The sequence below is a fragment of the Klebsiella sp. 141161 genome, assembly GCF_050600815.1.
Lineage (GTDB): Bacteria > Pseudomonadota > Gammaproteobacteria > Enterobacterales > Enterobacteriaceae > Klebsiella > Klebsiella aerogenes.
On the sequence record NZ_JAQIRN010000001.1, the window covers coordinates 628,574 to 685,594 of the forward strand.

At 54.2% G+C, this 57,021-nt stretch carries 56 protein-coding genes and 1 pseudogene (2 of these 57 only partly in view); 20 read left to right on the forward strand and 37 right to left on the reverse strand.

The genetic code is table 11. The features are described 5' to 3' along the window. Positions 1–328 carry the 3' end of a glycoside hydrolase family 18 protein gene (locus tag PGR79_RS03010; RefSeq protein WP_113373628.1) on the forward strand. 929 nt of this gene lie to the left of the window's left edge, so only the last 328 of its 1,257 coding nucleotides appear in the window; its start codon lies off the left edge, out of view; the stop codon is at positions 326–328. 79 nt (positions 329–407) lie between these two features. Here PGR79_RS03010 and PGR79_RS03015 read toward each other — a convergent pair whose 3' ends face one another. Then, positions 408–686 carry a YeaC family protein gene (locus tag PGR79_RS03015; protein WP_015366149.1) on the reverse strand — a complete coding sequence of 93 codons (279 nt, stop codon included), beginning with the start codon at positions 684–686 and terminating at the stop codon, positions 408–410. Between the two features lie 41 nt (positions 687–727). Next, positions 728–1,141: a peptide-methionine (R)-S-oxide reductase MsrB gene (gene msrB / locus PGR79_RS03020; RefSeq protein ID WP_045393286.1), complete on the reverse strand. Its 414-nt coding sequence runs from the start codon at positions 1,139–1,141 to the stop codon at positions 728–730. 338 nt (positions 1,142–1,479) lie between these two features. Between msrB and gapA the strand changes: the two genes are divergently transcribed. Both gapA and PGR79_RS03030 read left to right on the forward strand, forming a co-directional pair. After that, positions 1,480–2,475: a glyceraldehyde-3-phosphate dehydrogenase gene (gene gapA / locus PGR79_RS03025; RefSeq protein WP_004203784.1), complete on the forward strand. Its 996-nt coding sequence runs from the start codon at positions 1,480–1,482 to the stop codon at positions 2,473–2,475. A gap of 71 nt (positions 2,476–2,546) precedes the next feature. After that, complete coding sequence (locus PGR79_RS03030) at positions 2,547–3,431, forward strand: D-hexose-6-phosphate mutarotase (RefSeq protein WP_087859325.1); 885 nt, start codon at positions 2,547–2,549, stop codon at positions 3,429–3,431. Between the two features lie 227 nt (positions 3,432–3,658). Here the strand turns inward: PGR79_RS03030 and PGR79_RS03035 are convergent, their stop codons facing one another. Continuing rightward, the gene (locus PGR79_RS03035) at positions 3,659–4,405 is read right to left on the reverse strand and encodes a MipA/OmpV family protein (RefSeq protein ID WP_087859324.1); all 747 of its coding nucleotides are present in this window, start codon (positions 4,403–4,405) and stop codon (positions 3,659–3,661) included. Between the two features lie 427 nt (positions 4,406–4,832). On the opposite strand from PGR79_RS03035, the gene yeaG reads away from it, so the two are divergent. The 6 genes from yeaG to PGR79_RS03065 all read left to right on the forward strand — a co-directional run bounded on the left by yeaG (position 4,833) and on the right by PGR79_RS03065 (position 11,872). Further along, on the forward strand, positions 4,833–6,767 hold the full coding sequence (yeaG, locus tag PGR79_RS03040; RefSeq protein ID WP_015366145.1) for a protein kinase YeaG: 1,935 nt from the start codon (positions 4,833–4,835) through the stop codon (positions 6,765–6,767). Positions 6,768–6,884: 117 nt separating this feature from the next. After that, entirely contained in the window at positions 6,885–8,168 is a 1,284-nt protein-coding gene (locus PGR79_RS03045; protein ID WP_087859323.1) for a YeaH/YhbH family protein, read from the forward strand. Between the two features lie 642 nt (positions 8,169–8,810). Then, on the forward strand, positions 8,811–9,029 hold the full coding sequence (locus PGR79_RS03050) for a cold-shock protein (RefSeq protein WP_087859322.1): 219 nt from the start codon (positions 8,811–8,813) through the stop codon (positions 9,027–9,029). A 205-nt stretch (positions 9,030–9,234) separates the two neighbouring features. Then, entirely contained in the window at positions 9,235–10,722 is a 1,488-nt protein-coding gene (dgcJ, locus tag PGR79_RS03055; protein ID WP_271032359.1) for a diguanylate cyclase DgcJ, read from the forward strand. Between the two features lie 64 nt (positions 10,723–10,786). After that, complete coding sequence (locus PGR79_RS03060) at positions 10,787–11,287, forward strand: YbaK/prolyl-tRNA synthetase associated domain-containing protein (RefSeq protein WP_430921033.1); 501 nt, start codon at positions 10,787–10,789, stop codon at positions 11,285–11,287. Positions 11,288–11,425: 138 nt separating this feature from the next. After that, on the forward strand, positions 11,426–11,872 hold the full coding sequence (locus PGR79_RS03065) for a DUF441 domain-containing protein (protein WP_045374849.1): 447 nt from the start codon (positions 11,426–11,428) through the stop codon (positions 11,870–11,872). On the opposite strand, the gene PGR79_RS03070 is transcribed toward PGR79_RS03065, so the two are convergent. Then, positions 11,856–12,650, reverse strand: coding sequence for an AraC family transcriptional regulator (locus PGR79_RS03070; RefSeq protein ID WP_162750167.1), 795 nt, complete (start codon positions 12,648–12,650; stop codon positions 11,856–11,858). The two genes, PGR79_RS03065 and PGR79_RS03070, sit on opposite strands and share 17 nt — an antisense overlap. A gap of 97 nt (positions 12,651–12,747) precedes the next feature. Between PGR79_RS03070 and PGR79_RS03075 the strand changes: the two genes are divergently transcribed. Continuing rightward, on the forward strand, positions 12,748–13,929 hold the full coding sequence (locus PGR79_RS03075; RefSeq protein WP_087859318.1) for a CynX/NimT family MFS transporter: 1,182 nt from the start codon (positions 12,748–12,750) through the stop codon (positions 13,927–13,929). Between the two features lie 33 nt (positions 13,930–13,962). Here the strand turns inward: PGR79_RS03075 and PGR79_RS03080 are convergent, their stop codons facing one another. Then, positions 13,963–14,655, reverse strand: a complete 693-nt coding sequence (locus PGR79_RS03080; RefSeq protein ID WP_430921036.1) for a CTP synthase C-terminal region-related (seleno)protein — start codon at positions 14,653–14,655, stop codon at positions 13,963–13,965. Positions 14,656–14,795: 140 nt separating this feature from the next. Here PGR79_RS03080 and PGR79_RS03085 point away from each other — a divergent pair, with 140 nt between their 5' ends. Further along, on the forward strand, positions 14,796–15,143 hold the full coding sequence (locus PGR79_RS03085) for a DUF488 domain-containing protein (RefSeq protein ID WP_430921144.1): 348 nt from the start codon (positions 14,796–14,798) through the stop codon (positions 15,141–15,143). 10 nt (positions 15,144–15,153) lie between these two features. On the opposite strand, the gene PGR79_RS03090 is transcribed toward PGR79_RS03085, so the two are convergent. Continuing rightward, positions 15,154–15,402, reverse strand: a complete 249-nt coding sequence (locus PGR79_RS03090) for a putative hemolysin (RefSeq protein ID WP_015366135.1) — start codon at positions 15,400–15,402, stop codon at positions 15,154–15,156. A gap of 292 nt (positions 15,403–15,694) precedes the next feature. Between PGR79_RS03090 and PGR79_RS03095 the strand changes: the two genes are divergently transcribed. From PGR79_RS03095 to PGR79_RS03110, 4 genes are all read left to right on the forward strand, one after another. Beyond that, a complete protein-coding gene (locus tag PGR79_RS03095; RefSeq protein ID WP_087859316.1) occupies positions 15,695–16,717 on the forward strand; it encodes a sensor domain-containing diguanylate cyclase in 1,023 nt (340 codons plus the stop codon). A gap of 47 nt (positions 16,718–16,764) precedes the next feature. Beyond that, positions 16,765–16,869, forward strand: coding sequence for a YoaK family small membrane protein (locus tag PGR79_RS03100; protein WP_045374857.1), 105 nt, complete (start codon positions 16,765–16,767; stop codon positions 16,867–16,869). Then, a complete protein-coding gene (gene yoaJ / locus PGR79_RS03105; protein WP_100279139.1) occupies positions 16,866–16,940 on the forward strand; it encodes a protein YoaJ in 75 nt (24 codons plus the stop codon). The genes PGR79_RS03100 and yoaJ overlap by 4 nt, the downstream gene beginning before the upstream one ends. Positions 16,941–17,073: 133 nt before the next feature. Beyond that, positions 17,074–17,196 (forward strand): hypothetical protein, encoded by a 123-nt coding sequence (locus PGR79_RS03110; RefSeq protein ID WP_015366133.1) that lies wholly within the window; start codon positions 17,074–17,076, stop codon positions 17,194–17,196. Positions 17,197–17,242: 46 nt separating this feature from the next. Here PGR79_RS03110 and PGR79_RS03115 read toward each other — a convergent pair whose 3' ends face one another. From PGR79_RS03115 to lpxP, 3 genes are all read right to left on the reverse strand, one after another. Then, a complete protein-coding gene (locus PGR79_RS03115; protein ID WP_015366132.1) occupies positions 17,243–17,506 on the reverse strand; it encodes a DUF2534 family protein in 264 nt (87 codons plus the stop codon). 114 nt (positions 17,507–17,620) lie between these two features. After that, positions 17,621–18,259, reverse strand: a complete 639-nt coding sequence (gene leuE, locus PGR79_RS03120; RefSeq protein WP_087859315.1) for a leucine efflux protein LeuE — start codon at positions 18,257–18,259, stop codon at positions 17,621–17,623. Positions 18,260–18,350: 91 nt separating this feature from the next. Further along, positions 18,351–19,265 carry a kdo(2)-lipid IV(A) palmitoleoyltransferase gene (gene lpxP, locus PGR79_RS03125; protein WP_087859314.1) on the reverse strand — a complete coding sequence of 305 codons (915 nt, stop codon included), beginning with the start codon at positions 19,263–19,265 and terminating at the stop codon, positions 18,351–18,353. A 925-nt stretch (positions 19,266–20,190) separates the two neighbouring features. Between lpxP and PGR79_RS03130 the strand changes: the two genes are divergently transcribed. Together PGR79_RS03130 and PGR79_RS03135 are read left to right on the forward strand one after the other, a co-directional pair. Further along, a complete protein-coding gene (locus PGR79_RS03130) occupies positions 20,191–21,378 on the forward strand; it encodes an HD domain-containing phosphohydrolase (RefSeq protein ID WP_430921038.1) in 1,188 nt (395 codons plus the stop codon). Positions 21,379–21,452: 74 nt separating this feature from the next. After that, entirely contained in the window at positions 21,453–23,237 is a 1,785-nt protein-coding gene (locus PGR79_RS03135; protein WP_113373625.1) for a diguanylate cyclase, read from the forward strand. A 43-nt stretch (positions 23,238–23,280) separates the two neighbouring features. Here PGR79_RS03135 and PGR79_RS03140 read toward each other — a convergent pair whose 3' ends face one another. Together PGR79_RS03140 and PGR79_RS03145 are read right to left on the reverse strand one after the other, a co-directional pair. Continuing rightward, a complete protein-coding gene (locus tag PGR79_RS03140) occupies positions 23,281–23,709 on the reverse strand; it encodes a glycine zipper 2TM domain-containing protein (protein ID WP_015705797.1) in 429 nt (142 codons plus the stop codon). Between the two features lie 76 nt (positions 23,710–23,785). After that, positions 23,786–24,196 (reverse strand): Spy/CpxP family protein refolding chaperone, encoded by a 411-nt coding sequence (locus PGR79_RS03145; RefSeq protein WP_015366126.1) that lies wholly within the window; start codon positions 24,194–24,196, stop codon positions 23,786–23,788. 215 nt (positions 24,197–24,411) lie between these two features. Between PGR79_RS03145 and PGR79_RS03150 the strand changes: the two genes are divergently transcribed. Beyond that, positions 24,412–25,440, forward strand: a complete 1,029-nt coding sequence (locus PGR79_RS03150; RefSeq protein WP_113373624.1) for a diguanylate cyclase domain-containing protein — start codon at positions 24,412–24,414, stop codon at positions 25,438–25,440. A 186-nt stretch (positions 25,441–25,626) separates the two neighbouring features. Here PGR79_RS03150 and PGR79_RS03155 read toward each other — a convergent pair whose 3' ends face one another. The 7 genes and pseudogenes from PGR79_RS03155 to PGR79_RS03185 all read right to left on the reverse strand — a co-directional run bounded on the left by PGR79_RS03155 (position 25,627) and on the right by PGR79_RS03185 (position 35,044). Then, positions 25,627–25,980, reverse strand: coding sequence for a DUF7716 domain-containing protein (locus PGR79_RS03155; RefSeq protein WP_113373707.1), 354 nt, complete (start codon positions 25,978–25,980; stop codon positions 25,627–25,629). A 77-nt stretch (positions 25,981–26,057) separates the two neighbouring features. Continuing rightward, positions 26,058–26,396: pseudogene (locus PGR79_RS03160) on the reverse strand (RHS repeat protein); the annotation flags it as partial. Between the two features lie 15 nt (positions 26,397–26,411). Continuing rightward, on the reverse strand, positions 26,412–27,023 hold the full coding sequence (locus PGR79_RS03165; protein WP_113373623.1) for a hypothetical protein: 612 nt from the start codon (positions 27,021–27,023) through the stop codon (positions 26,412–26,414). 17 nt (positions 27,024–27,040) lie between these two features. Next, positions 27,041–31,126, reverse strand: a complete 4,086-nt coding sequence (locus PGR79_RS03170; protein WP_113373622.1) for an RHS repeat-associated core domain-containing protein — start codon at positions 31,124–31,126, stop codon at positions 27,041–27,043. Between the two features lie 10 nt (positions 31,127–31,136). Continuing rightward, on the reverse strand, positions 31,137–31,265 hold the full coding sequence (locus tag PGR79_RS03175) for a hypothetical protein (protein ID WP_080961905.1): 129 nt from the start codon (positions 31,263–31,265) through the stop codon (positions 31,137–31,139). After that, on the reverse strand, positions 31,262–32,815 hold the full coding sequence (locus PGR79_RS03180; RefSeq protein WP_430921042.1) for a hypothetical protein: 1,554 nt from the start codon (positions 32,813–32,815) through the stop codon (positions 31,262–31,264). Before PGR79_RS03180 ends, PGR79_RS03175 begins: the two co-directional genes overlap by 4 nt. A gap of 12 nt (positions 32,816–32,827) precedes the next feature. Then, entirely contained in the window at positions 32,828–35,044 is a 2,217-nt protein-coding gene (locus tag PGR79_RS03185) for a type VI secretion system Vgr family protein (RefSeq protein ID WP_308958759.1), read from the reverse strand. Positions 35,045–35,698: 654 nt separating this feature from the next. Between PGR79_RS03185 and PGR79_RS03190 the strand changes: the two genes are divergently transcribed. Together PGR79_RS03190 and PGR79_RS03195 are read left to right on the forward strand one after the other, a co-directional pair. Then, on the forward strand, positions 35,699–36,118 hold the full coding sequence (locus tag PGR79_RS03190) for a translesion error-prone DNA polymerase V autoproteolytic subunit (protein ID WP_015705808.1): 420 nt from the start codon (positions 35,699–35,701) through the stop codon (positions 36,116–36,118). Between the two features lie 2 nt (positions 36,119–36,120). After that, a complete protein-coding gene (locus PGR79_RS03195) occupies positions 36,121–37,386 on the forward strand; it encodes a Y-family DNA polymerase (protein WP_113373619.1) in 1,266 nt (421 codons plus the stop codon). 62 nt (positions 37,387–37,448) lie between these two features. On the opposite strand, the gene PGR79_RS03200 is transcribed toward PGR79_RS03195, so the two are convergent. The 19 genes from PGR79_RS03200 to PGR79_RS03290 all read right to left on the reverse strand — a co-directional run. Beyond that, on the reverse strand, positions 37,449–38,183 hold the full coding sequence (locus PGR79_RS03200; protein ID WP_113373618.1) for a hypothetical protein: 735 nt from the start codon (positions 38,181–38,183) through the stop codon (positions 37,449–37,451). A gap of 52 nt (positions 38,184–38,235) precedes the next feature. Further along, complete coding sequence (gene tssJ, locus PGR79_RS03205; protein WP_113373617.1) at positions 38,236–38,775, reverse strand: type VI secretion system lipoprotein TssJ; 540 nt, start codon at positions 38,773–38,775, stop codon at positions 38,236–38,238. Further along, the gene (gene tssG, locus PGR79_RS03210; protein ID WP_113373616.1) at positions 38,753–39,838 is read right to left on the reverse strand and encodes a type VI secretion system baseplate subunit TssG; all 1,086 of its coding nucleotides are present in this window, start codon (positions 39,836–39,838) and stop codon (positions 38,753–38,755) included. Before tssG ends, tssJ begins: the two co-directional genes overlap by 23 nt. After that, positions 39,802–41,562 carry a type VI secretion system baseplate subunit TssF gene (tssF, locus tag PGR79_RS03215; protein ID WP_430921045.1) on the reverse strand — a complete coding sequence of 587 codons (1,761 nt, stop codon included), beginning with the start codon at positions 41,560–41,562 and terminating at the stop codon, positions 39,802–39,804. Before tssF ends, tssG begins: the two co-directional genes overlap by 37 nt. A gap of 72 nt (positions 41,563–41,634) precedes the next feature. Next, the gene (locus tag PGR79_RS03220) at positions 41,635–45,018 is read right to left on the reverse strand and encodes an ImcF-related family protein (RefSeq protein ID WP_430921047.1); all 3,384 of its coding nucleotides are present in this window, start codon (positions 45,016–45,018) and stop codon (positions 41,635–41,637) included. Positions 45,019–45,115: 97 nt separating this feature from the next. Beyond that, positions 45,116–47,554 (reverse strand): T6SS phospholipase effector Tle1-like catalytic domain-containing protein, encoded by a 2,439-nt coding sequence (locus PGR79_RS03225; RefSeq protein WP_430921049.1) that lies wholly within the window; start codon positions 47,552–47,554, stop codon positions 45,116–45,118. Further along, positions 47,527–48,099 (reverse strand): DUF3304 domain-containing protein, encoded by a 573-nt coding sequence (locus PGR79_RS03230; protein WP_430921051.1) that lies wholly within the window; start codon positions 48,097–48,099, stop codon positions 47,527–47,529. Before PGR79_RS03230 ends, PGR79_RS03225 begins: the two co-directional genes overlap by 28 nt. A 177-nt stretch (positions 48,100–48,276) precedes the next feature. Then, a complete protein-coding gene (locus PGR79_RS03235) occupies positions 48,277–48,543 on the reverse strand; it encodes a hypothetical protein (RefSeq protein ID WP_430921053.1) in 267 nt (88 codons plus the stop codon). After that, entirely contained in the window at positions 48,516–49,085 is a 570-nt protein-coding gene (locus tag PGR79_RS03240) for a DUF3304 domain-containing protein (protein WP_430921055.1), read from the reverse strand. The genes PGR79_RS03235 and PGR79_RS03240 overlap by 28 nt, the downstream gene beginning before the upstream one ends. A 553-nt stretch (positions 49,086–49,638) precedes the next feature. Further along, positions 49,639–50,229, reverse strand: coding sequence for a DUF3304 domain-containing protein (locus PGR79_RS03245; protein WP_430921057.1), 591 nt, complete (start codon positions 50,227–50,229; stop codon positions 49,639–49,641). Positions 50,230–50,371: 142 nt separating this feature from the next. After that, entirely contained in the window at positions 50,372–50,821 is a 450-nt protein-coding gene (locus tag PGR79_RS03250; protein ID WP_430921059.1) for a hypothetical protein, read from the reverse strand. After that, on the reverse strand, positions 50,794–51,363 hold the full coding sequence (locus PGR79_RS03255) for a DUF3304 domain-containing protein (protein ID WP_430921061.1): 570 nt from the start codon (positions 51,361–51,363) through the stop codon (positions 50,794–50,796). Before PGR79_RS03255 ends, PGR79_RS03250 begins: the two co-directional genes overlap by 28 nt. Before the next feature lie 141 nt (positions 51,364–51,504). Then, entirely contained in the window at positions 51,505–51,882 is a 378-nt protein-coding gene (locus PGR79_RS03260) for a hypothetical protein (RefSeq protein ID WP_430921063.1), read from the reverse strand. Beyond that, positions 51,855–52,427, reverse strand: a complete 573-nt coding sequence (locus tag PGR79_RS03265; RefSeq protein ID WP_113373611.1) for a DUF3304 domain-containing protein — start codon at positions 52,425–52,427, stop codon at positions 51,855–51,857. Before PGR79_RS03265 ends, PGR79_RS03260 begins: the two co-directional genes overlap by 28 nt. 212 nt (positions 52,428–52,639) lie before the next feature. Beyond that, entirely contained in the window at positions 52,640–53,209 is a 570-nt protein-coding gene (locus PGR79_RS03270; protein WP_113373610.1) for a DUF3304 domain-containing protein, read from the reverse strand. Positions 53,210–53,265: 56 nt separating this feature from the next. Continuing rightward, on the reverse strand, positions 53,266–54,024 hold the full coding sequence (locus PGR79_RS03275; RefSeq protein ID WP_113373609.1) for a DUF4123 domain-containing protein: 759 nt from the start codon (positions 54,022–54,024) through the stop codon (positions 53,266–53,268). A 2-nt stretch (positions 54,025–54,026) separates the two neighbouring features. Next, positions 54,027–55,187 carry a hypothetical protein gene (locus tag PGR79_RS03280; protein WP_162750166.1) on the reverse strand — a complete coding sequence of 387 codons (1,161 nt, stop codon included), beginning with the start codon at positions 55,185–55,187 and terminating at the stop codon, positions 54,027–54,029. Next, a complete protein-coding gene (locus tag PGR79_RS03285) occupies positions 55,184–55,441 on the reverse strand; it encodes a PAAR domain-containing protein (RefSeq protein ID WP_087860650.1) in 258 nt (85 codons plus the stop codon). Before PGR79_RS03285 ends, PGR79_RS03280 begins: the two co-directional genes overlap by 4 nt. Positions 55,442–55,480: 39 nt before the next feature. Next, positions 55,481–57,021: the 3' portion of a type VI secretion system Vgr family protein gene (locus tag PGR79_RS03290; protein ID WP_113373608.1), read on the reverse strand. The gene runs 838 nt beyond the window's last position; only the last 1,541 of its 2,379 coding nucleotides appear in the window; its start codon lies off the right edge, out of view — the gene reads right to left on this strand; the stop codon is at positions 55,481–55,483.

The window sequence follows — 57,021 nt, forward strand, 5'->3', positions numbered from 1 at the left end:
CGAGTTGTTTAAATCGCTGGGTTATGACCTGAGCAAAGATACCTATGTGAAATACAACGATATTGTTGCCAAACTGCTCAACGATCCGCAGAAACGCTTTACTGAGCACTGGGATGACGAAGCGAAGGTGCCGTGGTTATCGGTAAATTCTGCCGATGGCAAAGCGCTGTTCGCCCTGTCCTACGAGAACCCTCGTTCGGTGGCGATCAAAGCCGATTACATCAAGAGCAAAGGGTTAGCAGGCGGTATGTTCTGGGAGTATGGCGCTGATGATAAAAACCAGCTTGCCCGCCAGTTGGCCGAGTCGTTAGGCATTAAGACGCAATAAAGCATGAGCCCCGGAAGCCCTGCGCAACCGGGGTGACATGAAAAGCCGCCCGGCTAGACCGGGCGCTCAGTACGGCAGGTTACTGCGGTTTGAACGTTGCAATCGGCTTCGGCACGATACCGAAATCCTCTTTCAATTGCTGTTTACTCTTCATCACCATCTGACCGTTGGTGTCGATGGTCATGTGCTGCGCATCCGTGTTGTTGCGCGCCTGCCACAACATCACCAGCTGCATGCTGTTTTCTTTTTGTTCCGGGGTCAGCGCAACGCCGTCCGGCCATTTTCCTAACTCCACCGCGGTGGCTAAACGTTGGTACAGTTCCGGCGTCATACTGGCAATAATTTGCTCGATATCCATCATCTGCTCATCCGTCTTGGAATAATTTGCTGAATCGTTTCTTAGCCTTTAGTTCGTTCGCCGTTTTGGTCATCGGTGAAGCTTAAAGAGGCCGAATTGACGCAAAAACGCTCGCCGGTCGGCTGCGGGCCATCCGGGAAGACATGCCCCAGGTGCGCATCGCAATTGCCGCAGCGAATTTCCGTACGCTGCATCCCGTGCGAGTAATCATTGAGATAACGAATCGCGTCGTCGCTCACCGGCTCATAGAAGCTCGGCCAGCCACAGCCGGAGTCATACTTGGATTGTGAGTGAAACAGCGGCGCATCGCAGACCAGGCAGTGGTAGATGCCGTCTTTTTTATTATGTAGCAGCCGTCCGGTAAACGGCGGTTCGGTACCGTGATTCTGCGTCACATAAAACTGCATCTCGCTCAATTCTTGTTTGAGCTCGTCAGGAGATGGTTTATTAGCCATGTGATTACTTCTCGCTTTGAAAGGGCAACTTTACCCGTCGATTCTAACAAAACATTAACAATGAAACCTGTACTTTTGTTCTAAACTTATCCGATGCCATCAGGCAGCCAGATAATTGTGATGCTAATCACATTTTTATCTTATATGACCTTTAAAATTCCGGACGCAGTCCCCATATGGAATTGGGCTCAAAGGGAGAGTGAGGCAAATCAATCGCGCAAAGGTCTGCTCAGGATTGATTTGTCGCAATGATTGACACGATTCCGCTTGACGCTGCGTAAGGTTTTTGTAATTTTACAGGCAACCTTTTATTCACTAACAAATAGCTGGTGGAATATATGACTATCAAAGTAGGTATCAACGGTTTTGGCCGTATCGGTCGCATTGTTTTCCGTGCTGCTCAGAAACGTTCTGACATCGAGATCGTTGCAATCAACGACCTGTTAGACGCAGAGTACATGGCTTACATGCTGAAGTATGACTCCACTCACGGTCGTTTCGACGGCACCGTTGAAGTGAAAGACGGTCATCTGGTCGTTAACGGTAAAAAAATCCGTGTTACCGCTGAACGTGACCCGGCTAACCTGAAATGGGACGAAGTTGGTGTTGACGTTGTTGCTGAAGCAACCGGTATCTTCCTGACCGACGAAACCGCTCGTAAACACATCACCGCTGGCGCGAAAAAAGTCGTTCTGACTGGCCCGTCCAAAGACAACACTCCGATGTTCGTTCGCGGCGCTAACTTCGACACTTACGCAGGCCAGGACATCGTTTCTAACGCATCCTGCACCACCAACTGCCTGGCTCCGCTGGCTAAAGTCATCAACGACAACTTCGGTATCGTTGAAGGCCTGATGACCACCGTTCACGCTACCACCGCAACTCAGAAAACCGTTGATGGCCCGTCTCACAAAGACTGGCGCGGCGGCCGCGGCGCAGCTCAGAACATCATCCCGTCCTCTACCGGCGCTGCTAAAGCGGTAGGTAAAGTACTGCCAGAACTGAACGGCAAACTGACCGGTATGGCGTTCCGCGTTCCGACTCCGAACGTATCCGTTGTTGACCTGACCGTTCGTCTGGAAAAAGCAGCGTCCTACGAAGAAATCAAGAAAGCAATCAAAGCGGCTTCTGAAGGCGCAATGAAAGGCGTTCTGGGTTACACCGAAGACGACGTTGTATCTACCGATTTCAACGGCGAAGTTTGCACTTCCGTGTTCGATGCTAAAGCTGGTATCGCACTGAACGACAACTTCGTGAAACTGGTTTCCTGGTACGACAACGAAACTGGTTACTCCAACAAAGTTCTGGACCTGATTGCTCACATCTCCAAATAAGTTGAGATGAATAAGTAATCAATAAGAGCGGCTTCGGTCGCTCTTTTTTTTGCCTGAAAGAGGATGGCGTAATGATTAATAAAATTTTTGCTCTCCCGGTGATTGAACAACTTTCTCCTGCATTCTCCCGCCGTAAGCTGGACGATCTTGAACTTATCGTCGTTGACCACCCGCAGGTAAAAGCTTCCGTCGCCCTGCAGGGCGCTCACCTGCTCTCCTGGCAGCCGGCCGGTGAAGAAGAAGTTTTGTGGTTAAGCAACAATACCCCATTTAAAAACGGCGTCGCCCTGCGCGGCGGCGTACCCATCTGCTGGCCATGGTTCGGCCCGTCAGCGCAGCAGGGGCTACCGTCGCACGGTTTCGCACGCAACCTGCCGTGGGCGCTAAAATGCCAGGACGAAGATGAAAACGGCGTGATGCTGACCTTCGAACTGCAGAGCAGTGACGAAACCCGCAAATACTGGCCGCACGACTTTACGCTGTATGCGCGCTTCAAGCTGGGTAAGACCTGCGAGATCGAACTGGAAGCCCACGGCGAGTTTGAAACCACATCCGCCCTGCACACCTACTTCAACGTTGGCGATATCGCGGCGGTGAAAGTTAGCGGCCTTGGCGACCGCTATGTTGATAAAGTGCTGAATGCCGAAGAAGGCGTGCTGAAAGACGGCATCCAGACCTTCCCGGACCGCACCGACCGCGTTTATCTGAATGCCGAAGCGTGCAGCGTGATTCATGATGATGTGCTGAAGCGCAACATCGACGTGATCCATCGCCATCACGGTAACGTCGTTGCCTGGAACCCGGGCCCGGCGCTTTCCGTCAGCATGGGTGATATGCCGGATGACGGCTACAAAACTTTCGTGTGCGTGGAAACCTGCTGCGTTACCGCGCCGCAGAAAGCCAGCGAAGAGAAACCCACTCGCCTGGCGCAGACCATTCGCGTTGTGAAGCGTTAAGACCGACAAGCGTCTGGCGTGAGCGGATGGCGCTTCGCTTATCCGGCCTACTTAACACCGTGTTTTCCAGGCGACAGTGGGCTCGACCCGTATGCCGGGTAAGGCGTAGCCGCCACCCGGCATAAACGCGAATTGTCGTGGGAGGTCGCCACTTCCGCACCACCGTATAGCAAAACAGGGCATAACGCCCTGTTTTGATGCATAAAAAAGTCTGTGGAAGTGCACTATCAGAAGGAGTAGGTGATCCCCGTCGAAATCAGGCCGCTCCAGGATTTGTCCACCATCGGGCTATCGGTGATTTCGTCAGACAGACGAGTGTAACGGGCAATACCGTAAACGCTCCAGTCACCGAGGAAACGATAGTTCGCCGCCAGCTCCAGATACGGGTTCCAGCTGCTGTCAGGATCGTAGCTGCGCATGCCGCTACGATTCGACTCATGCTTCGAGACGCCGTAGTAGTATTCGTTTTGATTGTCGCTGTTCCACTCCACGCCAATACCCGGCGTCAGGGTCAGGTTGCCGTTGGTATAACGATACAGCCATGCCAAATCCCAGGTGATGCCGTTGCTGTTGTCCAGCGTATCGCCGGCCAGCGTCGTACGCAGGAATCCGTACTGAGTGTTATGAACGTAGCTTAAACCCGCCATCATGGTGGATTTGCGGCGATCCAGCTTGCGCATCTGCGAATTGTCGCTGTCGCCCGGCTTGAAATACATTGGCGACCAGTAAGCGGTCACGGACAGTTTGTCGTTGGTATCATTCCACAGGTAGTAGCCACCACCCAAACCGTGGAACCAGAAGTTTTCACTTTCATAACTAATGACAGGTACTGGGTAAACATCTGCATCATATTGTTTATAAGGATGCTCGACGACGCCCACGCCGGCCCCCAGCGTTAACTTCCCGTCAGCGTGCACTGCGCTAGCTGACGTCGCGATGAACACACCCAGTGCCAGAAGTTTGATTTTAGTCACGATCCATATTCCTGTTGTCAAATAATTAGCGCGTGCAGTTTAACGTCGTAGAGGTCATGCCTCAAATGCTTTACTTGCTCTTACACTAAACCGAACAATTTCCCACTGCTTAATGACTGCCCTTTTGCGACTTCATGACAGATTAATGAAAGGCTTTGGCAAGATATGCGAAAAATTGCCTGGTTTCCGGATGAGTTATTGATATGTCATTGAAATTGAGTTTTAGCGGCATGCAAGTTTTCTAAATGCATCTACGCTTAAATTTAGAAGGTGTAGTCGCAGAGCACGTTATCCAAATCGCTTCTGTAACCTGGCACGAGGGTTGCTGATAAGTAAAGGATGTCGTTCAGCCTGCTCCTTCCGGGGGCCCCTACTATTCATATGAACGGCTCTCAACCTGTGCTAAAAAACGAAAGGACGGCATGCCATGAATATATTCGATCACTATCGCCAGCGCTATGAAGCTGCCAAGGACGAAGAGTTCACACTGCAGGAGTTTCTTACCATCTGCCGGCAAGATCGCAGTGCTTATGCCAACGCGGCAGAGCGGCTATTGACGGCCATTGGTGAACCAGTCATGGTCGATACGGCCCTGGAGCCGCGGCTGTCCCGCCTCTTTTCAAACCGGGTTGTCGCACGCTATCCGGCGTTTGAAGAGTTCTATGGTATGGAAGATGCCATCGAGCAGATTGTTTCCTACCTGAAACATGCTGCGCAGGGTCTGGAAGAGAAAAAACAGATTCTGTATTTGCTGGGGCCGGTCGGCGGCGGTAAATCCTCGCTGGCGGAACGTCTGAAATCGCTGATGCAGCGAGTGCCAATCTACGTGCTGAGCGCCAACGGCGAACGCAGCCCGGTCAACGATCATCCGCTGTGCCTGTTTAACCCGCAGGAGGACGCGCAGATCCTCAATAAAGAATACGGCATTCCTAACCGTTATCTCGGCACAATTATGTCGCCGTGGGCGGCTAAACGCCTGCACGAGTTCGGCGGTGATATCACTAAATTCCGCGTCGTGAAAGTGTGGCCGTCAATCCTCGAACAAATTGCCATCGCCAAAACGGAACCCGGTGATGAAAATAACCAGGACATTTCGGCGCTGGTGGGGAAAGTGGATATCCGTAAACTGGAACACTATGCGCAAAACGATCCGGATGCCTATGGTTACTCCGGCGCGCTGTGCCGCGCCAACCAGGGGATCATGGAATTCGTCGAGATGTTTAAAGCGCCGATTAAAGTATTGCACCCCCTGCTGACGGCGACCCAGGAAGGCAACTATAACGGAACCGAGGGTATCTCCGCCCTGCCGTTCAACGGTATTATCCTCGCGCACTCCAACGAATCCGAGTGGGTGACCTTCCGTAATAACAAAAACAACGAGGCGTTCCTTGACCGTGTCTATATCGTCAAAGTGCCTTATTGCTTGCGCATCTCGGAAGAGATCCGTATTTATGAAAAATTGTTGAATAACAGTGAGCTGACCCATGCGCCATGCGCCCCTGGAACGCTCGAAACGCTGTCGCGCTTCTCAATCCTGTCGCGCCTGAAAGAGCCGGAAAACTCGAGCATCTACTCGAAGATGCGCGTCTATGACGGCGAAAGCTTAAAAGATACCGATCCGAAAGCGAAATCCTACCAGGAGTATCGTGATTACGCCGGCGTTGACGAAGGGATGAACGGTCTCTCTACCCGTTTTGCCTTTAAAATTCTCTCAAGGGTGTTTAACTTCGATCATGCCGAAGTGGCGGCTAACCCGGTCCATCTGTTCTACGTACTGGAACAGCAAATCGAACGCGAACAGTTCCCGCAGGAGCAGGCCGAACGTTATCTGGAATTCCTCAAAGGCTATCTGATCCCGAAATACGCCGAGTTTATCGGTAAAGAGATCCAGACTGCTTATCTTGAGTCTTATTCCGAATATGGACAGAACATTTTTGACAGATATGTCACTTATGCGGATTTCTGGATTCAGGATCAGGAGTACCGCGATCCGGATACCGGGCAACTGTTCGACCGTGAGTCGCTGAATTCGGAACTGGAGAAAATCGAGAAACCCGCCGGGATCAGCAACCCGAAAGATTTCCGTAACGAAATCGTCAACTTCGTGCTGCGCGCCAGAGCGAATAACAGCGGACGTAATCCGAACTGGACCAGCTATGAGAAACTGCGCACGGTTATTGAGAAGAAAATGTTCTCCAATACCGAGGAGCTGTTGCCGGTCATTTCGTTCAATGCCAAAACGTCTACCGACGAGCAGAAAAAACACGATGACTTTGTCGATCGCATGATGGAAAAAGGCTATACCCGTAAACAGGTGCGCCTGCTGTGCGAATGGTACCTGCGGGTACGTAAATCGTCCTGATAGCGACAAACCCGGTAGCCGCGGCTGCCGGGTTTCAGCACCACTGCTCGTATAACGAAAGACATATACCCTAAGCAACATCAGGGTACAGTTGGCAAATGCAGTACAGGAGGGCATATGACCTGGTTCATAGACCGACGCCTGAACGGGAAGAACAAAAGCGCTGTCAATCGTCAGCGCTTTCTGCGCCGTTACAAGGCGCAGATAAAGCAGTCGATCTCCGAAGCCATCAATAAACGTTCGGTGACCGATATCGACAGCGGTGAATCCGTCTCCATTCCGACGGACGATATTAACGAGCCAATGTTTCATCAGGGGCGCGGCGGGCTACGTAATCGCGTCCATCCCGGCAACGATCACTTTGTGCAGAACGACCGCATTGAACGCCCACAGGGCGGCGGCGGTGGAGGCGGCGGTGGTCAGGGGCAAGCCAGCGCCGATGGCGAGGGCCAGGATGAATTCGTCTTTCAGATTTCCAAAGATGAATATCTTGACCTGCTGTTTGAAGATCTGGCCCTTCCCAACCTGAAGAAAAACCAGCAACGCCAGTTGAACGAGTTCAAAACCCATCGTGCGGGTTTTACCGCCAACGGCGTGCCGGCCAATATCAGCGTGGTGCGTTCATTACAGAATTCGCTGGCGCGGCGAACCGCGATGACCGCCGGTAAACGGCGCGAACTGCGGGCATTGGAAGACTGTCTCGATACCATTGCCAAAAGCGAACCAGCGCAGCTGCTGGAAGAGGAGCGGCTACGTAAAGAGATTGCGGAACTGCGGGCTAAAATTGAGCGCGTGCCGTTTATCGACACGTTTGATTTACGCTATAAAAACTATGAGAAACGACCGGAGCCTTCAAGCCAGGCGGTGATGTTCTGCCTGATGGATGTTTCTGGTTCAATGGACCAGTCCACAAAAGACATGGCGAAACGTTTTTACATTCTGCTGTATTTGTTCCTCAGCCGGACCTATAAAAACGTTGAAGTGGTCTATATCCGCCACCACACCCAGGCGAAAGAGGTGGATGAACATGAGTTTTTCTATTCCCAGGAGACCGGCGGCACGATTGTTTCAAGCGCCCTGAAGTTGATGGATGAGGTTGTTAAAGCCCGCTATGACCCGGCGCAGTGGAATATTTACGCCGCGCAGGCGTCGGATGGCGATAACTGGGCAGACGACTCGCCGCTGTGTCATGAACTGCTGGCGAAGAAAATACTGCCGGTGGTTCGTTACTACAGCTATATCGAAATCACCCGCCGCGCCCACCAGACTCTGTGGCGCGAGTATGAACATCTGCAGGCAACATTTGAGAATTTTGCTATGCAGCATATTCGCGATCAGGAAGATATTTACCCGGTGTTCCGTGAACTGTTCCATAAACAAGGCACCACCAGCAATACTTAGCCTCATTAATCAGCCAGATAAATACCCATTCTGGCTGATTTTTCTGTTCCACAAACACATAAATAGCCAGGTTCAGGCTCCGCTCATTTACATTTAGATAATTACCGAATTAATCCTTTACGCATTGGGCCTCTGGATGGCTAAAATAAATGTTGCACTATTTTTTCTACTATGCGTTAATGGCTACGTCGATTTGAAAGACAGAAAGATATTACCCAAGCAGTTACTCACACCTCCAGGCGCTATCGCTGATACCACCTTTCCTGAGTCTCTCCAATAGTATTAAGATTCTTCTGCAAATCAAATCCTGTATGCTTTGATACATTAAAAAACTGGATAGAAGATGACTAATAAGAGTAATGGCTTAGTAAGACGGTTAAACGCCGGCTAAATTTGATGCGAACTTCTGATTTACGATAACGATGACGGCTTTGACCTGAGTAGATAAATAAGAAGCATCTCATTCAAATCACCACAAAATGGCATAAATTGATAACATAATTTGTCAGGCATGCTATTTTTAGTAGTAACATTAAAGATATTTCCGTTTTGAAGCTCAGCCCACCAGAAACTTTACGTATTTATAATCTGTGGATGTGTGACAAAATGTAAAAAAACATAATAATATAAAAGGATAAAATTATGATTAACAATATTCATTTCCGATGCCCGTGCTGCCATGGGTCACAGTACAGAACCTCACATTTTGATGTGAGCGAAAAAAATCCCTTCGGCGCGAAATGCATTTTTTGTAAATCCGACATGGTGACTTTTGACAATATCGAATCTATCGATGTTTATCAGCCTGTCATGTCACAGCTCGCCGGAAGCGGCAAAATGTTTGCCTCCGCCGCCTCATGAGTGGCCTTAGGCCAGTCCTGCGCACTCTTCAGACACGCGTCATGAAGAGTGCCGCTTTTTAGTCCAGCCTGCCTTGCCCTATTCTCCACTCCTGAACTATCTGTCAGCATAGTTTTCTGACCAGCCGTTCGTTCACCCACGCTCTGGTAGCCAGTTTATCCACTATGATAAAATCAGCTAAACGAGTAGGACGAATGCAAACATCATGAAATTACAGAATAAATTACTGCGACATGTTATTTCCGCAGGCGTCGTGGTGTTGACGTCTTCATTTCTCGTATACGAATTAATCGCTACCCATCGCGATATGTCAGGCTATATGCGATACATCATAGAAAAAGGAGAATCGACCTTTCTCTATGATAAGTATCAGAATCAACTCATCATCTCTCAGTTTCTGCGCAAGCTGGATACTCCCCCAAACCAAACAGAGTTAGAACAGGTCTGTAATAGCGTACAACACAACGGGGATGTCAGTGGTTTGAATATCGCCGGCTATACCTATCCCCAATTGCATGGCACCCTAAGCGCCGCACATGCCGACTGCGGCAAATGGCGTGGAGATATTCCTGCGCTCCAGGCATTCGATCGCGCGGTTGCCAGAAATGATAGCTGGCAGCCAGAGGTTCCTGCGACGCTCAAATCAGAAAAACGCTTTCGCTATTACATAGATCTGGTAAATAAATACATCTACTTTTATGCGCCCGTCAGAATTAAAAGCAATCCGATACAGAACTGGAATTTTCTTCAGGACAGTAAACTGGGTATTAGCCAGGCCAGCCTTGATGGTTTAGAACAGGGTCGTTCGCTCATCTCGACCGTGTATGTTGATGCGATGACGGGAAAGAATATTTTATCGTTTTTAACGCCAGTGTATTTCAAGGATAAGCTGAAAGGCGTAGTGATGGTCGATGTGACCGCGCAAGAGATTGAGGCCTTGTTATACACCAGCGACCGACCTTTGGTCTGGCGCTATCTGGATATTACCTTGAAGGATTCCGATACCGGCGCGCTCATTGAGGTACATAATAGTAAAACACATCTGTTGAATTACGCCCATTACACCCATCAGGTAGCAGAAAACTTACGGATAACCTTATCTCTTGATATTATGTATTTTCTGCTCAGCTCGTGGAAACTCTTCCTGTTTTATTTACTCTCAACCGCCGCGTTACTGCACCTGGTGCGGGTTCATTTCCGCCACTACAACTCGGTGTCGAAAGAGAATATCAGCGATACCATGACCGGCCTTTATAATCGTAAGATCCTTACCCCGATGCTGGAATCACGCCTGCAACGACTTACCGCGCAAGGGGTTAACGTCGTTACAATGGCCCTTGACTGCGATGGACTGAAAAAGATCAACGATACCTGGGGGCATAACGCCGGCGACGAAGCGATTATTCTTCTGGCGCAGGCTATTTCCGCTTCTATTCGCAGCAGCGATTATGGCGTGCGCTTAGGAGGCGATGAGTTCTTTCTAATTCTGATCGATTATCCGGAAGATGAAGCGGAAAATATCCCGGCGAGGATCCGGCAATATCTGGCGATTCATGACCATCAACAGCGCGTCGATTTCTCCTGGGGAGCGGAACATCTCGCGCCAGAACACTCACTCGGTGAAGCAATGAAAGCAGCCGATGCGCGCCTGTATATAAACAAAAAGCAGAAAAAAATCCCCGGCATTCGCTGATAAGTTTTTCATTGCCGCCGCGCGGAGTTAAGCTTGCCCTTTTCAGCAGAGGAACCATCGCAATATGCAATCGCCAGAGACAGCCGACATACACCAGCGGTTATGCCGCCTCCTTGATGAGCAGCAGGCTCGCTATCGGGTCATGGAACATGAAGCCGTTGGCAAATGTGAAGCCGTATCTGCAATCCGCGGTACCGCGTTGGGACAGGGCGCCAAAGCGCTGGTCTGTAAAGTGAAAGGTAATGGGATAAACCAGCACGTACTGGCTATCCTTGCCGCCGATCAGCAGGCCGATTTATCCCGTCTGGCGCAGCATATTGGCGGCAGTAAAGCGTCGCTCGCCAGCCCGGCGGAGGTCGATGCTCTTACCGCCTACGTATTTGGCGCCATTCCGCCGTTTAGCTTTCACCCTAAGCTAAAACTGGTCGCCGACCCGCTGCTGTTCGAACGTTTTACCGAGATAGCCTTTAATGCCGGCCTGCTGGAAAAATCGATCATTATGAATACCGACGACTATCTGCGTATCGCCCGCCCTGAGCTGGCAGCGTTCCGTCGCGTCATTTAGCACATCGCCAGTGTGCGACAAGATTCGCGGGCGGCACTGGTAGACTGATTTGCAGTAAATAAATTAAAAGCCTGTTTATTCACGCGATTATGCGTAGAGTAAGCAGGTTTCTTTTTTATTTTGGCAAGGACCTCTGGAATGTTCGATACAACCCTGTTTATCTTGCTGGGGCTGGCGGCGCTCGGCTTTATCAGTCATAACACCACGGTCGCTATCTCAATACTGGTGCTCATCATCGTGCGGGTGACGCCGCTTAATGTTTTCTTTCCCTGGATTGAAAAGCAGGGGCTGACCATCGGTATCATCATTTTGACCATCGGCGTGATGGCTCCCATCGCCAGCGGAACGCTACCGCCCTCAACGCTGCTCCACTCTTTTGTGAACTGGAAGTCACTGCTGGCGATTGCCGTGGGCGTGTTCGTCTCGTGGCTTGGCGGACGTGGCGTCGCGCTAATGGGTTCGCAGCCTCAGCTGGTCGCCGGGCTGCTGGTGGGTACCGTACTGGGCGTTGCGCTGTTTCGCGGTGTCCCGGTCGGGCCGCTTATCGCCGCCGGCATTATTTCGCTTTTTATCGGAAAGGCTTAGATAAACTGGCGTGGTAGCGGCCAGGCGTTTGCCCTAATCCTTTTTTAAACATGGTGATAAAGGCGGTTGTTGAATCATAACCGAGCGTCTGGGCGGTTTGCTGTACCGTCTGTCCGCGCACCAGCATCTGCAGCGCCAGGATCAGCTGCAGCTGGTGCCGCCAGCGGCGAAAGCTAAGCCCGGTCTCCCGCACCACCAGCCGTGCCAGATTGCGTTCGCTCATGGCGAACGCCGCCGCCCACTGCGAGAGCGTCTGCCAGTGCGCCGGATCGCGGGCCATCGTGTCGGCCATCCGGCGGATCTTCGGATGTCCTGAAACCGGCAGCTGCAGATGTTCCTGCGGTTGTTGCGGTAGCTCATCAAATAATACCTGCACCAGGCGCTGCGTAGGCGACGTGTCAAGCGCCTCCCTGCCGCGTTCGGCAAGGGTCATAATCAACTCTCGCACCAGCGGTGAGATTTTTAACGTGCAGCAATGCTCAGGCATCGGCGCCGCCCCCGGTTCAATGAACAAAAAGCACACCTGCGCTCCTGGCGTTGCGCGATTGCTGTGCGGGAGTTGACCCGGTACCCACACCGCATACAGCGGCGGCACCATCCACATGGCGTTATCCACTTCGCAGGTTAAAGCGCCGTGCAACGCGAGGATCAGCTGACCTTTGCGGTGCTGATGACGCGGAATAAACTGCTCGTCGTCCACCACCTGAATGCGAAACGCCAGCGCCGCTTCATGGCCGCTATCTGGTTCATAGCCGTCTAAACCCAGTCCAATCATCAAATTGTCCGATATTAGCGATAATCTGTCATTTTAGCTTGATTCAAACAGCCGTTAAACAGGCTATTGTTACGACCCTGTTTATTAGTCTGAGAATGTTATGAGTCCTGTTTCTTCCTCTGCCAACGGCAACAAACTGCTGCTGATTGTCGGAATTTTATTTATCGCCGCCACGCTACGGGTAACTTTCACCGGTATCGCCCCACTGCTGGATGCGATACGCGCTGAATACCAACTGACGACGGCGCAAACCGGGCTGCTCACGACCCTGCCGCTGCTGGCCTTCGGGCTGGTCTCTCCGCTGGCGGCCGGCGTCGCCCGCCGTTTCGGCATTGAGCGTAGCCTGCTGCTGGCGATGGTGATTATTTGCCTCGGGATCGGATTACGTTCCCTCCCCTCAGCAGCCTGGCTATATATCGGTACAGCGCTCATTGGCTGCGGCATCGCGCTGGGTAACGTGCTGTTGCCAGGGTTAATTAAGCGTGATTTTTCCGGCCATGTCGCCCGGATGACCGGCGCCTACTCCATTACCATGGGCGCGGCGGCGGCGGCAGGTTCCGCGATGGTGGTGCCGCTGGCGCTGGCGGGGTTTGGCTGGCGCGGCGCGCTGCTGCTACTGATGGTTTTCCCACTGCTGGCGCTATTACTCTGGCTGCCGCAGGCCCGTCGTCAGGCTTCCACGCCGATGACCGGATCGGGCGCTGCGCACAATCGGGGGATCTGGCGTTCGGCGCTGGCCTGGCAGGTCACGCTGTTCCTTGGGATTAATTCACTGGTCTATTACGTTATCGTCGGTTGGCTGCCCGCAATCCTGCAGAGTATGGGCTATAGCGAAGCGCAGGCTGGCTCGCTACATGGCCTGCTGCAGCTGGCAACCGCCGCGCCAGGCCTGGCCATCCCGCTGGTACTCCACAGGCTAAAAGATCAGCGCGGCATCGCCGTTCTGGTAGCCTTAATGTGCGTGGTAAGCACGCTGGGATTGTGGTTACTGCCCGGTCAGGCGGTGATCTGGACATTGATTTTTGGCTTCGGATCCGGCGCCACCATGATCCTTGGCCTGACGTTTATTGGTCTACGCGCCAGCTCAGCGCATCAGGCCGCGGCGCTTTCCGGCATGGCGCAGACTATTGGTTATCTGCTGGCCGCCTGCGGACCGCCGCTCATCGGTAAAATCCATGATGCTTACGGCGACTGGCATATACCGTTAATCATCGTCGCACTCATCGCAGTGGTCATGGCGCTGTTCGGCGCCCTTGCCGGCAGGGCGCGGGAAATTCATTAATCACAAGAGTCGGCAGCCAGGGCTGCCGATTTTTTATTGCCGGGCTGCGTGCAGGAAAGCCTGTACCAGCGGCGCCGGACGCCCTTCCAGCGCGTTGCGCTCGTGCTGGAACAGCGTGGCGACGAAGAACGGATGGGTGGTTAACTCCACGGCGCGGATCTCGCCGTTCTCATCCCATCCGGTTACCCGCAGCGCGCCCTGCTCCAGTTCATGGGCAAAGCTTTCGGCAATACCGTAGTTACAATGATATCCCTCTTCAATGCTGTCCCGGCCATAAGCGCGGGCGATCAGCGTGTTCGCGCGCAGTTCGATAGCATCTGATTTTTCCACCAGCGAACAGCTTAATGGCGCAATGACCATTCGCCCTTCGCTATCGGTTTCGGCGTGCGCCGCATCCTGCAATCCCATAGCATTACGGGCATATTCGATAATCGCGTGCTGGAAACCGCCGCAGGTGCCGAGGAACGGAATGCTATTTTCGCGGGCGTAGCGAATGGCGATGAATGCGCCATCGGCGTTTTTATACGGGCTGGCGGGAACCACCCAGATGGCGTCATAATCGGTGAGCTGGTCTGCGCTGACAATCTCGCTGGTGGCTAACCAGTCATAGCTCACCGGTTGTTCCAGGACCGCGGCAGCATCATCAATAGCCAGCGGAATAGCCTTATGGGCAATCACGTCAGGGTTGTAATCGCCAACAAGGGCAATGCGCAAAGGGGTGTTCATAGCAGGATCCTTATGTCTGAGGATTATCGGGCAACACAAGGAACCTCAGATTAGCGATATCATTCGCGGAACACAATGGTTATTTAGCGGCGCGCTGCACGGGCTTGCCGCCAGAATGACATAACGACGGGAGAATAATGATGATTCAATGTAAACGCGTTTATGACCCTACAGAGGCCAGCGACGGTTACCGCGTGCTGGTCGATCGCCTGTGGCCACGGGGGATAAAAAAAGAGGATTTGCATTATGACGAATGGTGTAAAAGCCTGACGCCTTCCAGCGATTTACGCAAGGCTCTGCACGGAGAAGCGATTGACTTCTCTCACTTCCGCCAGCAGTACCGCGAAGAGCTGGAAACCCATCGCGATGAAGGTCTACGGCTCGCCATATTGGCCAACCAGCAGCCATTAACCCTGCTCTATGCGGCAAAAGATACGCAACAAAATCATGCGCTGGTGCTGGCGGAGTGGCTGAAGAGCTTAATTTAGCGGCGGCGAATTATTTCTTCGCCGGATGATCGCGCCGCCACAGTTCCCATTCATCAAGCGTTTCGCCACTGGGAAGTTTACAGTCGGTGCGTACGCCCTGAGGCGTCTGGACCGGAACCTGCTTACCGCCCTTCTGGTCGCAATAGACGGCGGCCGGATTGGCCATACCGATCGAATTTGGCGGCGGCGGCGCATCAGGCTGTTGTGACTGAGCGCAGCCCGCTAGCATCAGCGGCAACATCATTACTATCCACTTCATAATTACTCCTGTTTTATTCAAAGCGACCTTTCGCCCTGAATCTCCACGGTTTCTCCATTTTAACTACACTTTTGCCCTTTAGAGTAGCGCTCGTTCTCGAATTGACCAGAGAACAGATCATTCCATAATCAATGAGTTTTGCCCCATCGCCCCCGATGGGGCTTTTTTTTACCGTCGCGATAGCAGATATCCCCCTGCTAAATGTGATACATTCGTTATAAATTTGTTTGTTATTAGCTGTTCGCTGCGCCAGCTCGCAGTACTGCGCTAACCTCCGGGGGCCGTTTCATTCATGTCAGACTTCATTCTTGCCCGCGTCTCACAGACGCTTGCTACCGAACGAACGCTCGAAACGTTGGTGCGACAACTGCTGGAAATGCTGGAGCTGGTGACTCGTATGGAGTCTACCTATCTGACACGGATTGATTTAGAAGCGCAGCGCCAGTTAGTCATGTATGCCCACAACAGCAGCGAAATGCAGATCCCGGAAGGCTTTTCCGTTCCCTGGGACGAGTCGCTCTGCAAACGCGCAATCGATGATAACTGTATATTTTGCAACGAGGTTGGCCAACGCTGGCGCTCCTGCACCGCCGCGCAGGAACTCGGGATCGCCACGTTCTTTAGTATTCCTGTCCATCTTGCCGATGGTTCGTTATATGGTACGTTGTGCGCCACCAGCCGCGTCAAACAGCCCTATAATCTTGAAGGTGAGCAGGTAATGATCCTGTTCGCCAGCCTGATCTCCCATTACGTGGAGAAAGAGACGCTGGTTCAGCAGCTGCGCAGCGCGAATGCGGCGCTGGAGATGCACTCCTATACCGATGAGCTGACCGGTCTGGCTAACCGCCGCGCGTTGTTTAAACATCTTAAAACGCTGTTTACTCAAGCTCGCGCCCAGCAGCGCAGGCTCCTGCTTATTTTTATCGACCTCGACGATTTTAAAGCGATTAACGATAAACTGGGCCACCCCTGCGGCGACAGTTTTCTCATCCAGATAGGTGAACGATTAAGTGCCAACGTACGTAACGAAGATACCGTTGGCCGCCTCGGCGGCGATGAATTTTTAATCATCGGCCCGGCGCTTGAATCATCTGAGCAGGAGGAATTTATTGCCCACCTACGCCAGCAGCTTACCGGGCGTTACCGTCTGGCCGGACACGGTATAGAATACCCTGGCGCCAGCTTTGGAGTGATCGAAGTCGATCCGCAAAATATGGACGTTGAGCAGGCGCTGCGCGCAGCGGATGAAGCCATGTATCACGACAAAAACTCACGCCGCAAGCTGACCATTTTCGATATTGACCAGAAAGCATAACTTTCCAGTATGATAGATAACATAACGTTAAGAGACAGGAACTAAGCATGAAATTGGGTATTCTTTTTCCGGTGGTGATTTTCATCGTCGCCGTGGTCTTTCTGGGCTGGTTTTTTGTTGGCGGCTATGCGGCGCCAGGGGGGGCATCATGAAAAAGACGACCATCATTATGATTATCGTCGCCATCGTGGTGGTTGCCGGCACCGAATTGGGCTGGTGGTAATCTCAATTTTTCCCGCCGCCCCGCTATTGCAGAGTTGTCTTATCTACTCAATAAGTTAGGACGATACACTCATTTCATCAGCCGCTTCGCTGTATTTATGCAGCAAAGCGGGCATTAACTGGAGAAGTGAGTAATGAAAAAACCGATGGTGTTACCGTTGATTATTGCGCTGTGCACGCTGTTATCGGGATGTATCGTGGATGATGGTTACCATCATCGGCACCACCACCATCATCATCATGATCGAGGATGGTGACAGACGGGATCACGCAAAAGGCGAACTAGTGTTCGCCTTGTTGCTTTTAGTCCTGACGGTCAGAACCTAAAAACAGAAAGCCCAGCGGGATAGCAAATAATACGGTGAACACGGTACTGTAAACCATCACCATCGCGCCTTGCAGGAAGAACATCGAGGTTGTCCACTCCGAGTACGGCATGTTGTACTCGCTCACCACGCCACCGAACGTTGCGCGGCCCACGACGGCAAGCGCAATAGCAAATACCGTCGCCATCGACAACAGAAACTTCTTGCCGTTTTTATTACTGAGGATTTTTTGCAGAATCATCCGGGTTCCCTTCTCTGTGAGCGATAATCGGCTGTATATGTAACACCAATGCAATAAAAATTGAAGGGTTTTTGTTACAACACAGCGATTATCGCTGGCAAACCGATTCCGGGATCAGGACTGCAGCGTCGCAAGGCGTGCGGCAAAGCCAACAAAGACCAGGCCGATCAGGCTGTTGCCCAATTTCGCCAGTTTCTTTTTGGTTTTCACATAGCGCGTAACAAACGAGCCAGACAGGATAAGGAAGCTCATGTAGACAAAGCTAATGATCTCCAGCGTCAGCGCCAGGATAAAGAACGCGACGCCCGGCGATGTCGCATTAACGTCAATGAACTGGACGAAAAAAGAGACATAGAAAAGGATCGCTTTCGGGTTGGTCAGGCTCAGGGTTAACGAGCGTTTGAGGATCGCGCTCCCCGGCTCAGCATCGGCGGCATCATGCCCCTCGCGCTGTTTAAATACCGAGTAGAGCATTTTAGCGCCCAGCCAAAGCAGATAAATCGCGCCGAGATAGCGCACAATATTAAACAGCACCGGCGTCGTTTTGATAAGCGTCGCAACGCCAGCAAATGCCAGGAACATCAGAACCGCGTCGCCGATAAACACGCCGGCGGCGGCAAGGTATCCTTTCTTAACGCCGTGCGCGATACCGGTTTTCAGTACAAAAAAGGTATTGGGACCAGGTACGAGAATGATAAAAATAGCCCCGACCAGGTAGGTCAGATAATTCAAAACACCAAACTCAGCGAACACGCTGCACTCCTTCGCTTTCAACAAAAAGTATGATCCGGCTCACGTTAACGCAACTGCGGTCATTTTGAAAGCGTGGAGCGCAACTGTGGTACTAATATACCGAAGTTTCGCCAAGCGGGCGGGTTTTGAACCGGCGATGCACCCACAGGTACTGCTCCGGCGCACGCAGAATTTCGCGTTCAATGACCTTGTTGATATAGCTGGCGGCAATCTGTTTATCTTCGCCGGGATAATCATTCATAACTTCACTGATATGCAGGCTGTAGCCTTTACGATCCAGCTTGCGCACCATACTGATACTCAGCATTTTCGAACCGGAGAGGCGCGACAACACCCAAGTACCATTAGTCGTCGCCGCCTGTGGCACCGAGAAGAACGGCGCAAAAACGCTGCCCTTCGGGCCGTAATCCTGATCCGGCGCAAACCACACCGCCTCACCGGATTTCAACGCATGTACCAGCCCGGAGAGATTACGACGGTCGATCATCGCTTTATTCGAGCGCAGACGAGCGCGAGTCTGCACCCACTCCATAAGCGGGCTATTGTGCGGGCGATACGTCGCCATCATCGGACGACACAAGCCCATTGCGCGGCCACCCAGCTCCAGTGACATAAAGTGAATGCCAACAACCATCACGCCTTTATCGGCGCTAAGCGCAGCGTTCAGATTAGCGATGCCTTCGACGTCAAACCATTTTTTAACGCGTTCATCGCTCCAGAACCACGCCATACCCGTTTCGATAAGCCCCATGCCGAGGGACATAAAGTTCTCTTCCAGCAGCTTTTCGCGGGCAGCGCTGGACATTTCCGGGAAGCATAGCTCAATGTTACGCCGGGCGATGTGTTCCCGACGTTTCAGAAAGCGACGCGATAGCCGCCCTGCGCTGGTGCCGAGCGTATGTAACACGGGATAAGGGAGTTGGACGATTAACCAAAGAATGGCCAGGCCAAACCAGGTCACCCAATAACGGGGAAGCAATAGATGTTTTTTAAAGGCGCAAGACATGGTTTTTCCTGTAAACATTAAAATATAGGGTAACGCTTAAGGAAAAAACGAGTCCCTTCATCCGTCATTAGGCGATACAGCAAGTCAGACAATAGTAATCCTGGTAAATTCACGGCAGCAAGAAAAAATTACACTTAACGCTAAAATACATAATAGATTCACAGATGTTACAAATTGTAAAGCAGAATTGAGGTCCGTTCATTCATATTCACACTGATAATCATTTTCGCGCTAATGATTTTTTCTGATATAGGAATGGACTTAAACTGCCATCTGGCGATTTTACAAGCGTGGATTCACGCAGGCCGCTACTGACGCTGCCTCCCAGCGCATCAAGCCCCGAACAGTAACGACCAAAAAACATACATACCTCAAATGCGTTCAATATAAACAATCACTGTAGATAATAATATTCACATACCGCGCTGGCCGATTAAAATGTTAGTAATTAATAAATATAAATAAGAACAGGATTATTTATGCTTACTGATAAATACTGACAAAAGTATAGCGTTGCAGCTAGTAGTCACGTTCGCAGGAATATCGACCTCATCCCCTCTTGATTACTCTTCGATGCACTCCAGGCAATAAAGCGGCATTGCCGATGCCATCTCACAAAATTGAGACTGACAAAACATTATCGCGGATTTGGACATTGTCCAGTCCGCGCTTACCGTCTCCTGAAAGGTGATGTAAAAGCCATCACTTCTCACCGCAACTAGATATGAATCAAACTGTGAAGTGATTCATCATGTGATTACCAGAATGAAAGCGACTATGTGAGCTAAAATGAATTGTTTACGGAGCGTGGATGAAGCCTCAGTTATGCGTCGCTTCACTCGCGCCGCGTCCGGGAGGCATTTGAGCGCACTTTCGGATGCCGCAGGATTAACGGCAACAGCGGATTGCATGGACGGAGAAAAAAATGCGTATTGCCTTAAAGTCGGCTTTAATGCTGATCACGCGCGTCATTAATGCCATCAACCCGAGGCTGGATCTGCATTTACAGCGCACGGCGCTGATAAGCTACAAATTATCACTGGCGTTGGATCTTCCAGCGCCCCAGCAAAAAACCGTTTTTCTGGCCGCGCTGCTGCATGATATCGGCGTACTTGGCGATAAGCGGCGCATTGACTCACTGAATGCGATAGATAATCTTTATGACCCACACCAAATCCGCGGCGTACAGATGCTTGCCGGCCTGGATACTTTTACTCTTATCAGCCCCATTATTGGCGATCACCACTTTAGCCCTATTCGCAAAGGTAATCTGGAGCAACATATCGTCTATTTTGCGGACTGCTTTGAACGGCTCCTTCCTACGCAAGGCGTCGTTGCCCCGGACCAACAAAAAGCGCTCATCGCCCGCTTTGTCGATGACTATCGCGATATCGATCCGCCACTGTGCGATACCCTGTGTGAACTGGCGCAACACCCTACCTTCTGGCGCCATATGCAAGCAGAACATATTCAGCGGCTGCTGGAAATTGTGGGACCGATTAATGACGTATTTATTGACATCGATGGTCTGAAAGATATTTGTTTGCTGATCGCGAAAATTGTCGATACTTACAGTAGTTTCACCGCCAGCCACAGCATTATGGTTGGCGAAATTTCTTATGCCCTCGCCGTCTATATGAATTTACCGCCGCTGGTATGCCGCAAAATTGAAATTGCCGGCTATTTGCATGATATCGGCAAAATATATATTCCACTGGCGATCCTCGAAAAACAGGCTGAACTTAGCGATGACGAAGCGCTATTGATCCGCGAACATAGCTATATGACCGGTGAAATATTACGGGATTTCACCGATCTGGCGGAAATCATCGATTGGGCCGCTAATCACCATGAAAAACTCGATGGCAGCGGCTATCCACTTCATTTAAATCATCGTTATTTACACCTTCCAGACAGAATTATCGCCGTTGCGGATATCTTTACCGCGCTCGTTGAGGATCGCCCTTATCGGCTCGGAATGCCGTATCAAGAGGCGTTACATCTTATCGAAGCTGATGTTATAAATGGCGCTCTGGATAACGATGTGTATCTTGTTTTGCGCCAGCATGCCCAGGCGCTACATCACCTCGTCACCCGCATACCGCGCCTTTGAATCTTCTGATTGGCGGCGTGGTTCTATAATAAAAATACGAATCGCTCATTCATCTGCCTGCAAGGAAATACTCGGTGAGAATCGCCACCATGACTAACTGGGCCTACGGGATCACCGTAGGCCTGACCATTGCATCCGGTATTGCGATGCTAATGGCTTCCGGCGCCGATCGCGCTGAACGCCAGGCAGTACAACAACGGGATACGTTCGTTCGTCTTGCCGATGAGATAGAAAGCGACGCGTGGGAGCTTTCAGACCTCGCGCGACTGTACGTCATCGAAAAACAACCAGAGACGCTGCAACAGTATCGTCAGCAGATCCAAACTCTCAAATCAATTGAAAATCGGTTGCTTAAACTAAAAGACATTGGCGCCAGCCAGCAGGAGCTGGCGCTGTTGCGCGACGGTCTGCGTATTGCCGATGAATTACAAGATGAACAGCAGACCGCCATCGATCGCGTCGCTCGCGGCGAAGAGAAAGAGGCTATTTTGCAGGTTTACGGTAAGCCTTATGAGCAGGAGTTGGAGCGTGTGCAAACGCAAATCGATCATTTCCGCCTGCTGCTGGAAGGCCGAACGAACAACGCCATGCAGCAAGCGACTGAAAAATCACGCCTCTGGCGGACGCTTTCGGAAGCGATGGTTGGCCTGACCGCCTTGATGTTTTTATTTGTTCTCGGCTTTATTCTCAAACGCCGGGTGCTCACCCCTGTGGTACGACTCAGCGATGTGGTACAACGTCTGGCATCGCAGGATTATGCCGTCGAACCACCGCACTTCAAACAGATCGATGAAATTGGCGATATGGCGCAGGCGATCCGCATCTTTCGCGAAAATGGCCTTGCCCGCCAGCGCCTTGAACAACAACGCGATGCCGACTGGGCCGTTCGTGAACTGCTGGCGCGCATGACTCAACGCTTGCAGGGATGTGAGTCATTTGAGGATGTGGTGAAGGTCGCTGAACTTTTCGCCCCCAATATCGCGCCTGACGTTCCTGGCCGGCTGTATATTCTGGATACCGATCCCTGGCAGATGCGCTGCGTCGCGCAGTGGCTTTCGCCACCTGACGAGGAGGCCGTGTTTTATCCCGATAACTGCTGGGCAGTACGCCGAGGCCTCAGCCATCCGCCGGTTAACGGCGAACCGGACATCGCCTGCTATCATCTGCCGCAAGAATGCAACGAGCAATCATTATGCGTTCCACTGATCGCGCAGGGTGAAGCCATTGGCCTGCTCTCTTTCCGTAATGTCACCAGTGAGACAGCCCCTTCCCGCGCCTATCTTGAACTCATGGCGGAAGCGCTGGGTCTGGCGTTGTCCAATCAGCGTCTGCGCAACGCTCTGCTGGAAAAAGCGTTGTTTGATTCTCTGACCGGGTTGCGAAACCGCCATCATCTTGAGGAAGCGCTGCATACGCAGATGAATCTGGCGGTACGCAACAACAGCCCGCTGAGCTGCCTGATGATTGATATCGATCACTTTAAGGCGGTTAACGATAATTACGGCCATGAGGCGGGCGATCTGGTGATTAAAAACGTCGCGGCGATCATCCAGCGCGCGGTTCGCGATATTGGCATGGCATTCCGCTATGGCGGCGAAGAGTTTTTGGTGCTGCTTTCCGGCAGCGATGAGGCCAGAGCGGAAACCTGCGCGACTGAAATCTACAACAACGTGAGAAATATGACCTTACGCTGCGGGCTGACGGATATAGGCCAAGTGAATGTCTCTATCGGTATCGCCAGCTATCCGCAACACGCACAAAGCGACAGCCTGCTACGTGCCGCAGATGCCGCATTGTATCGGGCGAAAGAGCTGGGACGCTCGCGAATTATCCGCTTTGATATGCTGAAATCGGCATAACATGTCACCCCAAACGGGAGTGTATCCGCTCCCGTTTGGCGCATTACACCGATTTGTCCACCCGGGTATCATTTCCCGACGTCAGGATGCGCACCTTATCTCCCTTATTGAAGATAAGCCGACCGTCGTAACCCTGTAGCACCTGTATCACCTGACCGCTACTGGTTTTGATTAACAGTTCGACCTGCTGAGCGCCCTGCTGCCGATCCTGGTGATAGCGAGAGGCGCCAGCACCGGCCAGAGCGCCTGCGGCGGTCATCGCCGTCTGCCCTTTGCCGTTGCCGAACTGATGGCCGACCACGCCGCCCAGCGTTCCTGCCGCCAGCGTGCGAAGCGGCTGGCGCTGATGCGGAGTGCTAATAATATGGCTTTCCTGTACGACGCCATAATCAACCAACGTTTTAGTCCCGGCGACGCCAGCCTGGCTAAACAACGCGGCCATTCCCAGCGCAATAAAGAGAAACTTCTTCATGATGACACCCTTGTCTTTTCATTGCGGAAAGTCAACTATCAATGCTCCGCCGGGCTGCGGAGCATTAGGACATCGCTTAGTTGAGTGCCTGCTGCAGATCTTTTTTTACCTGCTCGCGCTGTTCAGCCGTCAGCACCTGATTAATGCCGAAGTAATATTTCACGCGGTAATAACGCGTCTGCTGATCCAATTGCGCAAAAGCGGCTAGCTGCTGTTTTACTTTCGCATCGTCCCATTTACCGGACTGAATTACGTCAACCAGCGCGCCATCCTGGTAACCACCAATTTTGATATTTTTGAGGTTTGTTTCCAGCTCCTGACGCAGGGCCTGAATTTTGCTGACCTGATCGTTGCTCAGCTTGAGATGTTGCACCACCGGGTCCTGGGATAACGGCGGCACTTCGGCTGTCGTCGCGGCCTGAGCGGCGACGGAAAGACCCGCAGTCATCACTACGGCGGCCAGGGTGTTACGCAAGAAAGTATTCACGATAAATTGTCCTTAATACGCTTTATAAAGAGTGCGGATTATTACCTCCGAAATATGATCCATCTGTAACTAAGCGTTAAATTTAAATCTGGACAAATTTACAATAGATTTTATTTAATAGATAAAATAGCTGAGATGTCAGCAGCCGATCTTTTTTTAACTACACTTATTGTTAAATTGGCTGAATATTCTCTTCGACCCATCAGGAACGCCTTATGCCACCACGTAGCGCCAGCGATCTGTACGCCGAAATGAAAAATATGTCCGTAGAGGAGCGTATTCGCTTTTTCTCGCTTTCGCTTGCGGAAATGCATCGTGAGCTGCAGGAAAGCATCAGCGAGATTGAGTCGATGCAGCGAGCGCTGGCCGAAAGCGAGGAGAACCATCGGCAGCTGGTTGAAACCGCACAAGATGCGGTGATTACCATCAATCATGTCGGCGTGGTGATTAACTGGAACCAGGCTGCGGAAAGAATGTTCGGCTGGTCCGCAGGGGAGGCAATCGGCAACAACCTGGGCGAGATGATCGTGCCGGAAGAGTTTCGCGAGCAGCACGCACGTGGTTTAATGCGCTTTCAGGCGGCTCAGCCGTCGAATATCCTTAATCGCACCATCGAAATTACCGCCCTGCATCGAACTAAAGGCAAGTTCCCTATCGAGCTGTCGATCTGGCCGCATCAACAATCAGGCAAGCAGATTTTCTCCGCGTTTATTCGCGATATCACCGACCGTAAACAGCGGGAGCAGGTGGTCTGGTTGCACGCCAACTTCGACGCGCTGACCGGATTGCCAAACCGCAGGCTGTTGGTTAATCGCCTGGAGCTGGCGATTACGCAGGCCATCGCCAATGAGACAGAAGTAGCGCTGCTCTTTATCGATCTCGACCGCTTTAAGCCGGTGAATGACGTTTACGGCCACGCCGTGGGTGACGAACTGCTGCGGCTAGTGGCGTTCCGTCTACAAAGCGTTTTACGAGAAGGTGATACGGTGGCCCGCCTCGGCGGCGATGAGTTTATCGCCCTGCTCCCCGGTTTAAAGGCAAACGATCCGCTCCCCCGACAAACGGCGGAAAAAATCAGCAATGCGTTGACTCAGTCATTTTTGATCCACGAGCATGTTATTACGATTTCCGGCAGCATCGGCATTGCGCTTTTCCCTCACGATGCCGCAGATGCCGATACATTGCTGAACAGTGCGGATAAAGCGATGTACAGTAGTAAGAAGGGGACGCCGCGAGAGAGATAAGTGAGATTAGACAGCCGTTCAGCGTCAAAATACTGGCCCTGAAAACGCAGCGGATACGGTCTGGAGTACTTATTCTTGAACACTGCCGAACAGCGCTGCCTACACTTTGTATTGTTGTAACCGGCTGCTAATGTAAAATGGAAAGCACCCTATGTGGAAAAATCCAACAGAGTGCTATAAGTTGATTTAGTATATGAAAAAAGTAATAAATGCATCGTTTTCCATATAATAATTTAATCCTGAAATAAACTCATCCACCGTCGCATTTGATTTTTGATTCAGTGCACTTTTGAGAACATCCATAAACTGATCGCCGTAAAAAAACAACTCCAATTCATTTTGCTCAACGTATTCAGGATAAATTTCTTCATCATCACTAACTTCAGGATAACGATCCAGATAGCAAACAAGTTCGGGGGTAGCAACAGCTTCATATTCCTTTGTGTAAAGGCAAAAATTGTCTTTTGTGTATCCCTGATGAACAATTTTCGTAATTAATTCTTTTAAGCTATATGGCTTTATATACTCGAGTTCTTTCATTAGCATCTCCCTCCTGTTCTACGTACTCTGGCTGATTTCGGATTGCCTGTTGCACCATCTAACTTACCACCGCCCTACACCCGGCTGCCGGTATCAAAAATGTTCTGTGCCGCCAGCGGTTCGCGGGTGACGGTTACCGTTTCCCCCGCCAGCGCGTCGCCCTGCCAGTAGAACCAGCGCGTCTCTTCCGCCGTCTGCTTGAACACCCGGCGCCCCAGCCCGTCGTAACCGTAGCGCACCAGGCGCTCGCCCTTGCGCACCGCCACCAGCTAGCGGTTATCGTCCCAGCTAAAATCCTCTTTCTCGCCGTTATGCCGGACATCGCGCCGCTGCCGCAGCGTACCGTCCGGCGCGGTATGGGCCGTCAAACGCCCCACCGGATCGTAAGCGTAACGAGCGCTGCCCCACAGGCTGTTATTTAATTAGCTAATTCAGCGTGCAGGATAACGTTGTTCTTCATAACCATTAGGAAATACATTTTTAATGGTATCGATGATCGCATTTTTATACGAAAATACAACTTCAAATTCTGTAAAAGATGATTCTGCATGTTCTTTTTGCTGAACATATATTTTCTTAAGAATAGAGTCTTCATAAACATAATCAGATACACTGCACCCATACATCCCCCAATTGAAATCTTTTTCAATCAATCCATCATTGTATACTGACAAAGAGATGTTTCGCAGCATACCGGCACTGGTAAAATAAATCCTTTCTAAGTTATCACCTTCATAAATACAAAACTCTTTGTTAATTATATTTGATGTCTGTCCAAATATTTCTATTAACGATATACGTTCCAGGCTATCAAAGTGATAGATGTGTGTATTTTTTACATTTGCAGGTAATTTATTAAGTTTCTTACCTATCTTAAATCCAGCCCGTTCGATTTCATAGGGTCGAAGATTATATAATGCACCTTTGCTAACTACTACTTTAGTTTCGTTGAGTCTAACACTATCACTATATGATATAATATAGTTTTCACTATCGGAATTAATCTTATTAAATTTATCTTCTAAATCTTTCAATATAATCATTTATCATCACCGTAAAATTAAAATGTACCATTAGCAATTTCAGCATTGATTTTATTTAGTTCGGATATAAAATCACCACTATTGTTCTTTATACTTAAACGATCATATACTTTCTGCTTATAAGCATTAGTATGAATGCTAGCATGATTTGGCAATTTGTTTCCTGCTGGCACAATCACTTTACTATTTGAAGGTAAAAATATACCGTTTTCCGCAGTGTTGATATCTATTCCTAATTTACTCATTTGGTTCTGCAAAGCGACCATCCTCTGATCTTTAGAATTTGACATAACAATATGATGTGCTGAATTTTTAAAACTTGGCTCACTTTTTCCTGCCGCAACCATATTCGCTCGAAGAGCTCTTGCATCACTTGAACAACTCAGCCCCCACGGATCCACCCATCCCAGCGGGTTCGGCGCATACTGATAAACATTCAGCCCACCGGCTAATCCAATCGGATCCTGACTAATAAATCCCGCAATTTCAGGATCATAGTAACGATGCCGATTATAGTGCAGCCCCGTTTCAGCGTCAAAATACTGTCCCTGGAAACGCAGCGGGTTGCTGATACGATCGGCGTAGATCTTCCCTTTCTCTCCCCATACCCCCGTCTTCTCTGACCACACTATCTCGCCCTGTAATGACGTCAGGCGCACCGGCGCGCCGTTCGGGTCACAATGATAGTGCCAGCTCTCCTTCCTGCCCGCTTCCTGCGTCAGCAGCGCCAGCGGCTGAAAACTTCCCGGATAGTACACGTACTCGCGCATACTGCTGAACAGCGTTTCCTGCGCTTTCTGCCGCTGCAGCCGGCTGCCGGTATCAAAAATGCTCTGTGCCGCCAGCGGTTCGCGGGTGATAGTGACCGTTTCCCCCGCCAGCGCGTCGCCCTGCCAGTAGAACCAGCGCGTCTCTTCCGCCGTCTGCTTGAACACCCGGCGCCCCAGCCCGTCATAGCCGTAACGCACCAGCCGCTCGCCCTTGCGCACCGCCACCAGCTGGCGGTTATCGTCCCAGCTGAAATCCTCTTTCTCGCCGTTATGCCGGACATCGCGCCGCTGTCGCAGCTCGCCCGCGCGATCGAATACATAACGCACCCCGCGCTGCTGCCCCTCGCGGAACCAGCCCCCGGCGCTCTCATTCACCGCCCGGGTCTGCGTCTGCAGGTGGCTGCCCGCCGCATCCTGCACAAACTGCCGCAGCGTACCGTCCGGCGCGGTATGGGCCGTCAAGCGCCCCACCGGATCGTAAGCGTAACGATCGCTGCCCCACAGGCTGTCATCGCGCCGGGTCAGGTTACCCAACCGATCCCAGCTGAAACCGCTGGCGAACAGCGGTAAATCATTCTGCAACACCTGCTGCGACGTCAGCTGGCCGAGCCGGTCGTAGGTGAAATGACGCGTCACCTCTGCCGACAGCTGCTCGCTGACCCGCCGCCCGGCCTCATCGTAACCCAGCACGATCGGCGCATCGTCATTCAGCTGGATCTGGCTCAGCCGGTCATACTCATCCATGGCGTAACGCACCTGATGACCGCTGTCGCTGCGCCGGGAGACCAGCAGGCCGCGCTCGTTATAGCCATAATGCAGCTGAAAACCGTCCTGCTCCTCCAGCAGCACCCGCCCGGCGTCATCATAGCGCCACGCCAGCCGCCGCCACGGATTCTCACACAGCACCATCCGCCCGCAGGGATCGTAATGATACTTCGCCTGCAGGGTATCGCCGCTGCGCCGCTCGCTTAGCCGCCCACCTCGGTCGTAACCGTAGCGCACCAGCCGCCCCAGCGGATCCTCACGGCTGATCAGCCGGTTGCCTTTATCCCAGCCATAACGGGTTACCTGTCCCCAGTAATCGGTCTCCGCGGCGATGCGCCCCAGCGCGTCGCGGTCCAGCTGCCAGCGCTGACCGTTCTGGTTGATCACCGCCAGCAGGCGATCTTCCAGGTCGTACTGATAGCCAAGCGTCGCGCCATCCGGCGTCTCGCAGGCGGCCAGCATTCCGGTGCGGTTATAACGAAAACGGGTTATCTGGCCGGCTTCATCGGTGAAGTGAAGCGGTGAATCTTCCCGGTCGTAAGCGACGCGAATTTCGCCGCCCTGCGGATTGACCATCGCCACCAGCCGATCCTTGCTGTCCCAGTGGAAACGGCTGCTGCCGCCGCTGGCGTCAATACGCTCCAGCAGGGTGCCGCGCGCGGAATGCCGCAGTTGAGTGGTTCCCGCGCCGGCCTGGCTCAGCGCCTGCAAAAAACCAAACCGATCATAGCGATAGCGACTCTGCCCGGAACCCGGCACGTCCGCCGCGCTCAGCTGCCCGTACTCATCATACTGATAGCGCGAGGTGACGCCGGTAGGGTCCGTTCCCGCCAGCAGGTTGCCGCATTCGTCATAGTCCGAACGCCAGCAGGCGCCTTTCTCATCAATCAGCGCCAGCACATCGCCGTCTTCATTGTAGGCCGCCTGAATCTGGCTACCGTCCGGCAGATGTTCGGCGATCATTCGCCCCTGTTCATCATACTCCCAGCGACGCGCGCTGCCGTCCGGCTCAATGAGTTCGACGGTGCGGCCAAAATCATCGTAGTGGAAGACGGTATTGCCGCCGGTCGGATCGATCTCCGAAACCGGCAGGCCGTTATCATCAAAGCTGACAGACGTTACATGGCCGTTGGAATCGGTGATTTCCACTTCGTTGAGCAAGTCGTGCCAGGCGAAATGGTAATCCCATACGCCGCCGTCGCCCCAGGCGTGGACCACCCGCCACTCGTCATTGAACTGGTAGTGGAAGCCCTGGCCGTTACGGTCGACATGGCTGGTCATATGGCGCTGTTGATAGTAGAAGCGCCGCGGATGCGAAAGCGCATCGATCTCCGCGCTCAACTGATTATCGCTATCGTATTCATAGCGGGTCAGCGGCGTGATCTCGTCATCCAGCGCGTTGCGCAGGCGTAGCGCCCGCAGGCGGCCATCCTGCCAGGTGACGAGGATCTCCCTGCCGCTCATGCCGCGCGTGCTGAACTCGCGAATACGCTCAAGCTCGCGCCCCTGCCAGTCGAACTGCCAGCCGTTACCGTTACGGTCCGCCAGCCGGTAAATCGCCAGCGGCCCGCGTTTACCGCGAAACTGCAGCCGCGCGCTCCCTTCCTGCTCAACATGCCAGAAGCATTCGCCATTGCGGGTTTCCCGCCACAGGCGGCTGCCGTCCGGCAGGCCGACAATACCCTGCTCGCGGCCGTCGGACTGCGGCAGCGCCGCAAACAGCGTCATCCCTTCCGGCTGGGTCAACACCGCGACGCCTTCATCGGCCAGTATTTCAAGGCGGGTGTCCGCCGGGGTTGACCAGCCGTAACCGCACAGCCCTTCTTCATCGAGATCCGCCGACGAGTAGCTTCGCGTCCACGCCAGCGGCAGGCGTCCGGGTAACAGAAAATCCTCATGCTCCAGGCTCACGCTACCGTCGCGGATATCAACCGGTTCGGCGCGTAGCACCCGACATTTCAGGACGCCGGGATCCATGTTGCGAAACAGCTTCTGGCGCAGCTTTTTAAACCGCCGCATAAACAGCCGCCACTGCGGCGTTTTTTTAACTTTCTTCAACCCCTTGCCCAACCCGCTTAACCCGGCGCGCATCAGCAGCGCCATCAGGTTGATGGTTGGCGGCCCGCCGACAATCACATTGTTGGGAATCGCGAGGTTAAACGTCAGCGGCAGCGTCAGCGAGAGCGGCTTTGGTTTACTCAGCCGCTTCAGGCGGAACGGCGGCACCATTCCGAGGATGTTACAGCTCAGTACCGGCATGCCGATGCGGGAAAACGGCTCGCCGTCGACGGCGACGGTTTTACTGCCCATAAACAGCTCGTCTTCCATCTGCGGGCCGCCAGGCGCGCGCAGCGGCGGCACCCACACCCCGCCGACCGGGATATGTACCGCAATACCGCCGGTCCCCGCGCTGGCGCGTTTGATGCTGTTGACGTGCACGGTAGTCCCCAGCAGCGGCAGATAATCAAACACGTCGAAAACGATGCCAATATGCGGCGTCGGCAGCGGCCAGGGATAAGTATGGATATCCAGGCCAAGCTGCGGGTCGAAGTGAGCGCCGGAATGCATCAGACGCGCCTCAGAACATGGCGCGCAGCAGCGCGCGCAGGAAGGTACGCACTTCGGTGGCGAAACCGCCGTCCGAGAAGCTTAAAAACAGGATTGCCAGCAGCGTCACGGCAACAATAATAATAATCCGGGTCTTCATAGCGGGTTGCTCCCTGCAGTTTCAGTGGATGATGCATCGGTATTTCCCCAGGCAGGCAGGCTTTGCCATTCACCCGGCGGGGCATCAAAGGGGTGGGCGATCTCCGGCAGGCCGTTCCAGTGCGGATGCAGCGTCTCCCGCGCCAGGCGGATCACGCGACGAAAGCTGTCATCGCCGCCGCGGATCAGTTTTTCCCGCGCTTCGCGGATCAGCGCGAACGCGGCTTCCAGCTGTAGCTGTAACTGTCGGTCCACGCGTTTTACCTGTTCGACGACGGGTTCCCGCGGCAAGCGGTCTTCCGCCTGCTGGATTAAGCGCTGTTTTTCGCTTTGCCAGCGCGTCGCGCAGGCCTCAAGCGCTTCGGTCCGCCGTTTATCATGGATGCGCAGCAGATCCTGAAATGCCAGCGGCAGCGTAGTCTGGGCGCGCTCCTGGCGTGGGATCGGCTCCGCCGCCTGGATAGCGTGGGCATACTCCTCCATCGCTTTTGCCCGGTGCCCGGCGAGGTTGAGACAAAAACCGGACATCCGCCAGCCTTCCACGGCAAATACCGGGTGTGGAATGGTTTGCGCTTCGCCCGCCGCCCGGCGATAGCCTTTCGCCGCCTGGAGATACTCTTTGCGCGCGAACCAGGCGCCGGCCTCGCCAAAAGTGCTTTGGGTACGCAATTGCCCTTTAAGCGCCGGGTCGGCAATTTCGCCGCTGATGGTTTGCGCCTGGCGGTAGTGATCGACGGCCCGTTGATGATCGTTACCTTTCAACCAACCGCCGGCGATCAGGTTATGCATCATCGCCTGCTGGTCGGCCCAACCGCAGCGCTGGGCGACGCCGAGCGCCATACCGCCGCGCGCGGCCACCTGCGCGGCGCTGCCTTTTTCCAGCAGCAGCATGGCATCAGCCAGATAGCGGCGAAACAACAGGCGATCGGGATTCGGATCGCTCTGCCCGCGCGCGGTTTGATGCATCACTTTCATACTGTCGACGTCATCGGTCAGCAGCCGTACCCTGCGTGGATGCGCCTCATACAGCGGCTGCCAAATCGGTTGCTCAAGCGTGTCGATAAGTAACAGTCTGGCGTTGCACGCCTCCTGCGCCAGCCAGCCGTTCAACCAGCGGTTCAACGCCTTTTCATCGCTGACGGCGGAGGGTTTCAGCACCAACACCAGATAACGTAAATCGTCATGAAATGTCGTCGCAAAATCCTGCAGCATCTGCCGCAACTGCGCCGGGCTATAGGTTGGGAGAAAGCGTTCGGCATCCCATATAGCGGCATCCGGCGTCGCTTCGTAGTGTTCCACAAACTCGCGCCCGAGCGCCTCGCTGTAGCCATAGCCGGTCTCAAACGGCGTGGTTAGCCCCAGCAGCAGATCCGGCAGCGAGCGCCCTTCGGGGTGCTGCTGCAGCGCGATAAAACCATCAAGCAGCGACTCGCCGCCGGCAGGCGTCCGCCAGATAAATAAGCGGATCTGCTCCGCCTGCTCGCTGGCGTCCAGCCAGCTAAGCTCAAGCTCGCTCATTACTTTTTCGGTCGGATTCTTCGCCGCGTTCATTCCCTTTCCCTGTCAGGCATTGAGCTCAATCTTTTTACCATTCACCATCACGCCAGCGGCGTTAATGGTGATCGTCGACCCGCCAGCGGTAATCTCCACGCTGCCGTTACTTATCAGAATGCCGCTTTCGCCCACGTTGATATGTACGGTATCGGTAGCGCTGTCGGTTACGCTCCCTTGCGTAAAGCGGGTATCACCGCCGGTGATGCTCAGGGTACGCCCGGCGCCGATCGTCACCTCTTGCTTACTGGTGATGGTCTGCGTTTGCTTACCGGTCACGGAAATATCGTGATTGCCGGTCACTCCCAGCGTCTGATTGCCGGTGACCTGCACGTTACGATTTTGCTGGACGCTGACGCTTTCGTTACCCTGTACCTGACGGGTGCGATCCTGTACTACCGTCAGTGACTGCTTGCCTTCGACGGTCGCGGTATGGTCGCTTTTCACCGTGGTGGTATGGTTGCCGCTGATGGTTTCATCGCGGTTCTGCTCAACGCTTAGGGTCTCATTCCCCTTCACGCTTTCGGTACGGTTCTGCTCAACGGTGGTGGTTTCATTACCATTGATGGTTTTGCTACGATCTTTGCCGACGGTAACGCTTTCATTGCCATCCACAGTGCGGGTGCGGTTCTGTTTGATATGGCTGGTTTCGTCTTTGCCGACGGTTTTGGTGCGGTTATTGCCGACATCATGGGTCTCGTCGTTTTCGACTTCAGTATCCATGTTGCGCTCAGCGTGCAGCCAGAGCTGCTCTTCGCCGGGTTTATCTTCAAAACGCAGGGCGTTGGCGTTGTCCGGCGAACCATCCTTTGAACGGCTCATAAAGCCCATTTGCGTGGCTGCAGCCGGTAGCGCCCACGGCGGCATACTGGCTTCGTTATAGACGCGGCCAATGACAATCGGCCGGTCCGGCTCGCCGTTAATAAAGTCCACCACCACTTCATCACCGACGCGTGGGATCTGCACCCCGCCGTAACCCTGGCCGGCCCAGGCGCTGGAAACGCGCACCCAACAGGAGCTATTTTCATCGCCCTGGCTTTCGCGGTCCCAGTGGAATTTCACCTTAATCCGGCCATATTTATCGGTCCAGATCGATTCTCCTTTCGGCCCTACCACGCGGGCGGTTTGCGGCCCGTAGGTGCGCGGCCAGTCGGTCCTTGACGCGGGGACAAATGGCGTCGCGGCGGGAATAACGGTGAATGTGATGCGGTGCTGCGCGGTATTTCCGCCGCCGGAGGCATACTGATTCTCTTCAAAATCATAGCGGGCGCCCACCACCAGCCATTTAGCGTTATCAGCCATGTTAGGCGCATGCGTCAGGGTAAACGTGTGTCCCGGGACGATACCGGTCGCGGTGGCGATACCCTGAGTTTGCTGCTGTTCGGCCTGCCAGGACTGCTGACGAATACGGGCGTAGGCTTCGCCGTCGCCGTGCTCCATAAAGCGCCCCGGCCAGTCGTAAACGTCGATTTTGCCCGGTGTCGGCGAGACCGGATTCTGCAGCGTTTGCAGCATCCAGGCGTGGGGCTTGCGAAAATCATAGTCATCGGTGCTGTAAAGCCCCGGCGTGACGACGTGGCTCGCCATCAGCTGGCTGATGCCCTCTTCGCCGACCGCGCCGCCGCCCGGCTGCGCATGCCAGGGAATAGTTTCATAACCGGGGAAGGATTCAGCCTGCTGATAGTCATCCATCAGCACCAGGGTATGGCCGTCTTTATCGTGGCGGAACAGATAGCTAATACCTTCCAGCTCCAGCAAACGGCTGATGAAATGGAAGCTGCTTTCCGCGTACTGTACACAATAATCCCACTGCCGGTAGCTACGCGTAAGTTTGTCCTCAAACTTAACGTTATGCTCGCTAAACAGTTTGGCCACGATATCCGGTACCCGCTGCTGCTGGAAAATACGGAAGTTGCGGTCGCGCATCATCGGCCAGAAATCGGGTTCCAGCGTGGTCTGATAGACGGCGTAGCGCGTCTCGCCAAGATCTTCGGCGCGCACGGTTACGGCGGTGATTTTGCCGGAAAGATAACGCTCCTGTCCCCATTGGCCGGGAACCGCCACCGTCATGTTTTTGCCGAGCATGGCCTGACGGTCGATAGCAAAATCCTGGCTGAGTAAATCGACCTGAAAGTGGAAAGGTTCGGACAGTTTCTCCTGCCCGCTGAATTTCCAGAATAATAACGAGGAGCTGTCGACAGATGACAGGATCGATATCCGATTAACCATATGGATTCCTTTATGGTGCAGGCAGCCGCGGGGCTAATTCCTTAAGATTGATAAATTATCCTGAATATTTATCAGAAGTCATCTCTCTGCCCGAGATTTCACCCAGGAATACTCTTAATTATTCAACTCTGTGCTTTTGTTCATCTTTATACCGTCATTATTAGTAGTGGAGCTTTCTTAACAGGCGTTAATTACTGGTTTGACTTATTAGAAACGGTAATGAGGTAAGTCTGAAAATAGTCTCCTGGCGCGAAGAAATATGTTTAAACCGGCCCGGACGCTTTAAAATAACCGCGGCTGCGAACTGCCATCACAGCCATTTGCTCACCGGCCTGCTCTTGCATACGGTCGGCCGGTGAGCAATCCCTGCGCGTTAATCGCGCAGACATCCCCTGCCTCGTTAATATCAGATCCTTTACCTCAGTCATATTCAGATTGTTTTTACATAAAATCGTCACGCTATTTTCGCCAGCTAAACGGCGCAGTCGCTAATATTAGCGATGAGGTAATCTATTGTTTATCAATCGGCTTCAGGCATAACCCCCCCCGCCTGCCGGGCGCTGGCGCAGGTTTTGATAAGGTACGACCCTCTTGATCTCTGCCATCGATCTACAATACTGTATATACATACAGTAAAAATAATCGGTGATCATCATGCAGTTTTTCACACTAACCGAGCTACGCCAGATCGTGGCATTACCTCTGTTCAGCGACCTTGTGCCCTGCGGTTTTCCTAGCCCCGCGCAGGATTATGTTGAACGGCGTATCGACCTGAATGAACTGCTGATTCAGCATCCAGGCGCCACCTACTTTGTGAAATCAAGCGGTGACTCAATGATTGGCGCTGGCATTGGCGATGGTGATTTACTGGTGGTGGATAGCTCCCGCAAGGCCGTCCATGGCAGCATCGTTATTGCCGCGGTGGATGGGGAATTCACGGTTAAGCGCCTCCAGTTACATCCTGTTGTCATGCTCAAACCTGATAATCCCGCCTACCAGCCGATTATGCCAGGCAGTGAAGAGTGTCTGGAAATTTTTGGCGTGGTGACCTACATCGTGAAATCGGCGGGCTGATCGTGTTTGCCCTGTGTGATGTGAACTCGTTCTATGCTTCCTGTGAAACCGTCTTTCGCCCGGACTTACGCGGCCGCCCGGTGGTTGTTTTGTCCAATAATGACGGGTGTGTGATTTCACGTTCTGCGGAAGCCAAACCGTTTGTGAAAATGGGTGAACCGTACTTTAAACAAAAAGATATCTTCAGGCATTATGGCGTGGTTTGCTTCAGTAGCAACTATGAACTCTACGCCGATATGTCCAACCGGGTAATGACGACGCTTGAAGAGATGTCGCCTCGCTGCGAAAAATACTCCATTGATGAAGTTTTTTGCGATCTTACCGGCGTGCGTAACTGCCGCGTTCTTACCGAGTTTGGACATGAGCTCAGAGCCACGGTGCGGCAACGCACGCACCTGACGGTAGGCGTCGGTATAGCCCAGACAAAAACGCTGGCTAAACTGGCGAATCATGCGGCAAAACGCTGGCAACAGCAGACAGGAGGCGTGGTTGACCTGTCGAATGCGGAGCGGCAAAGAAAATTGATGGCGGCGCTACCGGTGGAAGAGGTTTGGGGAGTGGGTCGACGCATTGCGAAGAAGCTTGAAGCGATGGGGATCCGGACGGTATTGCAGCTGGCTGACACGGATATTCGATTCATCAGAAAACACTTTAATGTCGTACTGGAAAGAACCGTCCGTGAATTACGCGGCGAGCCCTGCCTTGAGCTGGAAGAGTTTGCCCCGGTAAAGCAAGAGATCGTCTGCTCCCGTTCGTTCGGCCATCGCATCACCGAGTACGAAGAAATGCGCCAGGCCATCTGTAGTTACGCCTCCCGGGCAGCAGAGAAACTTCGTCAGGAACATCAATACTGCCGGTTTATCTCCGTCTTTGTAAAAACCTCACCCTTCGCGCCTGACGAACGGTATTACGCCAATAATGCCTCGGTGGCCCTGCTTACCCCAACGCAGGACAGCAGAGATATTATCGCCGCCGCGACGCGTTGTCTGGATGCCATCTGGCAAAGTGGCTGCCGGTATCAGAAAGCCGGGGTAATGCTGGGCGATTTTTATAGCCAGGGCGTCGCGCAACTTAATCTGTTTGACGAAAATGCGCCGCGAAAAAACAGCCAAAAATTGATGGAGGTGCTGGACCGTCTGAATGCAGAAGACGGACGTGGGACGCTTTACTTCGCCGGCCAGGGTATCCAGCAACCGTGGCAGATGAAGCGGGAAATGCTCTCCCCGCGATACACTACCCGATATAGCGATCTGCCCACGGTTAAATGATTCCCCGACAGGCCAAACCTTAAATAAAATCAGGTTTGGCCATCATGGCAAAATGTTGTTGTTTATTTTTTCGACCGCGGTTTGTCGATTCTTTTTGCAATCAATGGTTCGTTAGCATAAATTTCATTTAAATTATGTTGTTGATCAAAGCGTAACATTGGGCTTTGCATCACGGTAATCGAACTATTTTCATAAGCATAAGGTAATGGCTGAATCAAATGTGGATTCTGTTTATCATAGATACAGACAGGTCTCCCCCCCAAGAGATCAACAAAAATAACCTTATTAAACATAGAATTAGACTTAGATATTAAGTATTCAGACCATTGTCTCAGCCCATTTTTGAAAATAACATTGTCAGTTCCTATTACTTCACTAAAACAGATAAGCACAACCTCTTTAAACACCCCGGCGCGGACGTAGTCATTGAACTTGCCATTCTTTCTGACAACCCCCTCATATATATAATCAACAGGGATTTTAACATCGACCTTTTTATTTGGGGTTTTACTATCTATCCCATGAATAAAATCATTAATTTGGTTATCGACCTTATCTTTGCCAAATTTATCATCCTTTAAATAGCCAAGATCACCACACTTGTCGCAAGTAGTAATTTCGATTCCTACCCTAAATGGAACTCGTGATTTACAAAATGCCCTGTGCGGTTTTTTAACACAAATTGCAGCATCCGGTCGGTCAATCTGACTTTTATCAATGCTGTATCCACCATAAATTTTATGTAGTAATGGCCGGGAAAGTTCCAGTACATGAACTTCAGTTTCTCTTTTATCCATCATGATATCCTTGACATTATTTATTGAAAATAAAAATTGCGCAGCGCGTTTCTCACTTGTCCTTCCGCGGTTGCAGAACAAGTTGATGATGGCTGGCCTCAATGACGCGCGCGCGGTCCGGGTCAAGATCCTCACGGGCAAGCGCCAGCTTCCAGTCGTTTTTCGTTAGATCCGGCGCCCGGAACAGCGCCACCACGGCAACATACTGCGCCTGTTCATCCAGCGGCATGGTGAGACTCATCTCCGTTCCCGGTTTGAGCACCAGGCTGCGGCTGGCCAGTTGGTCGTCTTTTAATATCTCCTCCCCCTCCGCCGCCAGCTGCTGGTAAACCGTCTTATCGAAGGTCTTGCGATCTTTCAGCACATAGACCCGTACCATCACCGGCTGGGAGGCGCTGTTATCCTCGCGGTTATCGGTGTTTAACGCATTGCGCGCGCTAAAATCCAGACGCAGCGTTTTCACCTGGCGATAAAATACTGACTTTACGGCGGACGAGGCGCCGTCGCTGATTTTCTGTGTTAGCCCGCAACCCGCCAGCATGAACGGCAGAAGAATCAGTGCGGATAGTTTAAGCGAAGTGATATGCAACACGTTGGTTTCCTTGTGATAATGGTGCAAGCGGCATGCCGCGGTAGCCGCCCAGTTCCGTGGTAAACGTGGCCGGTAAATCCGGCGGAACCGCGTCCCCCTCCATGCCCAGAACGCCGGTGATGCCGAGCATAAACGGCGATTCGCCAAGTACCGGCGCGGGTAACAGCGGCGTGGGAAGCGTTAAGGTGATTTTGGCCTTATAGCGCCAGCCGAGATAAACCCGCAGCAGAACCAGAAAGTCCGCATAGATTTGCCCTTCCGGCATCCAGCCTGCGGCCTCGGCGATATCATCGGTGTACAGCGCGATCAGCAACTGGCTGGCAATCTCGGTCGTTTCATCGCCCAGTACCGTATAGCCATCAAGCAGGAAATCGTTATCGCCGTAAAAACCCAGCGGCTGCGCCGGGTACACCGTCCGTGGGCAGTGCGGCGACGCTTCCGCCCGCGTATGGGGAGCCAACAAGCGTACCAGCGCCTGAATTCCCTCTTCGGTACGCGCGGGCAGGCGCATCACGCTGAGTAATGCCAGAAAGCGAGATACCGGCGCGGCAATATGCTGAGCGGTACCGGGAATGCCCAGCCCGATCAGCCCCAGCAGGCTCTGCGAAGTACGGTCGCAACCGCCGTCTTCAAAGGTTGCCGGATACGAGTATTTGCGCCAGATGCGATAAAACTGGCTCAGAATGCGGTGGTTAAAAATATCGAGAAATGCTTCCTGCGCCTCATGCCCTTCTCTTTGCTGCGCAATATCATCCAGCCAGGCGGTAGGCAACGGTGAATCGACACCGTATAGCCCCATAAAGGTGGTGCGCAGCGTCGGCGGCGCGTCGGGATGCGCCTCATCATACTCCACCGCTTTGAGTTCGCTGACCGGAAAACCCATCCCCGGATGCGGGCGAAAGCGTATCGGATCATCCGCCGGGTTCAGCGTGCTGCCTAATGCCGGCGCGCCAGGTCGCGATTTTTCCAGTAGCTGGCAGAAACGGTAAAAGTTGATGCGCTGAATATCCCGCTCAAGCCGCGGGCTCAGCCGGGAATGCGGCGTTTGTGGTTCTCCTGCCATTCGAGACGCTCTCCGGTAGGTTGCAGTATCAGAATCAGACGATTAAACAGATGGATGTCGGTATACAGGGCAAAGAAGCGGTTGAGCATCTCGCCAAACAGGCAGATGTCGCCGTGTCCGGCGAAGCCGTTACCGTCGAGCGTCACTTCTATCTGCACGCCGCGTAGAAAATGCCCCTCGGCAAAACGCTCCACCTCACAGTGGCTCACGTCGACGATCGCCTGCAGGCGACGGCGGTTCATTTCGTTGTCCGTCCAGTCGTACAACGCCAGCGCGCCGCGCAACACCTCGGCGTTATCCATCATCCACAGGAAGCTGCTACCGAGATGGCTCAGTACCCGCCAGTGAAAACGGTCCCGATCCGGTGGATAACACGGCAACGTCGGCGCGCTGAGATTGCGCACCTGGAGGCGCGACGTCGTGGATTTGACCACCGTGTCCAGCAGCGTGCTTTGCAGCGCCCGGCGCGGCAGCTGGCCGTTGGTGCCGATCAGGCTCAATGACAGGGTTTCATTCTGCGGCACGCGATGCTGGTCAAACGCCTCGCCGCCCAGCGTCAGCCAGGTATCATGCAGCCCGGACGGGCCACGTTTAACGCGCGTGTGGTAATAATATTCCGGCGCATCATGGCGCAACATGCCGCCTTTGTGGCGAAAACTGGTAAACGGCACATACGCCTGGGTGCCGGAAAGGCGGGAAGAGGTGACGGACTCCACCGAATAGATTTCGGTGTGCCCATCCTGAACGCGCATGGGGCGCAGCAGATACTCACTTTGTAGTGAATCCAGATGCAGCGGGTCCGACTCCAGCGGGAACAGGTTAATAACCGGGCTGCAGTGTAAACGCAAATGTTTCTCTGACAACGCATACTCCTGCGGCCACGGTTTATCCAGCACGACCTCGATCTCAAACCATCCCGGCGCATCAGGAAACGTCATATTCTCCAGCCCGCACAGCGCGACCGACATAAACTTTTCACGAAAGCTGAAATACTCCAGCAGCAACTGGTAGCCGCTGAACCCGCCGCTTTGAGGCAGCAGCGCCTCATCGTTGCCAAACCCGCAGACGGCAAAATGGGCCGCCAGCGGCCTGCTATCGGCCTCCCCCGCCAGACGTATGCCGATGTGCGCCACATTCAGGGTCAGCGCTTCATGCAGCGCGCAGGCCAATGGCGCATCGGCGTTCAGATACAACGGAATACGGCTCAGGTCGAGCGCCCGCCAGTCCACCAGTGCGCTACAGTCAAAACGCAGACAAATCGCCTGGCGGCCATCTGCCAGCGTCCTGACGTTGGCGCGGGAGAGCGCGAGCGGCTGTAAGGTTAGCGGCTGGGTCGTGGTGTAACGGCAGCGGGTGCCCGTCTCGCCGATGGGCCGGGAGATCACTTCCGTTCCCTTCTTCAGCCGCTGCGGCTCTTTCATCTCCCGCCAGTCGACGCTGAATTCCACCATCGCCAATGACGGAATAGTACGGAGATAATGCGGCCAAATCATACTCACCAGCCCGCCGGTCAGCTCCGGCAGGTCGTCGTCGAGCTTTTCGCGCAGCCGCCCCATCAGGAAAGCAAAACCTTCGAACAGCCGCTCAACATAGGGATCGCGGGCGCCGGCTTTATCGAGGTTTAACGCCGCGGCGCGATCGGGATGGGCGCGGGCAAACTCCTCGCCAGCTTCGCGCAGGTAGCGCATTTCAGCGTCAAAATAACGCAGAGTTAAATCGTCCATGGAATATCTCAAATGTCAGAATTGGAAAACTCGCCGCTTGTAAAGCAGCGCTTGCAGCGTGAATGTCGGCCCTTATTCCTCTACGTCACCGTCAGCAAACGGTTCTGCTCGGGGAGCCTCCACAATGAAAATCTGTGTCGGTAACGTGAAGTTTCGCAGTTTCAGCAACGCCAGCGGGCCATCGCCGAGTTCGGTACGCAGCAGCCACTGCAGTTGCCGGTTATCCGGCGTATTGACCGTCAGGCGAAACAGCCCATCGCCGATCTGCTGGCGCTTCATTCTCTCCAGCATACGCAGCGTGCCCCACGGGCCGCTGTCGTTCGCCAATAGCCGGGCGCCCGCCGCCGTTGAGCTCCAGCTCAGCATTGCGCCGGGTTTGTTGATTGTCCCCGGCCAGCGGAAACTTTTCCATTCGGCAAGCTGGTTAAAGTAGTGCAGATTCTGGCCGTCGAGGGTGAGTTGCGTTTCAACAATGCCCGGCGTCGCCACCCCCTGTAGTTCAAATCCCATTCCCTGGCTGCCGTCGGTAAACAGGATGTCGGACAAGGAACTCAGTTGATTAATCGCCTTCAGGAAGGCCGGGTTAAACGTCAGCCCCTGACTGTGCGTGCTATCGGCCACCCAGCGGCTGCCCTCCCGGTTGAGCACGCCGCCCAACTGTCGGGCGAGAAACTGGTCGATCCGCCCGCTATCGCGACGGATGAATGCCGCCAGCATTGGTAGCGAGACATCGTTTTTGCCCGCGGCAAACGGATAGCGGCCGTCGAAAGCCGAATGCCAGTTAGCGACCACAGAACGCTGCCATGCCTCGTTCAGGCTGGCCGCCGATGGCTGCAGCACCGTTTCCCAGGCCTGCGTCAGCGGCTGGACGAACATGGTCTGGCCGAAACCGCTCCACTCTTCGCCGAGGCTGGCCGCCACCAGGCTGCCGTACTCCTGGGTGTCGGTCAGATCGACGCTTTTACCCTGAAACACGGTCTGCGCCAGCTGCTGCATCATTGCCTGCGGGTCGGGCGCGTTTGCCACCTGCTGGAGCCGCAGGCGTACGCGGGTCAAGCGTGTCAACCAGGTCTGTAAACTGAGGGTGCTGTCTGCGGCGACCACGCTCTGAGAGGGATTTTTGCCCATCAGCGCCAGCAGCGGCCCAAAGGTGCTATCCAGCGGGCCGCGCACGCCGCCGGCCTGCTGGTCGATAAACGGCTGCTGGTCCTTATCGAGTAGATTTTTTGCCGACTTCACCAGCGAATCCGCCACGCCCTCACGCTGCTGCCCGGTCTGCCCCTGCCAGGCAAGGGTATTCATCAACGCAATCAGCGGCGACTGACGAACGTCGCCCGCCAACGTGAGCTGATCGGTAACATCGGCAATATTGCGCGCCGGATTTAAGCGAAGGCTATTGAGGAAACCCAGCCACGCCCCGGCGAAATCGGTGAAATAGCGATCGGTCAGCCGCTGTTTCAACGCCGCCGGGGAGACATCTCCGCTGACGGTCTGGCGGCTATCGCTCAGCACCCAGTCAATCTCATCGCGCCTGGCCGCCACCACCTTATCGATCGCCTCGCGGACGCCGCCCTCCCACGCCTGGCGGGTAAACATCCCCGGAACCACCTCTTCCGTGGTAAACAACCGGCTGGCATTGGTCTGCGGCGTCATATCTTCCAGCATCATGTCGGCATAATTACGGCGCACCTGCAGCAGCATGTTCTCGTAAAGCGTGCTTTCGGCGTTGCGCCGCCCGATTTGCGCCAGCAGCACCTGACGCGCTTGCGTCACCAGTGCGGCATCCGGGGTGATTTTCCACGTCGTCTGCGACGGCAAGTTACGCATATAGAAGGCCCATAAATCAGGGGCGATACTCTGCCATAGCGCCGGGGCGACTCCCTGACGCGTCTGCTGCGCGGCGGTCATTGTCTGGCGGTAAAACGCCGCATCGGCTTTGTCCGGACGCGCCATCATCAGATAGGCCTTTAACTGGTCATAACCCGCTTTCGCCAGCTGCGCCCGCTGCGGGCTGCGCGGCGGCAGGTTGACCAACACGTTCAGTTGCCGGGTCAGCGCCTGCGCCGCCGCGTCGCGGATCAGACGCTGGTTAGCCCGCCCATACCACGGCAGCAGCGCGGCAGAAAGCGGCGCATTATGATTAAGACCAAAGCGCTGATACCAGGGCGCGCCGTTGGCGAGCCGATTCTGTAGACGGCCGATATCGTTGCGCAGCATCTGCAAATCGATCAGCTGTTGGTCGTTAACGACGGGCTGCCGCAGCAGCTGTACCCGCTGGGTGGCGCTGACAATTTCCTGGCGGTTGACGATAAAAGAGAGCAGGCTTCCCGCCGCCCACAGGGCAATCAGCGCCAGCAGGCCGACGCCGAGGGAGCGGCGCCACGCCACCCCCACCGGCACGCCGCGCGCGCGGCCGCAGTCTGCGATGATCCCCTGCCAGACGGCCGGGGCCGGCCAACGATGGGGATAGAGCCCATTGTCCACCGCCTCTTCCGCCTTTAACGCGGGGCTGAACAGCAGACCGCGGAGCGGGATCTGTTGCAGATGCCCGGTAAGCCACGGCGTCAGTAGCGTCTTCCAGCCGCTGATACCGCCCTCCTTCAGCCATTTAGCGACACGCAGCAGGTAATCGTGGGACGAATCAGCGCACAACTGCTGAGTACCCTGCGCCAGCATGGCGGGCAGAATGGAGCGAAGCTGCCGTTCAACATCCTGCGGGACGGCTCGCGGCGGGAACAACGCCCCCAGCGTCTGGGTAATGCGCGTATCCTGCGGCCAGTCGCTGTCGCGGAGTTGCCACAGATAGACCGGCGGCTGGTAGCGCAGGACCTGCGCAACCTGCTCCAGCGTACGCAAATACTCGTCCAGATTCGCGGCGGTGGCCTGAGCATTGTCCAGCACCAGCACGATACCATCCAGCGGCCGGCGGCCGCGCAGCCGACGCAGGGCGCTGAGCCGCTCGTTATCCACCTTCGCCGACAGGCTACCGCCGTGGATCAGCACCGTACCGCGCCCCTCCAGCCATTGCTGTTGCGCAAGGCCGGGAACGATGGCGGCAATCTGCGCCGCCTCGCCAGCGACCCACAGCAGGCGGACCTTATTGCGCCACAATCGGCCGTAGCGGCGACGAAGAGTGTGCTTTAAGGACGCAAACGGCTGCGCCGGTTTTGTCTGCTGGCTAATAAAAGTCCGCGTCTGACGCTGTTGCCCATCGGCTTTTTGCCTGATAAACAGGTGGAAAGCAATAAAGCCCAATATCCAGAGACAGAGACCATACGCCCAGATCAGGCCACAGACGGTCACTATCTCGCGGATCGCCGTCCACTGCAGCGTGCGGTTGGCGTGCCAGTTCCACCATCCCAGACCGCTCAGCAGGACCACAATTGTCCAGACGGCAAGACACAGGGTCGCGGTAGCCGCTACGGTCATTACCGCGGCATTTTTTTCCTTGAACATAAAATTGATGATTCCCTTAGCCACGGGCGTGCATCATCACGCCCGTATAGCGTTATTAAGGATACTTAGCGGATATAATGAATATGGCGATAACGAATTAAGGCAGCAGTATTTTAAAAGCCTCGCTTTTTATATCGCGATATATTTTACCCAGCACGCCCGATACCGTATTCAGATCTTTCATATCCGTTCGCGCCTGCACTAATATATCGCCAACATTAATATCTATAATCGCTTTTACCCGCTGGCCAAATTGTTTCACCGAATCCCACGTATCGTCATCGTTATCGTAAATCGTCCGCGACGCAAAATAACCGTGCGAAAACGAGGAGTGCAGCGGGTCGTGATTATATTTAGCCAGCGTGTCATGCACGTAGTTATCGTAAAAATCCAGCATCGTCGGCGAGCCCATCAGCGCCGCCCGCCGGGCATCGCCGCTTTTCTTGATCTGGATATATTCTGACTCCTGCGCCGCCACCAGCGGACCGCCAAGCTGGTTGGTCTGCGTGGTGGGAATAATATCCAGCAGCACCTGGGCCAGCAGCGCCACGATACCGGTATGGGCAAAGTCATAGCCCCACGCCGCGCGGTCCAGCCGATCCTTATCGATAAACGGCACTTCTCGCGGTCCTTCGCTTTCCGCGGGCGCCGACGACGACGGCAGCGCGCCGGACGATTCATTCAGCGCCTGCTGATAAAAAGGCTTACGCTGATAATACTTATCGGCGTATTGCGGGCTGGCAAAGCGTTCGGTGCGCCAGGCGGTGATCCAGCTCAGCTGGTCCGCCAGCATCACCTCCAGCGCTTTGGCCTTCAGCGGCACATACACCGGTTCCGGCAGCTTGCCCAGCGGGCCGTTCTCCGGCGGCTTCGCGGCGGCGGCTTTCGCCTTATCGCCATCCGCCTTGTCGTGAGCCGCCTTCAGCGCGGCAACCGGATCCCGGCCCTGGGCCACGGCGATGGCCACCACCTCCGCCTCGTTGACGGCCGGCGTTTCGGTCTTCGCCCCCGCCTGCTGCGCCCCGGCCTGCTGCCAGGCATTAAACAGGGCGATGGCCTGTTCGGAGATTTTGAATTGTTCTGCGACATCCCCTTGCATTACCCGATATTTTTTACCTTTGGCGCCGCCGGGCAATACCTCCTCAGGTACGCTCAGCGGCGCCCCGGCATCAAAGGCAGCGGCATACATATCGTGCAGCACAATCTTTGACAGCAGGCTGGCGGCATCGGTCTGCACCTTACCGAGTTCCGTGGGTTTACAGTCGCCGCCGACATCGGCATGCATTCCGGGGTAGACCACCTCCACCGCTCCCGCCGGGTATTTACCGTCCGGACCGCGGATGGAGTCCAGCGGCAGGTCGCCGTGCTGCTCGTGGCCGGCAACAAAGTGGTAGCAGCTTTTTAAAAAACCTTTGGTGGTCGGCAGGCGCAGGCTGTTGGCCGCCCAGCCCAGATGCCCGGTGGCCGACGGCAGGATATGCGGCACGCCAACCGCGGAGACCGTATCCAGCAGCCCCATAAACTCGATACTGATGGGGATGCCCAGCAGGGTCGGGCCGCCGGGCACCACCGTTCCCGCCGGCAGCATATTTGTCGCATCGAGCGGCATTCTGGCGTCATCGAGCAGCGACTCCAGCCCGCGGGCGAAGGCGCGGGCGGTGGCGGCCCCCCGGCAGTAGCCGTAGACGAAGAGCTTGATTTTGGCGATGCGCCGCTGCGAGCGCTGGATATACAGCCGCGTCGGCTGCCGCGGCCACTGGTTGACCACGGCACCCAGATGGTCGTCGCAGAATTTGTCAAGCGCGCTTTTACGGTTGAACTTCTGGGTCAGCCGCGAGAAGGGCCAGACGGTGGCCATCTGAGGCCGAAAGATATCCAGTTCGCTGTCTTCGATCCTTTCCTTTTTCACCGCATAGCAAATGCTGCTGTAGGTTTTAAGCAGCGCCTGGTTGATACGGTCCTCACCGCCGTTAGCAAACAGCTCGCCGTCCAGCGAGTAGTGCTCTTCACCAATCTCCGGAAAGCGCGCCCCACAGCCGGGGAAGTAGAAACTGAAGTAGCCGTCACTCTCAGCTGCTTCCTTCTGATCTTTCCAGTTGGCTGCATGATAGAGGCGGCCGATATTGGTCAGCGGCGGATTACGTGAGCCATAGACCTCATCGGCTCCCTTTTCATTACAACAGGTACCGTCGAAGAACAGGCTGATATGCAGGCTGGCAGGGCAGCCCGGTTCCGTTTTTTTGTCCGAGGGATGTTCTGACTCTTTAACATACCCCTCCAGGTACTGCCTGGCATAGTTACCTTCGGTCTGCGTTCTGCTCGCCGGCAGGCGGCCGCGCTCGTTGTATTCGGTTTTTTGCTGCGTGGATTTACCCGTGGGCTTTTCTCTCTTTTTATCATCCGGCCCGGGAAACTTTGGCGGTAAGCTGGCCGCTTCTGCGGTGGAGGTTTTAACCGTGACCGGAGTGGCGCCGGTCTGGAAGGCCGCAATAAGCGCCTTCAGGGCATTCAGCGTGGAGTCTGCGGTGTCGGACATACAACTTCCTCCTTAATATGTTTGAAAATGATCTTATCCGCTCGTTGCTCCCAGTCAGGTGGAGACTGGGGTACCGGATATCCCGGCTGTCCCGGCGGGATGCAGGAACGCACTATCCGCACCTTATCGCAGGGGAAAATATGCACGTCAAAACCGCAGGCCTGCCCCTTCTCCCAGCGCTCAATCGGCACGATGATCGGCCCATGGCGCTGATAATATTGCGAATAGTTATCAGGCATATCGCTTAGTCTCATCCAGGCATTAGGATCGGAGGTCCAGGTGATTTTTGCCGTCAGGCCGGGGCGCCAGTCGTTGGGCACCATCACGCAGCAGAAGCCGCCGCCGCCAGCGTAGGAATTCGCCCTTGGCCCCCCGTAGCCATTAACCTGTACCGAGACAATGGCGTCCGGGCCATGGTTATAGAGATTTATATCAGCACCGCTCATCCCGTCGCGACTGTGATCGCGGCAGGCCGTCAGCAGGCAGAGAAAAACGGCGGCCAGCACCGCCAGTCCGCCGGGTAAAATACGGATATGCTTTATCATTGATGTGTCCTTACAAATATAAAGTGGTGACTTATTAATAAATGACGTAATTAAATGCTTGTATTTATGCTAATAGATGCCCCCATATATAACTGATAATGATATTTGTAGCGGTCAAATAAAATGGGTCGCTACAGACATTAATACCGGTTTTCCAAATGATAAAATCGGGTAATATTAGTCAGCGGCGGATTGTGTATGCTGAGAGGCATAGTTGCCTTCGGTCTGCGTTCTGCTCGCCGCCAGGCGCCCGCGCTCGTTGTATTCGGTTTTCTGCTGTATGGAGTTATCCACGGGCTTTTTGTCATCCGGCCCGGGAAACTTTGGCGGTAAGCTGGCCGCTTCTGCGGTGGAGGTTTTAACCGTGACCGGGGTAGCACCGGTCTGGAAGGCCGCAATAAGTGCCTTCAGGGCACTCAGCGTGGAGTCTGCGGTGTCGGACATACGATCTCCTCCTTAATATGATTTATAAGCACGTTTTGCGCTTTTTTTAGTCCGTCAGTCTCAGGCTGTATCGGATATTCAGGGGCCGCTCGACCGTAGCAGGAACGGACTATCCGCACTTTATCGCAGGGGAAAATATGGATATCAAAACCACAAGCCTGCCCTTTCTCCCAGCGCTCAATCGGCACGGTAATCGGTCCATGGTGCTGGTAGTGACTCGCATGATCGTCAGGAATATGTTTCGGGTCTATCCATGCGTTAGGATCGGAGGTCCAGGTGATTTTGGCCGTCAGCCCCGGGCGCCAGACATCTGGCACCATCACACAGCAGAAGCCGCCGCCGCCGCCGTAGGAATTGGCTCCAGGCCCGCCGTAGCCGTCAACCTCCACCGAAACAATGGCGTCCGGACCGTGGTTTATAACGGCTATATCAGCAGCGCTCATGCCGTCGCGACTGTGATCGCGACAGGCCGTCAGCAGGCAGAGCAAAACGGCGGCCAGCACCGCCAGCCTGCCGGGCAAAATACGAATATGCTTTATCATTGATGTGTCCTTACAAATATAAAGTGATGACTTATTAATAAATGACGTCATTAAATGCTTGTATTTATGCTAATAGATGCCCCCCATATATAATTGATAATGATATTTGTAGCGGTCAAATAAAATTGGCCGCTACAGACATTAATACCGGTTTTCCAAATGATAAAATCGGGCGATATTAGTCAGCGGCGGGTTTCGCGAGCCGTACACCTCATCAGCCCCCTCTTTATTACAGCAGGTACCGTCGAAGAACAGGCTGATATGCAGGCTGGCCGGGCAACCCGGTTGCGTTTTTTTGTCCGAGGGATGTTCTGACCCTTTAACATACCCCTCCAGGTACTGCCTGGCGTAGTTGCCTTCGGTCTGCGTTCTGCTCGCCGGCAGGCGGCCGCGCTCGTTGTATTCGGTTTCTGCTGCGTGGTTTTATCCGCGGGCTTTTTGTCATCCGGCCCGGGAAACTTCGGCGGTAAACTAGCCGCTTCTGCGGTGGAGGTTTTAACAGCGACCGGAGTGGCACCGGTCTGAAAGGCCGCAATAAGCGCCTTCAGGGCATTCAGCGTGGAGTCTGCGGTGTCGGACATACAACTTCCTCCTTGATATGTTCGATAAGTATTTTGTGTGCCCTTTCCCTCCAGTCAGGGGGAGACTGAGGGACTGGATATTCAGGTTGACCTGGCTGAACCGGCCCCCCCGGGAGCACACAGGAACGCACTATCCGCACCTTATCGCAGGGGAAAATATGCACATGAAAACCGCAGGCCTGCCCCTTCTCCCAGCGTTCAATCGGCACAGTAATCGGCCCATGCTGTTGATAATGACTCGCATGATCGTCAGGGATGTGCTTCGGGTCTATCCAGGAGTTAGGATCGGAGGTCCAGGTGATTTTTGCCGTCAGCCCCGGGCGCCAGACATCTGGCACCATCACGCAGCAGAAGCCGCCGCCGCCGCCGTAGGAGTTAGCGCCTGGCCCGCCGTAGCCGTTCACCTGCATCGAAACAATGGCGTCCGGACCATGGTTTAAGACGGCTATATCAGCAGCGCTCATGCCGTCGCGACTGTGGTCGCGACAGGCCGTCAGCAGGCAGAACAAAACGGCGGCCAGCACCGCCAGCCCGCCGGGCAAAATACGGATATGCTTTATCATTGATGTGTCCTTACAAATATAAATTGATGAGTTATTAATAAATGACGTAATTAAATAACTGTATTTATGCTAATATATGAACCTCCATATATAACTGATAATGATATTTGTAGCGGTCAAATAAAATTGGCCGCTACAGACATTAATACCGGTTTTCCAAATGATAAAATCGGGCGATATTAGTCAGCGGCGGGTTTCGCGAGCCGTACACCTCATCAGCCCCCTCTTTATTACAGCAGGTACCGTCGAAGAACAGGCTGATATGCAGGCTGGCCGGGCAGCCCGGTTCCGTTTTTTTATCCGATTGATGATCGGACTCTTTAACATACCCCTCCAGGTACTGCCTGGCGTAGTTGCCTTCGGTCTGCGTTCTGCTCGCCGGCAGGCGCCCGCGCTCGTTGTATTCGGTTTTCTGCTGCGTGGAGTTATCCGCTGACGTTTTCCCTTTTTCATCATCCAACCCGGGAAACTTTGGCGGTAAACTGGCCGCTTCTGCAGTAGAGGCTTTAACCGTAACCGGAGTGGCGCCGGTCTGAAAGGCGGCAATAAGCGCCTTCAGGGCATTCAGCGTGGAGTCTGCGGTGTCGGACATACGATGTTCTCCTTAACGTGGTTATAAAGTATATTTTGTGCTTTTTTATTTCCGTCAGGGTCAGGGGGTATCGGATATTCAGGGGCTGCACGACCGTAGCAGGAACGCACTATCCGCACCTTATCGCAGGGAAAAATATGCACGTCAAAACCGCAGGCCTGTTCCTGCTCCCAGCGTTCAATAGGTACCGTGATCGGGCCATGACGCTGATAGTGAGTTTCATAATCATCCGGCATCTCACTGGATTTCATCCAGGAATTAGGATCGGAAGTCCAGGTGATTTTTGCCGTCAGGCCCGGGCGCCAGACATCTGGCACCATCACGCAGCAGAAGCCGCCGCCGCCTCCGTAGGAGTTCGCTCTTGGCCCGCCGTAGCCGTTGACCTCCACCGAAACAATGGCGTCCGGACCATGGTTTAAGACGGCTATATCAGCGGCACTCATGCCGTCGCGACTGTGATCGCGGCAGGCCGTCAGCAGGCAGAGAAAAACGGCGGCCAGCACCGCCAGCCCGCCGGGCAAAATACGAATATGCTTTATCATTGATGTGTCCTTACAAATATAAAGTGATGACTTATTAATAAATGACGTAATTAAATGCTTGTATTTATGCTAATAGATGCCCCCCATATATAACTGATAGTGATATTTGTAGCGGTCAAATAAAATGGGCCGCTGCAAATATCAATACCGGTTTCTCATAGGCCAGAGCCGGGCAATATTAGTCAGCAGCGAATTGTGTATGCAGGCTGGCGGGCAGCCTGGCTCCGTTTTTTTGTCCGATTGATGATCGGACTCCCCGACATATCCCTCCAGGTACTGCCTGGCGTAGTTACCTTCGGTCTGCGTTCTGCTCGCCGGCAGGCGGCCGCGCTCGTTGTATTGGGTTTTCTGCTGTGTGGAGTTATCCGCGGGCTTTTTGTCATCCGGCCCGGGAAACTTTGGCGGTAGGCTGGCCGCTTCTGCGGTGGAGGTTTTGACCGCGACCGGAGTGGCGCCGGTCTGAAAGGCGGCAATAAGCGCCTTCAGGGCATTCAGCGTGGAGTCTGCGGTGTCGGACATACAACTTCCTCCTTAATATGTTTGAAAATGATCTTATCCGCTCGTTGCTCCCAGTCAGGGGGAGACTGGGGTACCGGGTAGCCCGGCTGTCCCGGTGGAATGCAGGAACGGACTATCCGCACCTTATCGCAGGGGAAAATATGCACATGAAAGCCGCAAGCCTGATCCTCTTCCCAGCGTTCAATGGGCACGGTGATCGGGCCATGGCGCTGATAGTATTGCGAATAGTTGTCAGGCATATCGCTCAGTTTCATCCAGGAGTTAGGGTCGGAGGTCCAGGTGATTTTTGCCGTCAGCCCCGGGCGCCAGACATCTGGCACCATGACGCAGCAGAAGCCGCCGCCGCCGCCGTAGGAGTTCGCCCTTGGCCCGCCGTAGCCGTTCACCTGCACCGAAACGATGGCATCCGGGCCGTGGTTTAACAACGTTATGTCGGCGGCGCTCATGCCGTCGCGACTGTGATCGCGACAGGCCGTCAGCAGGCAGAGCAAAACGGCGGCCAGCACCGCCAGCCCGCCGGGCAAAATACGGATATGCTTTATCATTGATGTGTCCTTACAAAAGAAATTAAATGCGTTGTTATTAAGAGATGGCGTAATGACAGAATTATATTTTTGCTGATATATATACCTCCCGAATATTTGTGATAATGATATTTGTAGCGGTCAAATAAAATTGGCCGCTTCCGCGGTGGACGTTTTGACAGTGACCAGGGTGACACCGCTCTGGAAGGCGGCAATAAGCGCCTTCAGGGCATTCAGCGTGGACTCTGCGGTGTCGGACATACAACTTCCTCCTTGATATGTTTAAAAATGACGTTATCTGCCTTTTGATCCTCATCGGGCGCACGATGTATCGGATATTCCGGAGATGAGCGATCGTGACAGGAGCGTATAATTCTTACCTTATCGCAGGGAAAGACATGCACTTCAAAACCGCAGCCCTGCCCCTTCTCCCAGCGCTCAATGGGCACGGTAATTGGCCCATGGCGCTGATAGTATTGCGAATAGTTGTCAGGCATATTACTGGATTTCATCCAGGCGTTAGGATCGGAGGTCCAGGTAATTTTTGCCGTCAGCCCCGGGCGCCAGACATCTGGCACCATCACGCAGCAGAAGCCGCCGCCGCCGCCGTAGGAATTGGCGCCTGGCCCGCCGTAGCCGTTCACCTGCATCGAAACAATGGCGTCCGGACCATGGTTTAAAACGGCTATATCAGCGCCACTCATGCCATCGCGACTGTGGTCGCGGCAGGCCGTCAGCAGGCAGAGCAAAACGGCGGCCAGCACCGCCAGCCTGCCGGGCAAAATACGGATATGTTTTATCATTGATGTGTCCATACAGAACTGATAATCGCCTATTGATTATCAAAAGGGAGGATGTTTTATTCCTTAAAGCGGCTTTCAAACCAGGAAGCTAAATCGCCGACAAAATTCTGCTGATGCGCCTGCCAGCCGAGCTGCCAAAGAGTGTTAAATTTGTCCTCCTGGGTGGCAAAAAAGGTGCTGAATTTTTCAGAAACCGTAAATCGCTGGGCATCGATAGCGACATCCAGTTTCATCATTTGCTCATCGCTGAAATTAATCTTGATCGCCTCCGGGATCGCTGCCAGAACTGGCGAACATTCGCCTTCCAGCCAGCAGATCTTGTTGTCTCTATCGCGGTAGCTCCAGAGATAAACCGGTTCTAAAAACCATGCTTTTTGTTCTTCAGTGAGCACATGCTGCATCAACAACGGGAACATGCGGGTATCGTAATAACGCACCAGACCAGAACGGTCTTCCCATGCGCCGTCGGCCAGATTGCGCAAGTGGGCGGCGAGCGTTGAAAAACTCAGTGGTGAGAGGAAGATCAGCAGACCCGGCTTGTAGGAAAATGCGGCGATCAGATCGGCGATCCATTGACGATGCTGCCAGCAAGCTGGCTCCAGCCGCATCAATAAAGGCGCCATCTCCAGCAGCGGCTCTTCCGGTTGCCCCTGATAGAGCGAGAACCACTGCACCGGAGGAGAAAGTCTATTTAAGCCATCCAACAACGGATTGCTTAAAACACCTTGATCGGCAATGAGATAGACGTCGCGCAGCGCGAGTTTTCGCGCAAATTGTTCCAGCTTGCTAATCCATTCCTGATTCATTAACGACATGTTCATTCCTTCTTGTCTTGAGGTTGCGGTGCCGGGACTGCTGCGATGACGATGCCCAGTGAGAGAGGATGACGCGGATCGCGGGCGATCCAGCCGCAAGACTGATGAAAGCGACAGGCAAATATCGCCGCCAGCGTAATCGTGATGAGCTGCTCCATCAGCCCCGTCTCCCCCCAGTTTTCATCCTGCAGCAGCTGGTTACTGTTCCAGCCGCTTTGCGCCAGTTCCGGGATTTGCGGCTGTGTAAATGCGATACAGGGATCGGGCGGACGTTCGGCCCCGCTTTGCTGCATCGCCCGCTGACAGACCTGCTGGATATTTTCCAGCGCGGCGCCTTCATAAACCTCGCCGCGGGTCAGCCGCGCCTCCCCCTCCCGGGCCAGTAACCACAGCACGGCAGATTCACCCGCCGGTCTCACCGAATCCGCCGTCACCGCCACCGACTGGCACCCCGCCACCAGAATGAAACATCCGTCGCCGGCCGCATTCATTCGTGCGGTAATCTCCGATAAGCTGGCCTCGCCCTGCCAGGGTTCAGCCATATGCGGCAACTGAGCGGTAGGACAGCGCTTGCGCAGCTCGGCGCAAAATTCTCGCCACGCCGGTTCGCTGCCCTGCCAGTAACAGCCGCTCAGGTAGGGAAGTTGAGGTTCGCCTCGCTGCGCCAGCCATTGTTGCGCCAACATTCGGGCTAGCTGCTGTTCACGCAGGTCGATATCCACGATGTCCGAGTGAATCAGCCGCAGCGCCCGCGCACCGGACTCCAGTTTCTCTTTTGGCGGCTGATGTTCTCGCTTCAGCAGCGTCTGCCAGCGCTCGGGTTCACACCCCACCGGCCCCAGCAGCACCGTTTCCACTAGCCCAACGCTATATTGATGCCGGGCCCACCACGTCTGATGATCGAAATCGATCAACTGCTGGTAGTACTGGGTATAGTGGACCGACAGGCGGTAATAAAGCAGACGCAACATCCAGATGATGAAGACCAAAAGCATGGCGCCAACGATTGCGACGGTAATTAACGCCCCGCTACGCGCTTCGCCAGGCATTAACGCCGCGCCTCCACCGCTAATCAGCGTCAGTCCCGCGCCGACGGATAACCACCGTCCGTTGTGGGGTGGCGTGGCGGTTTTGTAAGGCAGATAGTCGGTGAGCTGTCTCATAGCGCGACGTCGCAATCAGGCCGTGAGCTCACCAGCGTACAGCCGCAGGCGCAACGATGCCCGTCAAGAGCCACCGGAGAACCATCCACTTCATACAGCGAGCTTCCTTCGGCTATGACCGTCAGGCCATGTTCATTGCAGCTCACCTGGTCGCCTTTGCAGGCGATGCCTTTACCAAAACAGAGATAATGGCCGCCGATCACCGTACCGCCATGCTCACGCAAGGTATCACCCTGCCGAATAATGGGTTTCAAGGTCTGTTCCTCCGGGTAAGTTATATCAATGGGCGATTGTCAGGCGGCACGCGGAACAAAGGTCTGAGCCAGTTCTTGCGCATGAATCAGGCAATCTTTACAAATCGATGTGGGAAGGTCGGGAAGCGGAAACGTCTCGCCGGCCGGCCCCTGCATCTTATGCGTGCCTTTAAAACTGAGCAGACCGGGGCTGTGAAGATGGATTTCTCCCTGCGGCGTCAGGCGAATGTAGCCGCCGCCGCAGCCAAGGGTGATGCCATTTTTGGCGGTAAGCTGCAGATGTCCCTGCGTTGATTGAACGGTAATATCCTTCAGTGAAGTGAGCGCCAGGGTATCGCCGTGCGACTCTATCGCCAGCGGACCTTTCACCGATACCATACGCATCCCTTCGCGGTGGGACAGCAGCGAGATAGCGTTTTTGGTATTCACCGACAGCCGATTGCCGCTGGCCAGCGCAATATCGCTGGCGCTTTGCAGATACAGTCCTTTACCACTCTGCAGCAGCGTCGTTTCCGCCGTCACGATGCCGATGCCCTTCGGCGCGCTCATCAGCAGGACGGGGCTCGCCAGGTTGACGGCGTTGCCAACGAATTGCTTTAACGTGCTGACATCCGGCGGGGTGTTATAGTGGGTGCGGGCTATCTCCTGCCAGTCGTTGAGCTGAACAACGGCGGCGCTGAGCAGTTGACTCGCGGGATCCATTTCCACGGTCGCGCCCATCGCTTTCAGCTGTTCATCGGCGGTGATAAATATCCCCTTGCCTGCGCGGATCGCGCCGTAGCTATCGGTGCGTAACTCAAACCCTTCACCGCGCGGCGTGTTCTGATGATCCACCAGGTGGCCGAGGTTGAGTTGGCTCTTGCCGCCATATTCGGTGCTGACCTTAACGTGCTCTTTGCCCCGTGTATCATCAAGGCGAATCTTGTTATTCGCCGGCGTGCGCAGCACGTTGCGCTTGTAGTTGTAAAGCGTCACGTGGTCCTGGTGCGTGGAATCGTGCAGGGCGCCGGCAATATAGGGCCTATCGGGATCGCCCTGCTCAAAAGCGATCGCCACTTCGGTGCCCGCTAACAACGGCAGATGCAGGCCAAAAGTTTCACCGGCGTAAGGGCGCGCCTGGCGCACCCACAGGCTTTCCTCGCCCGGCTGCCAGCGATCGCGGTCGAACAATAAGTTCACCCGATAACGTCCGTCGCGATCGATATGGCCGTAGAGATCGTTGATTTTGGTGCTGGTGACGCGCGCAGGTAACGTCCCGGCCATCTTGGGTTTGCTGATGATTGCCGGGCGAAAGCAGTAGGTCTCAACACTGGGAATGGCCTGAAATGTCACTTCGAAGCTGCGGTCGCGGCGGGCGCGACAGTGAATAGCGGTGATCGCCACGCCCTGGCGCCAGAGGTCCGTCACCTCCTCGCCGCCGCTCACTTTTAGCTGCTGTCCGGGAGCCAACGCCGCGCAGTTTGTTTCTCCGTTCAGCCGCGTCTGCTGGTTGAGATAGCGCTCATGGCGAATACGGGCATAAAAGGCCCCGCTCTCCGGGTCCGGAGTATGCTGATAGCGATTACCTGGCGTCAGGTAGT

What these genes read in the sequence shown, in the direction of transcription:
- yeaG (WP_015366145.1), top strand. Translation starts at nt 4,833, where the DNA reads ATGAATATATTCGATCACTATCGCCAGCGCTATGAAGCTGCCAAGGAC.
- PGR79_RS03095 (WP_087859316.1), top strand. Translation starts at nt 15,695, where the DNA reads ATGTCAGACTTCATTCTTGCCCGCGTCTCACAGACGCTTGCTACCGAA.
- tssF (WP_430921045.1), bottom strand. Translation starts at nt 41,562, where the DNA reads ATGGACGATTTAACTCTGCGTTATTTTGACGCTGAAATGCGCTACCTG.
- PGR79_RS03075 (WP_087859318.1), top strand. Translation starts at nt 12,748, where the DNA reads ATGAGTCCTGTTTCTTCCTCTGCCAACGGCAACAAACTGCTGCTGATT.
- PGR79_RS03060 (WP_430921033.1), top strand. Translation starts at nt 10,787, where the DNA reads ATGCAATCGCCAGAGACAGCCGACATACACCAGCGGTTATGCCGCCTC.
- PGR79_RS03170 (WP_113373622.1), bottom strand. Translation starts at nt 31,126, where the DNA reads ATGCATTCCGGCGCTCACTTCGACCCGCAGCTTGGCCTGGATATCCAT.
- PGR79_RS03220 (WP_430921047.1), bottom strand. Translation starts at nt 45,018, where the DNA reads ATGTTCAAGGAAAAAAATGCCGCGGTAATGACCGTAGCGGCTACCGCG.
- PGR79_RS03115 (WP_015366132.1), bottom strand. Translation starts at nt 17,506, where the DNA reads ATGATTCTGCAAAAAATCCTCAGTAATAAAAACGGCAAGAAGTTTCTG.
- PGR79_RS03100 (WP_045374857.1), top strand. Translation starts at nt 16,765, where the DNA reads ATGAAATTGGGTATTCTTTTTCCGGTGGTGATTTTCATCGTCGCCGTG.
- PGR79_RS03270 (WP_113373610.1), bottom strand. Translation starts at nt 53,209, where the DNA reads ATGATAAAACATATCCGTATTTTGCCCGGCAGGCTGGCGGTGCTGGCC.
- PGR79_RS03190 (WP_015705808.1), top strand. Translation starts at nt 35,699, where the DNA reads ATGCAGTTTTTCACACTAACCGAGCTACGCCAGATCGTGGCATTACCT.
- PGR79_RS03085 (WP_430921144.1), top strand. Translation starts at nt 14,796, where the DNA reads ATGATTCAATGTAAACGCGTTTATGACCCTACAGAGGCCAGCGACGGT.
- PGR79_RS03065 (WP_045374849.1), top strand. Translation starts at nt 11,426, where the DNA reads ATGTTCGATACAACCCTGTTTATCTTGCTGGGGCTGGCGGCGCTCGGC.
- PGR79_RS03175 (WP_080961905.1), bottom strand. Translation starts at nt 31,265, where the DNA reads ATGAAGACCCGGATTATTATTATTGTTGCCGTGACGCTGCTGGCAATC.
- PGR79_RS03080 (WP_430921036.1), bottom strand. Translation starts at nt 14,655, where the DNA reads ATGAACACCCCTTTGCGCATTGCCCTTGTTGGCGATTACAACCCTGAC.
- PGR79_RS03155 (WP_113373707.1), bottom strand. Translation starts at nt 25,980, where the DNA reads ATGAAAGAACTCGAGTATATAAAGCCATATAGCTTAAAAGAATTAATT.
- PGR79_RS03245 (WP_430921057.1), bottom strand. Translation starts at nt 50,229, where the DNA reads ATGATAAAGCATATCCGTATTTTGCCCGGCGGGCTGGCGGTGCTGGCC.
- PGR79_RS03240 (WP_430921055.1), bottom strand. Translation starts at nt 49,085, where the DNA reads ATGATAAAGCATATTCGTATTTTGCCCGGCAGGCTGGCGGTGCTGGCC.
- PGR79_RS03235 (WP_430921053.1), bottom strand. Translation starts at nt 48,543, where the DNA reads ATGTCCGACACCGCAGACTCCACGCTGAGTGCCCTGAAGGCACTTATT.
- PGR79_RS03180 (WP_430921042.1), bottom strand. Translation starts at nt 32,815, where the DNA reads ATGAACGCGGCGAAGAATCCGACCGAAAAAGTAATGAGCGAGCTTGAG.
- PGR79_RS03230 (WP_430921051.1), bottom strand. Translation starts at nt 48,099, where the DNA reads ATGATAAAGCATATCCGTATTTTACCCGGCGGACTGGCGGTGCTGGCC.
- PGR79_RS03050 (WP_087859322.1), top strand. Translation starts at nt 8,811, where the DNA reads ATGATTAACAATATTCATTTCCGATGCCCGTGCTGCCATGGGTCACAG.
- PGR79_RS03015 (WP_015366149.1), bottom strand. Translation starts at nt 686, where the DNA reads ATGGATATCGAGCAAATTATTGCCAGTATGACGCCGGAACTGTACCAA.
- PGR79_RS03185 (WP_308958759.1), bottom strand. Translation starts at nt 35,044, where the DNA reads ATGGTTAATCGGATATCGATCCTGTCATCTGTCGACAGCTCCTCGTTA.
- msrB (WP_045393286.1), bottom strand. Translation starts at nt 1,141, where the DNA reads ATGGCTAATAAACCATCTCCTGACGAGCTCAAACAAGAATTGAGCGAG.
- gapA (WP_004203784.1), top strand. Translation starts at nt 1,480, where the DNA reads ATGACTATCAAAGTAGGTATCAACGGTTTTGGCCGTATCGGTCGCATT.
- lpxP (WP_087859314.1), bottom strand. Translation starts at nt 19,265, where the DNA reads ATGTCTTGCGCCTTTAAAAAACATCTATTGCTTCCCCGTTATTGGGTG.
- PGR79_RS03265 (WP_113373611.1), bottom strand. Translation starts at nt 52,427, where the DNA reads ATGATAAAGCATATCCGTATTTTGCCCGGCGGGCTGGCGGTGCTGGCC.
- PGR79_RS03250 (WP_430921059.1), bottom strand. Translation starts at nt 50,821, where the DNA reads ATGTCCGACACCGCAGACTCCACGCTGAATGCCCTGAAGGCGCTTATT.
- PGR79_RS03130 (WP_430921038.1), top strand. Translation starts at nt 20,191, where the DNA reads ATGCGTATTGCCTTAAAGTCGGCTTTAATGCTGATCACGCGCGTCATT.
- PGR79_RS03110 (WP_015366133.1), top strand. Translation starts at nt 17,074, where the DNA reads ATGAAAAAACCGATGGTGTTACCGTTGATTATTGCGCTGTGCACGCTG.
- PGR79_RS03045 (WP_087859323.1), top strand. Translation starts at nt 6,885, where the DNA reads ATGACCTGGTTCATAGACCGACGCCTGAACGGGAAGAACAAAAGCGCT.
- PGR79_RS03030 (WP_087859325.1), top strand. Translation starts at nt 2,547, where the DNA reads ATGATTAATAAAATTTTTGCTCTCCCGGTGATTGAACAACTTTCTCCT.
- PGR79_RS03150 (WP_113373624.1), top strand. Translation starts at nt 24,412, where the DNA reads ATGCCACCACGTAGCGCCAGCGATCTGTACGCCGAAATGAAAAATATG.
- PGR79_RS03275 (WP_113373609.1), bottom strand. Translation starts at nt 54,024, where the DNA reads ATGTCGTTAATGAATCAGGAATGGATTAGCAAGCTGGAACAATTTGCG.
- PGR79_RS03200 (WP_113373618.1), bottom strand. Translation starts at nt 38,183, where the DNA reads ATGGATAAAAGAGAAACTGAAGTTCATGTACTGGAACTTTCCCGGCCA.
- PGR79_RS03140 (WP_015705797.1), bottom strand. Translation starts at nt 23,709, where the DNA reads ATGAAGAAGTTTCTCTTTATTGCGCTGGGAATGGCCGCGTTGTTTAGC.
- PGR79_RS03090 (WP_015366135.1), bottom strand. Translation starts at nt 15,402, where the DNA reads ATGAAGTGGATAGTAATGATGTTGCCGCTGATGCTAGCGGGCTGCGCT.
- PGR79_RS03225 (WP_430921049.1), bottom strand. Translation starts at nt 47,554, where the DNA reads ATGTCCGACACCGCAGACTCCACGCTGAATGCCCTGAAGGCGCTTATT.
- tssG (WP_113373616.1), bottom strand. Translation starts at nt 39,838, where the DNA reads ATGGCAGGAGAACCACAAACGCCGCATTCCCGGCTGAGCCCGCGGCTT.
- dgcJ (WP_271032359.1), top strand. Translation starts at nt 9,235, where the DNA reads ATGAAATTACAGAATAAATTACTGCGACATGTTATTTCCGCAGGCGTC.
- PGR79_RS03165 (WP_113373623.1), bottom strand. Translation starts at nt 27,023, where the DNA reads ATGATTATATTGAAAGATTTAGAAGATAAATTTAATAAGATTAATTCC.
- PGR79_RS03260 (WP_430921063.1), bottom strand. Translation starts at nt 51,882, where the DNA reads ATGTCCGACACCGCAGACTCCACGCTGAATGCCCTGAAGGCGCTTATT.
- PGR79_RS03280 (WP_162750166.1), bottom strand. Translation starts at nt 55,187, where the DNA reads ATGAGACAGCTCACCGACTATCTGCCTTACAAAACCGCCACGCCACCC.
- PGR79_RS03255 (WP_430921061.1), bottom strand. Translation starts at nt 51,363, where the DNA reads ATGATAAAGCATATTCGTATTTTGCCCGGCGGGCTGGCGGTGCTGGCC.